The sequence below is a fragment of the Neobacillus sp. Soil_C_43 genome (assembly GCF_057656715.1).
In genome coordinates this window covers 29937-87607 of the sequence record NZ_JBDGJV010000017.1, presented here as the reverse complement: position 1 = coordinate 87607, position 57671 = coordinate 29937, and the positions used below count along the sequence as shown (strand labels likewise).

The 57671-nt window shown below is 39.2% G+C and carries 52 protein-coding genes and 3 pseudogenes (1 of these 55 only partly in view); 36 read left to right on the top strand and 19 right to left on the bottom strand.

Going from position 1 to position 57671, the window contains the following annotated elements; translation table 11 throughout:
- Window positions 1-495 carry the 5' end (the start) of an L-dopachrome tautomerase-related protein gene (locus AC3A54_RS20155; protein ID WP_487655928.1) on the bottom strand. Its footprint begins 603 nt before the window's first position, so 495 of the gene's 1098 nt are visible here — the first part of the coding sequence; its start codon is at window positions 493-495; its stop codon lies off the left edge, out of view.
- Between the two features lie 227 nt (window positions 496-722).
- On the opposite strand from AC3A54_RS20155, the gene AC3A54_RS20150 reads away from it, so the two are divergent.
- Window positions 723-881, top strand: a complete 159-nt coding sequence (locus tag AC3A54_RS20150; RefSeq protein ID WP_487655927.1) for a hypothetical protein — start codon at window positions 723-725, stop codon at window positions 879-881.
- Window positions 881-1583, top strand: a pseudogene (hprK, locus tag AC3A54_RS20145) (HPr(Ser) kinase/phosphatase); the annotation flags it as partial. The gene AC3A54_RS20150 and the pseudogene hprK, both read left to right, overlap by 1 nt.
- 70 nt (window positions 1584-1653) lie before the next feature.
- Here the strand turns inward: hprK and AC3A54_RS20140 are convergent.
- The 3 genes and pseudogenes from AC3A54_RS20140 to AC3A54_RS20130 form a co-directional block, all read right to left on the bottom strand.
- Window positions 1654-3174: a glycine betaine uptake BCCT transporter gene (locus tag AC3A54_RS20140; RefSeq protein WP_487655926.1), complete on the bottom strand. Its 1521-nt coding sequence runs from the start codon at window positions 3172-3174 to the stop codon at window positions 1654-1656.
- 49 nt (window positions 3175-3223) lie between these two features.
- The gene (locus tag AC3A54_RS20135; protein ID WP_487655925.1) at window positions 3224-3889 is read right to left on the bottom strand and encodes a hypothetical protein; all 666 of its coding nucleotides are present in this window, start codon (window positions 3887-3889) and stop codon (window positions 3224-3226) included.
- 203 nt (window positions 3890-4092) lie between these two features.
- Window positions 4093-4308, bottom strand: a pseudogene (locus tag AC3A54_RS20130) (phage tail protein); the annotation flags it as partial.
- A gap of 484 nt (window positions 4309-4792) precedes the next feature.
- On the opposite strand from AC3A54_RS20130, the gene AC3A54_RS20125 reads away from it, so the two are divergent.
- From AC3A54_RS20125 to AC3A54_RS20090, 8 genes are all read left to right on the top strand, one after another.
- On the top strand, window positions 4793-6898 hold the full coding sequence (locus tag AC3A54_RS20125; protein ID WP_487655924.1) for a BglG family transcription antiterminator: 2106 nt from the start codon (window positions 4793-4795) through the stop codon (window positions 6896-6898).
- 31 nt (window positions 6899-6929) lie between these two features.
- On the top strand, window positions 6930-7367 hold the full coding sequence (locus AC3A54_RS20120) for a PTS sugar transporter subunit IIA (protein ID WP_487655923.1): 438 nt from the start codon (window positions 6930-6932) through the stop codon (window positions 7365-7367).
- A gap of 2 nt (window positions 7368-7369) precedes the next feature.
- Window positions 7370-7636, top strand: coding sequence for a PTS sugar transporter subunit IIB (locus AC3A54_RS20115; RefSeq protein WP_487655922.1), 267 nt, complete (start codon window positions 7370-7372; stop codon window positions 7634-7636).
- A gap of 29 nt (window positions 7637-7665) precedes the next feature.
- Window positions 7666-8967 (top strand): PTS ascorbate transporter subunit IIC, encoded by a 1302-nt coding sequence (ulaA, locus tag AC3A54_RS20110; RefSeq protein WP_487655921.1) that lies wholly within the window; start codon window positions 7666-7668, stop codon window positions 8965-8967.
- Between the two features lie 92 nt (window positions 8968-9059).
- Window positions 9060-10052 (top strand): phosphotriesterase family protein, encoded by a 993-nt coding sequence (locus tag AC3A54_RS20105; RefSeq protein ID WP_487655920.1) that lies wholly within the window; start codon window positions 9060-9062, stop codon window positions 10050-10052.
- A gap of 13 nt (window positions 10053-10065) precedes the next feature.
- Entirely contained in the window at window positions 10066-10806 is a 741-nt protein-coding gene (locus AC3A54_RS20100) for a creatininase family protein (RefSeq protein WP_487655919.1), read from the top strand.
- Entirely contained in the window at window positions 10775-11500 is a 726-nt protein-coding gene (locus AC3A54_RS20095) for a KDGP aldolase (protein ID WP_487655960.1), read from the top strand. The genes AC3A54_RS20100 and AC3A54_RS20095 overlap by 32 nt, the downstream gene beginning before the upstream one ends.
- Before the next feature lie 5 nt (window positions 11501-11505).
- On the top strand, window positions 11506-12240 hold the full coding sequence (locus AC3A54_RS20090) for an SIS domain-containing protein (RefSeq protein ID WP_487655918.1): 735 nt from the start codon (window positions 11506-11508) through the stop codon (window positions 12238-12240).
- A 341-nt stretch (window positions 12241-12581) separates the two neighbouring features.
- Here the strand turns inward: AC3A54_RS20090 and AC3A54_RS20085 are convergent, their stop codons facing one another.
- The gene (locus tag AC3A54_RS20085) at window positions 12582-13049 is read right to left on the bottom strand and encodes a phage tail protein (RefSeq protein ID WP_487655917.1); all 468 of its coding nucleotides are present in this window, start codon (window positions 13047-13049) and stop codon (window positions 12582-12584) included.
- Window positions 13050-13063: 14 nt separating this feature from the next.
- Window positions 13064-13543, bottom strand: coding sequence for a GyrI-like domain-containing protein (locus AC3A54_RS20080; RefSeq protein ID WP_487655916.1), 480 nt, complete (start codon window positions 13541-13543; stop codon window positions 13064-13066).
- Between the two features lie 109 nt (window positions 13544-13652).
- On the opposite strand from AC3A54_RS20080, the gene AC3A54_RS20075 reads away from it, so the two are divergent.
- Together AC3A54_RS20075 and AC3A54_RS20070 are read left to right on the top strand one after the other, a co-directional pair.
- Window positions 13653-14615, top strand: a complete 963-nt coding sequence (locus AC3A54_RS20075; RefSeq protein ID WP_487655915.1) for a helix-turn-helix transcriptional regulator — start codon at window positions 13653-13655, stop codon at window positions 14613-14615.
- Between the two features lie 579 nt (window positions 14616-15194).
- Window positions 15195-16343: a PQQ-dependent sugar dehydrogenase gene (locus AC3A54_RS20070; protein ID WP_487655914.1), complete on the top strand. Its 1149-nt coding sequence runs from the start codon at window positions 15195-15197 to the stop codon at window positions 16341-16343.
- 54 nt (window positions 16344-16397) lie between these two features.
- Here AC3A54_RS20070 and AC3A54_RS20065 read toward each other — a convergent pair whose 3' ends face one another.
- Window positions 16398-18653, bottom strand: coding sequence for an outer membrane protein assembly factor BamB family protein (locus AC3A54_RS20065; protein ID WP_487655913.1), 2256 nt, complete (start codon window positions 18651-18653; stop codon window positions 16398-16400).
- Between the two features lie 358 nt (window positions 18654-19011).
- Here AC3A54_RS20065 and AC3A54_RS20060 point away from each other — a divergent pair, with 358 nt between their 5' ends.
- Window positions 19012-21825, top strand: coding sequence for a DEAD/DEAH box helicase (locus tag AC3A54_RS20060; protein ID WP_487655912.1), 2814 nt, complete (start codon window positions 19012-19014; stop codon window positions 21823-21825).
- A 19-nt stretch (window positions 21826-21844) separates the two neighbouring features.
- Here the strand turns inward: AC3A54_RS20060 and AC3A54_RS20055 are convergent, their stop codons facing one another.
- On the bottom strand, window positions 21845-22243 hold the full coding sequence (locus AC3A54_RS20055) for a (deoxy)nucleoside triphosphate pyrophosphohydrolase (protein ID WP_487655911.1): 399 nt from the start codon (window positions 22241-22243) through the stop codon (window positions 21845-21847).
- Window positions 22244-22575: 332 nt separating this feature from the next.
- Entirely contained in the window at window positions 22576-23661 is a 1086-nt protein-coding gene (locus AC3A54_RS20050; RefSeq protein ID WP_487655959.1) for a nitric oxide synthase oxygenase, read from the bottom strand.
- A 371-nt stretch (window positions 23662-24032) separates the two neighbouring features.
- On the opposite strand from AC3A54_RS20050, the gene AC3A54_RS20045 reads away from it, so the two are divergent.
- Complete coding sequence (locus AC3A54_RS20045; RefSeq protein WP_487655910.1) at window positions 24033-27080, top strand: efflux RND transporter permease subunit; 3048 nt, start codon at window positions 24033-24035, stop codon at window positions 27078-27080.
- 467 nt (window positions 27081-27547) lie between these two features.
- Here AC3A54_RS20045 and AC3A54_RS20040 read toward each other — a convergent pair whose 3' ends face one another.
- The gene (locus AC3A54_RS20040) at window positions 27548-28462 is read right to left on the bottom strand and encodes a phosphotransferase (protein WP_487655909.1); all 915 of its coding nucleotides are present in this window, start codon (window positions 28460-28462) and stop codon (window positions 27548-27550) included.
- A 169-nt stretch (window positions 28463-28631) separates the two neighbouring features.
- Here AC3A54_RS20040 and AC3A54_RS20035 point away from each other — a divergent pair, with 169 nt between their 5' ends.
- Entirely contained in the window at window positions 28632-28916 is a 285-nt protein-coding gene (locus AC3A54_RS20035) for a hypothetical protein (RefSeq protein ID WP_487655908.1), read from the top strand.
- A 68-nt stretch (window positions 28917-28984) separates the two neighbouring features.
- Here AC3A54_RS20035 and AC3A54_RS20030 read toward each other — a convergent pair whose 3' ends face one another.
- Window positions 28985-29737, bottom strand: coding sequence for a hypothetical protein (locus AC3A54_RS20030; RefSeq protein ID WP_487655907.1), 753 nt, complete (start codon window positions 29735-29737; stop codon window positions 28985-28987).
- Between the two features lie 152 nt (window positions 29738-29889).
- Complete coding sequence (locus tag AC3A54_RS20025; RefSeq protein ID WP_487655906.1) at window positions 29890-30465, bottom strand: YitT family protein; 576 nt, start codon at window positions 30463-30465, stop codon at window positions 29890-29892.
- A 137-nt stretch (window positions 30466-30602) separates the two neighbouring features.
- Here AC3A54_RS20025 and AC3A54_RS20020 point away from each other — a divergent pair, with 137 nt between their 5' ends.
- The gene (locus tag AC3A54_RS20020) at window positions 30603-31625 is read left to right on the top strand and encodes an acyltransferase (RefSeq protein WP_487655905.1); all 1023 of its coding nucleotides are present in this window, start codon (window positions 30603-30605) and stop codon (window positions 31623-31625) included.
- 246 nt (window positions 31626-31871) lie between these two features.
- Here the strand turns inward: AC3A54_RS20020 and AC3A54_RS20015 are convergent, their stop codons facing one another.
- Window positions 31872-32753 (bottom strand): DMT family transporter, encoded by an 882-nt coding sequence (locus tag AC3A54_RS20015; RefSeq protein WP_487655904.1) that lies wholly within the window; start codon window positions 32751-32753, stop codon window positions 31872-31874.
- Window positions 32754-32907: 154 nt separating this feature from the next.
- On the opposite strand from AC3A54_RS20015, the gene AC3A54_RS20010 reads away from it, so the two are divergent.
- The 4 genes from AC3A54_RS20010 to AC3A54_RS19995 all read left to right on the top strand — a co-directional run bounded on the left by AC3A54_RS20010 (window position 32908) and on the right by AC3A54_RS19995 (window position 36427).
- Window positions 32908-33516 carry a sterol desaturase family protein gene (locus tag AC3A54_RS20010; protein ID WP_487655903.1) on the top strand — a complete coding sequence of 203 codons (609 nt, stop codon included), beginning with the start codon at window positions 32908-32910 and terminating at the stop codon, window positions 33514-33516.
- Between the two features lie 149 nt (window positions 33517-33665).
- Window positions 33666-34034, top strand: a complete 369-nt coding sequence (locus AC3A54_RS20005; RefSeq protein ID WP_487655902.1) for a Gp49 family protein — start codon at window positions 33666-33668, stop codon at window positions 34032-34034.
- A 107-nt stretch (window positions 34035-34141) separates the two neighbouring features.
- Complete coding sequence (locus AC3A54_RS20000) at window positions 34142-35152, top strand: glycine-rich domain-containing protein (RefSeq protein ID WP_487655901.1); 1011 nt, start codon at window positions 34142-34144, stop codon at window positions 35150-35152.
- 720 nt (window positions 35153-35872) lie between these two features.
- Window positions 35873-36427, top strand: coding sequence for a GNAT family N-acetyltransferase (locus AC3A54_RS19995; RefSeq protein ID WP_487655900.1), 555 nt, complete (start codon window positions 35873-35875; stop codon window positions 36425-36427).
- Window positions 36428-36465: 38 nt separating this feature from the next.
- On the opposite strand, the gene hpaB is transcribed toward AC3A54_RS19995, so the two are convergent.
- Together hpaB and AC3A54_RS19985 are read right to left on the bottom strand one after the other, a co-directional pair.
- Entirely contained in the window at window positions 36466-37911 is a 1446-nt protein-coding gene (gene hpaB, locus AC3A54_RS19990; RefSeq protein ID WP_487655899.1) for a 4-hydroxyphenylacetate 3-monooxygenase, oxygenase component, read from the bottom strand.
- 368 nt (window positions 37912-38279) lie between these two features.
- Window positions 38280-38420, bottom strand: a complete 141-nt coding sequence (locus AC3A54_RS19985; RefSeq protein WP_487655898.1) for a hypothetical protein — start codon at window positions 38418-38420, stop codon at window positions 38280-38282.
- A gap of 101 nt (window positions 38421-38521) precedes the next feature.
- Between AC3A54_RS19985 and AC3A54_RS19980 the strand changes: the two genes are divergently transcribed.
- The 7 genes from AC3A54_RS19980 to AC3A54_RS19950 all read left to right on the top strand — a co-directional run bounded on the left by AC3A54_RS19980 (window position 38522) and on the right by AC3A54_RS19950 (window position 43385).
- Entirely contained in the window at window positions 38522-39046 is a 525-nt protein-coding gene (locus AC3A54_RS19980; protein ID WP_487655897.1) for a dihydrofolate reductase family protein, read from the top strand.
- 639 nt (window positions 39047-39685) lie between these two features.
- Window positions 39686-40111: a DMT family transporter gene (locus tag AC3A54_RS19975; RefSeq protein WP_487655896.1), complete on the top strand. Its 426-nt coding sequence runs from the start codon at window positions 39686-39688 to the stop codon at window positions 40109-40111.
- A 38-nt stretch (window positions 40112-40149) separates the two neighbouring features.
- Entirely contained in the window at window positions 40150-40845 is a 696-nt protein-coding gene (locus AC3A54_RS19970; protein WP_487655895.1) for a Crp/Fnr family transcriptional regulator, read from the top strand.
- A 16-nt stretch (window positions 40846-40861) separates the two neighbouring features.
- Window positions 40862-41350, top strand: a complete 489-nt coding sequence (locus tag AC3A54_RS19965; RefSeq protein WP_487655894.1) for a DMT family transporter — start codon at window positions 40862-40864, stop codon at window positions 41348-41350.
- A 65-nt stretch (window positions 41351-41415) separates the two neighbouring features.
- Window positions 41416-42240: a cupin domain-containing protein gene (locus AC3A54_RS19960; protein WP_487655893.1), complete on the top strand. Its 825-nt coding sequence runs from the start codon at window positions 41416-41418 to the stop codon at window positions 42238-42240.
- A gap of 183 nt (window positions 42241-42423) precedes the next feature.
- Window positions 42424-42882, top strand: coding sequence for a hypothetical protein (locus tag AC3A54_RS19955; protein WP_487655892.1), 459 nt, complete (start codon window positions 42424-42426; stop codon window positions 42880-42882).
- Between the two features lie 164 nt (window positions 42883-43046).
- Window positions 43047-43385 (top strand): hypothetical protein, encoded by a 339-nt coding sequence (locus AC3A54_RS19950; protein WP_487655891.1) that lies wholly within the window; start codon window positions 43047-43049, stop codon window positions 43383-43385.
- Between the two features lie 131 nt (window positions 43386-43516).
- Here the strand turns inward: AC3A54_RS19950 and AC3A54_RS19945 are convergent, their stop codons facing one another.
- Window positions 43517-44101, bottom strand: coding sequence for an HAD-IA family hydrolase (locus AC3A54_RS19945; protein ID WP_487655890.1), 585 nt, complete (start codon window positions 44099-44101; stop codon window positions 43517-43519).
- Window positions 44102-44204: 103 nt separating this feature from the next.
- Between AC3A54_RS19945 and AC3A54_RS19940 the strand changes: the two genes are divergently transcribed.
- From AC3A54_RS19940 to AC3A54_RS19920, 5 genes are all read left to right on the top strand, one after another.
- On the top strand, window positions 44205-45305 hold the full coding sequence (locus AC3A54_RS19940; protein ID WP_487655889.1) for a DUF1835 domain-containing protein: 1101 nt from the start codon (window positions 44205-44207) through the stop codon (window positions 45303-45305).
- A gap of 31 nt (window positions 45306-45336) precedes the next feature.
- Window positions 45337-46173 carry a lysophospholipase gene (locus AC3A54_RS19935; protein ID WP_487655888.1) on the top strand — a complete coding sequence of 279 codons (837 nt, stop codon included), beginning with the start codon at window positions 45337-45339 and terminating at the stop codon, window positions 46171-46173.
- 97 nt (window positions 46174-46270) lie between these two features.
- Window positions 46271-46516: a DUF2164 domain-containing protein gene (locus tag AC3A54_RS19930; RefSeq protein WP_487655958.1), complete on the top strand. Its 246-nt coding sequence runs from the start codon at window positions 46271-46273 to the stop codon at window positions 46514-46516.
- 475 nt (window positions 46517-46991) lie between these two features.
- On the top strand, window positions 46992-47546 hold the full coding sequence (locus AC3A54_RS19925) for an RNA polymerase sigma factor (RefSeq protein ID WP_487655887.1): 555 nt from the start codon (window positions 46992-46994) through the stop codon (window positions 47544-47546).
- Window positions 47543-48568 (top strand): DUF4179 domain-containing protein, encoded by a 1026-nt coding sequence (locus AC3A54_RS19920; protein ID WP_487655886.1) that lies wholly within the window; start codon window positions 47543-47545, stop codon window positions 48566-48568. Before AC3A54_RS19925 ends, AC3A54_RS19920 begins: the two co-directional genes overlap by 4 nt.
- Window positions 48569-48723: 155 nt before the next feature.
- On the opposite strand, the gene AC3A54_RS19915 is transcribed toward AC3A54_RS19920, so the two are convergent.
- Complete coding sequence (locus AC3A54_RS19915) at window positions 48724-49059, bottom strand: hypothetical protein (protein ID WP_487655885.1); 336 nt, start codon at window positions 49057-49059, stop codon at window positions 48724-48726.
- A gap of 220 nt (window positions 49060-49279) precedes the next feature.
- Here AC3A54_RS19915 and AC3A54_RS19910 point away from each other — a divergent pair, with 220 nt between their 5' ends.
- From AC3A54_RS19910 to AC3A54_RS19900, 3 genes are all read left to right on the top strand, one after another.
- Window positions 49280-49849 (top strand): sigma-70 family RNA polymerase sigma factor, encoded by a 570-nt coding sequence (locus AC3A54_RS19910; protein ID WP_487655884.1) that lies wholly within the window; start codon window positions 49280-49282, stop codon window positions 49847-49849.
- Window positions 49839-50525 carry a hypothetical protein gene (locus AC3A54_RS19905; protein WP_487655883.1) on the top strand — a complete coding sequence of 229 codons (687 nt, stop codon included), beginning with the start codon at window positions 49839-49841 and terminating at the stop codon, window positions 50523-50525. The genes AC3A54_RS19910 and AC3A54_RS19905 overlap by 11 nt, the downstream gene beginning before the upstream one ends.
- 115 nt (window positions 50526-50640) lie before the next feature.
- Entirely contained in the window at window positions 50641-53826 is a 3186-nt protein-coding gene (locus AC3A54_RS19900) for a DEAD/DEAH box helicase (protein WP_487655882.1), read from the top strand.
- Between the two features lie 241 nt (window positions 53827-54067).
- Here the strand turns inward: AC3A54_RS19900 and AC3A54_RS19895 are convergent, their stop codons facing one another.
- Both AC3A54_RS19895 and AC3A54_RS19890 read right to left on the bottom strand, forming a co-directional pair.
- Entirely contained in the window at window positions 54068-54724 is a 657-nt protein-coding gene (locus tag AC3A54_RS19895) for a FusB/FusC family EF-G-binding protein (protein WP_487655881.1), read from the bottom strand.
- Between the two features lie 109 nt (window positions 54725-54833).
- On the bottom strand, window positions 54834-55106 hold the full coding sequence (locus tag AC3A54_RS19890) for a CD3324 family protein (protein WP_487655880.1): 273 nt from the start codon (window positions 55104-55106) through the stop codon (window positions 54834-54836).
- 421 nt (window positions 55107-55527) lie between these two features.
- Between AC3A54_RS19890 and AC3A54_RS19885 the strand changes: the two are divergent.
- Window positions 55528-57438, top strand: a pseudogene (locus AC3A54_RS19885) (bifunctional 2',3'-cyclic-nucleotide 2'-phosphodiesterase/3'-nucleotidase); the annotation flags it as partial.
- Between the last annotated feature and the right edge of the window lie 233 nt (window positions 57439-57671).

Below are 57671 nucleotides of genomic sequence, written 5' to 3'. Positions count from 1 at the left end.
TGGTCCTTTGGAAGATGAATCCGTTATATATGCATAACCCGCTTTTCCAACACGAAAATCAAATCGGACATCATTCAGATAAGTTGTTGGCAGGACAACATCTTCTGTAAAGGTATATACTTTTCTTATTGTATTGGTTTTTAAATCAACAGCGACTAATTTTGCCCCTCCTTTAATTGGTACAGAAAAATTCGGTGCCGCTGTATCTAATACCCAAAGTGTTCCCCTGCCATCCGCAACTACACTTTGGACACTGATGAAAGACATTGTGATATTACCTTGATTACCCAAATTGGTTTCAAAACTAGGATAAGGCTGCAAAGTATCCCCAACAATTTCCGCTACTGTGAATTTAACGTCGTCTCCCCATTTCGGAAAGCAAATGAAAATACGACCGGTTTCTGATACACTAACACCTGTCGGCATAGCCCCATAAAATACATAAACTAGTTCTAACTTACCGAAATACTTTTCCATAGGTAACATAGGTTTCATGATATCCTCCTCAAAAATTCCGCACGGGATATCACCAATATATGATTACAATTTTTTCTAGTGCCTGGTTCTTAATTTGGTTTTCCATCTAAAAAATTGTAAATTAAACCCCAACTAATTCAAGTGAAATTGTTTTTGCCTAAAGGTACTAACTACTATCACAATAATAACCTGAATAAAATTAGATTAGGCTCCTAAACCTAATTAAGAAAGGAGGTAATGGAGAAATGAAAAAAGACGTTCAAAATAATTTTACAAACAACTCACAATCAGTGAAAAACCAGCTTAATCAACTTGAGTCACAAAATGCTACAAATGAGAAAAATAAAAATGGTAGTACGAATGAGATTAATCCAATCACAACTGACGAAGGACTAAATCAATAAATCGATTGTACATACATCCGCCGTGTTTTATCGTAACGGCGGGGGAAGAAGGACTTACCTATTTGATGCATCATTGTACAGAGCAGGGGATCCCCTTGTTGGTAACCAAACAGCCGGAGACAACTTCAGAGTTTATTCCCCAATTGGATGCGTATTTGATAAAGGAATTAGCACCAGAAATGACGGTACATGGAGTTTGTATGAATGTGTCTGGTATTGGGATCTTACTACGCGGAAGTTCAGGGGTAGGAAAAAGCGAGACGGCTCATACCTTAATTCGTCGTGGACATCGGCTAGTATCGGATGACATTGTTGTCCTAAAGAAACTAAGTTCCCAAACGATTCTGGGTACGCATGATGGGAAATCCAAGGAATTCTTGGCTCTCCGCAGTATTGGATTGTTGAACGTGGTTCGTATATATGGTCGTAAGGCATTTCAAGATGAAACCCGAATTGCTCTTGATATTAATTTAACAAAGTGGGGAAAGGATGCCTTGTATAATGAATTGGAACAGGAATATCAATATACCGAATATGGGTGTTAAAATTCCTTCTATTGAAATCCAATTACAGCCTGGACGTGATGTGTCAGGATTAATTGAGGCAGCAGCAAATAACTGGTATTTAAAACAGCTAGGATATAGCGCCGCAGAAGAATTTATGAGCAGGATTGAGGCCGATATTACGAAATCTGACAATTAAAAAGCTCATTTTTAACACAAAAACCTTCCAGGTCAATGACACAATCAGGAAGGTTTTTTAATAAACACTATTAATGTTGTGTGCTTCTTTTATTGCCTCTTTGTATGTTAACTTCATTTCTTAAGCCTGTTAGCAATGAGTAGCACATGGCGAGCATGATAATGGCAAATGGGAGTGCGGCGGCAATGGAAGCGGTCTGCAATACCTCCAAACCACCGGCGATCAGCAGAACAGCCGATAAAGCAGATTGGATGACACCCCATGTCATTTTTATTTTGTTAGAAGGATTAAGCGTTCCACCTTCACTTAGCATCCCCAATACAAAGGTTGCGGTATCAGCAACAGTTATATAATAAATAGCGACCACAGCAAAACCTAAAATGCTTAATAGGGTGCTTAATGGAAGGTGGTCAAAGAAAATAAATATAGACAAGTTTATATTTTCGGCGATATGTTTTGCCAAATCGCGGTTTCCGGGATCTTGAACAAGTTCAAGTGCTGAACCTCCAAACACGGACATCCAAAGACAGGTTCCAAGTGTGGGAACAATCAATACACCAATCACAAACTCCTTAATTGTCCTCCCTCTTGAAACCCGGGCAATGAACATGCCGACGAATGGCGCCCAGGCAATCCACCAAGCCCAGTAAAACAAGGTCCAGGAAGCAATCCATTTCTCACCCTTTCCAAAAGGGCTTAACCGTAAACTCATTTGTAAAAAGTCACTTAGATACAGTCCTGTTGTATTGAAAAACACTTTAATAACGGTTAACGCTGGACCGACAATCATAATCAGTACAAGGATTGCCACTGAAAAGATGATAGCTGCGTTGGATAAGTACTTTATTCCTCTTTCCAAGCCTGTATTAATGGAAATAATAAAAAGAACTGTTGCGACCACAATGACAATAAGTTGGATAAATAACGTATTAGGAATGCCGAATATGTCATGCATACCTGCAGTGACCTGCATGGCACCTAGCCCCAAAGAGGTGGCAATACCGAAAACTGTTGCAAAGATGGACAAGATATCAATCGTTTTGCCAATCGGCCCGTAAATCCTGTCGCCTAAAATGGGATGGAACGCTGAACTGATAGCTGCAGGAAGCCTTTTATTATATTGAAAAAAGGCAAGGGCTAACCCAATAACCGTGTAGATTGCCCATGGATGCAGGCCCCAATGGAAAAATGTGAATTTCATTGCGGTGTTGGCTGCGTCAACCGTATAACCTTTCCCGTAAGGAGGGGCGGTATAATGGGTTACAGGTTCGGCGACGCTCCAGTAGACAATCCCAACACCCATACCAGCGCCGAACAACATCGCCAGCCAGGAAGCGGTAGAGAAATCCGGCTTATCATTTCGCCTGCCGAGTCGGATATTTCCGTACTTTGAGAATAACAAGTAGATAGAAAAAATAACGAAGAATAGAGTAGTACCGAGATAAACCCAACCAAGGTAATCAATCGATCCATTATAAACGGCGTTGGTGACCTTGGTAAGATTATCTGTAAAAAAAACTCCCCAGAGTATAAAAATGAGGGTCAACAATAAAGAGATAATAAAAACACTATTTTCTTTAAACTTATCCATAGAAACCTCCTGGCACTTAAAGAATACTAAAAATTACGTTTTATTACTGTCAGTTATTAAAGGGATTGTATTGAAATTCCCACTTATCCGTATCCATCAACTCTTCATGGGACACCTCTAAACCGCCTCCAAGATAAATCGTTTGCCCTTTAATCGCAACCACCATGGCTTCGATTAACAAATCACTATCCTTCTTTTTATATATGTCTCCCAACTGTGTGGATAGATCGCCGTATGGATGAGTGATTTGTGGGCCAGCGTCATCGAAGTTTTCTTCAATATTTACCATATCTTTATAATCGATAGGATGACTGTCAGGAGCACGGCCAGGTACCATTAATAAATATTCGGTATGCTTGATCCCATCCAAATCGCTTGTAATGACCCCTTTGTTATCAACCGTTTCAACCACTTCAATTTCATTTAAGGAATAGTGATCCAGGGTATCGGGGGCCGGATTGTTAATTAAAATCAAATCTTCCGCTACAGGCTTTTGATTATTCCTAAGTGTATATACCTTATGATTATAAATAAAGCTGTCATTTTCCCTTGGAATGTATTTTTCCACACTTGCTGCATTGGTTATATGCTGTGTTAAATCCCTCAGCTTCATAAGATGAACGGATAGTTTATACATTGGTTTTACTCCATATACCTTGTGTAACTCATTGTTATAGTAAACAAATTGCCCTTTTCTTACTTGATACAGTTTCACGACTAAATCTCCCTTCAATCCATAGGTGGAGTAAATTTCAAAACAACATGGTATCTGGATGAATCGCATTCTTCTTTAGAATGCCTTTTTTCTAGAAAAACATGAAGTTTGGTTATTGATAGTATTAAAGCTTTTTTATTTGCGAAACAAAACAGCACCCCCAAATTTGATGGAGGTGCTGTTTTGTTATTTGATGGCTTACATTAATATTCTCTTTTAATGACAAAAAACGATCCCCGAATGGTTCCAGCTAGTTTAGACTTCTGCCTAGCAAACTTAAACTTCGCTTCTAACTCCTTTGGTACTTCCATCCCTTCAGAAAGCTTAAAACCAACGGCCCGCTTCGGCTTAGGACCATCAACCGTATACAAGACGTTGACTGAAAGACCATCCTCATAAAAGACGTAGGTCCAATTGATAGGGTGAGAAAGGTAACAGTTAAAGACTTGGTTCAGAACTAAAAACCTCATTTTGATAAGTTACCGTGGACCGTACCATAAGTATGTGAGGTTGTTACCAAAAAAATGAAAAAGGAGAAGTTAATAAAAAGTACTTCTCCTTTTGTTTTTAGAAAGAGTATTATTTGCAACTAATCTCTTAAGTTTTATCTGAAGACATCCACATCTTTGTTCCTTCTCCTAAAATTACATTTATTAAATATTGAGCTGCTTCCCTCTCCTCACTCCAAGAGCCCCAGATTATGTGTACTGGTGTTATAGTTTTTTTAAGTCCAATTTTGCACAAATAAATAAACAAGATTTAGTCCTGTGTTTGCACAAAAAGTGGGGCGTCTTTTGGTCTCCACATTTTTAAAATATGGGTTTATAGTATGAATATGCAATTGCCAATTGATTGAAAATACTTTTTTGCACAAACTAAATGTGCAGGGGAGGTATTAATCTAATGTCATTAGATAAACGAAGTACCGCATTACTTTCATATTTACTTAAAGCAAAAACATATGTGACGGTTCAGGAATTGAGTGAGAAATTTCATATTTCCAGGAGGACCACCTATTACGATATTGGCAAAATCAATGATTGGTTAGAAGAAAATGATTTGCCGCCGGTAAAACATGTTCGCTCAGCAGGTTTCCTTCTTGAAGAAGAATCGGCTGCTCAAGTTCCTAATAAGCTAGGTACATTAAGAACATGGCATTATGAGTATTCCGCTAAGGAGCGTAAAGCTTGGCTTGCCATTTATTTAATGGCACGGGAAATTCCATTGTACCTAGAAAATTTAATGGAGAAAATTCGGGTTAGCCGAAATACAACCATTGAAGATTTAAAAGGATTAAAAGTTGAATTGGAAAAATTTAATTTAACATTGGAATTTGAAAGGAAATCAGGCTACGTGATCCTTGGGGATGAAAATGATAAACGAAAAGCCATTGTGTATTATCTTCAGCATGTTCTGCCTAACGAAAACTGGCAATCGTTTTTATCAAAGATTCCAATGATCTTAAATACAGACTCAAATGCGTTTGCTTTTGAAAAATTGAAAGCGATTCAACAGATTGTTGGAGACAGCGAACAGGAATTAAATATAGAGTTTACCGATGAGTTTGTTTACAGCCTTTCGGTCCGCCTTCTCTTATTTTGCAGACGGGTTTCCCAAGGAAAGAAGATTTCAATCGACCCAATCGAGAAGGATGTTCTACGGGAAACAAAACAGTACAAAGCGGCAAAAAAGATTGGCGAAAGACTTTCTGCGCTCTTTGAAATTGACTTTCCCGAAGATGAAATTCTTTATATTACAAAACATTTATTAAGTTCGAGAGTTCAATTTTCAGAGGATTTACAACCAAATAGTAAGGGAAATGATACAGAAATTCTAGCCAAAGTTGTCACCAAAATGGTTACAGACTTTCAAAAATATGCTTGTGTCTTTTTTAAAGAGCGGCAGGAAATTGAGAAAAGCCTTCTTCTCCATGTCAAACCAGCTTATTACCGGATTCGCTACGGCCTTGAATTTGAAAGTGATATGACCGAGTCCATTAAGGAACAATATCATGACATTTTTCAAATAACCAAGAAGGTCATTTCGCATTTAGAAACAGTTGTTGGAAAAAAAGTGAACGAAAACGAAATCGCCCTCATTACCATGCATTTTGGAGGTTGGATGAGGAAGGTGGGAGCCAAGCCAGCTGTTCGCAAGAAAGCCCTTCTTGTTTGCACAAACGGTGTTGGAACTTCTAGATTACTTTTGCATCAGTTAGAAGGACTATTCTCTACAATCGATTTAATTGGAAGCAGTTCTTTAAGGGAATATGAAAAAAAACAATATGATGTTGATTTTGTTATTTCCACCATTCCACTTGAAGAAAAGAATAGACCTGTCTTTGTTGTTAATCCGATTTTGACAGAGGCGGAAAAAGAAAGTCTATTGAAGAAAGTGAATGTTCACTTTGATCAAGGGACGAAACAAAACTCATCCATTGAGGCATTGATGGAAATTATTCAAAGACATACAGATGTAGTGGATAAAGAAGGACTTCAGCAGGACCTTAAGCAGTATCTTTATAAGCCTGAAAAGGTTGTAAAAGAAATTGGGAAGCCTTCTCTAAGAGATCTTCTTCAATTGAGGCGTATTCAATTGAAAAATGAGGTATCAGATTGGAAGGAAGCCATTCAAGTTGCATCAGAGCCTCTCCTTCAGGAAGGGCTTATTACAGACAAGTACGTTGAAGTGATGATTAGTAATGTCAATAATATGGGTCCTTATATTGTTATTGCACCGAAAGTGGCGATACCGCATGCACGTCCAGAGGATGGGGTCAACAAGCTGAGCATGAGCCTATTAAAACTTTCAAAAACTGTTCCATTTTCAGAAAAAAGCAAGCATGCCATTCAAATTGTGATTGTGTTAGCAGCAGTTGACGGAGAAACCCATTTAAAGGCACTTTCACAATTGTCTAAAATGCTTTCAGATCAAAAAGGTACAAATCAAATATTATTGGCTAACTCTCCTGAAGGAATTTTTGAACTAGTCAATGCCTACTCAATGTAGGAAGAATTTGTTGCAACTGGGGGAATTCAGAATGAAGTTTTTAGAAGAGAATCTTGTGGAATTTGACGTCGAAGCATCCTCACCAGATGAAGCTATCCGAGCAGCAGGTGAACTACTTGTCGAAGGAGGCGTGGTTGAGGAAAGGTATGTAGAGGCAATGGTTCAATCTTACCGTGCGAATGGGCCTTATTTTGTCCTTGCTCCACAAATTGCACTTCCACATGCACGACCAGAGGATGGAGTAAAGGAAGCATCTGTTTCCTTTGTAAGGTTGACTAGACCAGTTATTTTTGGAAACGTTGCCAATGATCCTGTAAGTTTAGTATTTGCCCTGGGTGCCTCTTCAAGCAATGAGCACCTAGAAATTTTGCAAAAATTAATGACACTTTTAAGTAGTCAAGAAAATGTTAAGAAGTTAATGGAAATTACATCTTATTCAGAAATGAAACAACTATTAGGGGGGAATTAATCATGAAAATTTTATGTGTATGTGGATTAGGTCAAGGAACTAGCTTAATTTTACGAATGAATGTGGACACTGTTTTACGTCAAATGGGGATTCAAGCAGATGTGGATAACACAGATGTATCAAGTGCTTCCAGTGAAAGACCTGATTTAATTATTACAAGCAATGAATTATCAGAATCTTTATCTGGCCATTCTTCAAAAATAGTCATTGTAAATAACTACTTTGATTTAAATGAAATTAGACAAGCATTAGAAAGCCAATTTAGCTAAAGAAAATTAACTTTTCGGGGGTGTTAGAAATGAATGTATTAACGTGGCTTGCGACTAATATATTTGGAGTTCCTGCGTTTTTAATAGGAATAATCGTTTTACTAGGTTTACTTTTACAGAAAAAGACAACCAGCCAAACAGTAAGTGGCACATTTAAAGCGATGATTGGATTCTTAATCATTAATGCTGGTGCCGGTATCATTGTTGGTGCATTAAATATTTTCCAACCGATGTGGGCAGAGGTATTTGGACTAAAGGCCGGTAGTTTAGGTAAGTTTTTAGGACAAACGGACTTTAACATAAAATTCGGTTCTGCTGTAACTTTAGCTATGTTTCTTGGATTCTTAATCAACGTATTGCTAGCCCGCTTTACTAAGTTTAAATATATTTATTTAACAGGACATATGATGTTCTGGACTACTTCCATCTTTGCTGGAATTATTGTAAATACAGTTGGGAAAGATAATGTTTCCTTCGTAGGATTGGTTGCTTTCTTGTCTATATTTATGGGACTATATTGGACTTTCCAACCAGCACTTGTTCAGCCATTTATGAGAAAAGTAACTGGCGGAAACGCTATCGCATTAGGTCATACTTCTGCAAGTGTTGCCATCCTTTCAGCGTTACTTGGTAAAGTTTTTGGTAACAAAGAAAATGACTCTGAAAAAATTAAACTACCAAAAGGCCTTGAATTTTTAAGAGATTCCAACGTTATTACTGCCTTAACAATGGGGTTATTATTCATTGTAGGTGCGATCTTTATCACACTAAAGGGTACACCGGAATCTCATGCTTTAATTAAGCAAGCATCTGGACAAAATTTCATTATGTATTCTATTATCCAGTCATTTACATTTGCTGGTGGTATCGCAGTCGTATTACTAGGCGTAAAAATGTTCATCGGTGAAATTGTTCCAGCATTCAACGGTATTGCTACAAGATTAGTACCAGGTGCTATACCGGCACTCGATTGCCCGGTTGTGTTCACATTCGCTCCAAATGCCGTTATTCTTGGTTTCCTAGGTGCATTTTTCGGTGCATTAATTTGGTTAGTAGTTATCGGAAATACTGTATCTTATGTTTTTGTTCCAACAATGATTGTATTGTTCTTCCACGGTGCAACTGCAGGGGTGTTTGGTAACTCCACAGGTGGTGTACGCGGTGCATTAATTGGTGGATTTGTGACTTCTACAATTGTTGCCTGGGGTCAATATATCATGGTTCACTTCTTAATCTCATCTACCATTCCGGATACAGCAATGTGGGCTGCTGATAATGACATGTTTGTACTTGGACCAATCGTGAAATTCCTTGCTCATTTACTTTTTTAAATACAACTAGTTTGAGTAAAGGGCAGGTCATGGCCCTTTACTTATTCTTCGTTTTTTATATCTACTTATACTTAAATTGGAGGAAGATCAACATGAGTTTCATTCGTACATTAAAAGGTGATATTAAACCAGAAGAATTAGGCTTTACTTATTCCCATGAACATATCGTATGCCGTCCTGCCTATTGGGTAGAACGTGGAGTAGACGATCTTTTACTTGATGATAAAGAAAAGTCAAAATTAGATGTACAAGATTTTAAAAACCATGGTGGACGTACAATCGTAGATGCTACTGCGGTTGATTATGGCCGTGACGTACAAGCTGTTAAAGAAATTTCAGATGAACTTGGTATTCATATTGTTGGTACAGCTGGTTTTAATAAAAGCTTCCTTTGGGATGCCAAAGTCAAAGAAGAATTAAAGCCAATTATTGGAGAGTACAATACTTATGCAGATTGGATCGAAGCAGCAAGTATTAATGAATTAACTGACTTTGTTGTTCGTGAAGTGGAAGAAGGATTAGAAGGAACTCCTTTTAAAGCAGGACAGGTGAAGTTTGGAACTGGCTATAATCGCATTACTCCTTTAGAAGAAAAAACATTGCGTGCCGTATCTCGTGCTCATCATGAAACAAAGGCTCCAATGCATTCCCATACAGAAGCAGGAACAATGGGTCTTGAGCAAATTGAACTCTTAAAGAGTGAAGGCGTTGACCTGTCTTATATGAGCTTTGGTCATATGGACCGCAACCCTGATCCATATTATCATGAGCAAGTTGCAAAAACGGGTGCATATTTATGTTTTGATGGAATTGCCAAAATCAAATATGCTCCAGAAAGCACTCGTATTGCTTGTATTTTAGAGCTTGTTAAAAAAGGTTACGAAGATCAAATCCTTGTTAGTGGAGATACTGCAAGAAAAACGTATTACAAACACTATGATTTCGGTTTAGGTTTGGAATATATCATTGCAAAATGGGTTCCACGTTTTATAGACGATGCTAACCGTCAAGGTTTTGATGGAGAGAAATTAATCCGTAAGTTCTTTATTGAAAATCCAGCTAGATGCTTTACATTTAAAAAATAATGGGGGCCTTGGCATGATTTATCAAAGTGAAAATTCCTTTGAAGTAAAAGAGAAAATTGAAACCAGCTTAGTTGCTATTTTACCAATTGGAGCCGTGGAGGCACATGGCCCCCATCTCCCACTTGGAACTGATAACTTTTTAGCAGAAAGACTATCTGAACGTGTAGCTGAAAAAACAGGAGCTTTTGTTCTTCCAACCTTGCCATATGGACAAGTTTGGAGTTTGAAGAACTTCCCAGGAAGCATCAATATCAGCAATGAATCGTTAATTAGCTTTATTTATGACATTGGTGTTAGCCTGTATGAACAAGGATTCCGTGTATTTGCTATGATTAATGGCCATTTAGGAAATGCGGTTGCTATGAAAGAAGCAGCACGTAAGCTTTATGCTCTATATCCTGATTTTCGAATTCTATATCTTTTTTACCCAGGCGTGAAAAAGATAACAGATGAAGTAAGAGAGGAAAAATCAGCACATACAAGTTATTTCCATGCTTGTGAAATAGAAACGTCTTACATGCTTTATTTAGCAGAAGAGTATGTGGATATGTCAAAAGCTCTTGCTGAAGATCCACAAATTCCAATGAGTGCAGATGTAACCCCAACCCCATGGGAAGAGTTTACTTCAACGGCTGTGTTAGGCAATGCAACACTTGCTACAAAGGAAAAAGGGGAAAAAATTATAGAAGTAGCCATTAAAAATATGATTAAACTGATTGAAGGTGCTAAAGATGGACTTAAGAAAGTTGAATAAATTAGATAACTTTTTACTTTTTAATTTTTTAGCAAAAGATAAACAAAATGCCGAAGAAATTATCGAAGCCGGAAAAGGTTATGTAGTGCCTGGTATCGTATCTTCTGATTTTACTAGAATTGAAGATGGCATTAAAAAGGTAGAAGAATTAAAGGAAGTAGCTCCTGTTGTCAGTATTGGATTAGGAGATAACGGAAATCCAGCCAATTGGGATAAGGTTTTAGGTATTGCAGCGGGATCAAACCCTGGACATATCAACCAGCCATTTGAAAAAACAAGTTACTCCAGAGGTTATTTGAAAGCAAAAGGCCTTGAGCAGGCAGTAAACGGCCTTGTTTCTCCTGCTGGTAAAGTAGGATATGTGAAACTATCAGGCGTTGAAATAAAAGTTGAAGATTTAGTTGATCTGGCTCTTTCAATGGGAGTGGAATCGATTAAATTTATGCCGTTAAAAGGGTTAACCCATTTAGAAGAGCTAGTCTACTTATGCAAAGTTGCTGCTGAAAAAGGAATTGTTTCAGTCGAGCCTGCAGGCGGAATTTCTGCCGATAATATTGTTGAAATTGTGAATGCAGTAAGAGGGACAGGAATTCCTGTATTTATGCCGCATATTTTTGGTTCTACCATTGACAAAGAAACCGGAAGAACCATCCCTGAAGAAGTAGCGAAAATAATCCGTTTGGTAAGGGGATGAGAAACATGTTAACGCAATACTTTGAAAAGGCAAAAGAGAAGCTTGAACTTGTTGAAAAAAATGAGATAAGTAACCTGAGAGAAGCGGCTGGAAAAGTGGCAGAATCCATCCAAAATGGCGGTATTATTCAGCTTTTCGGCTGTGGTCACTCTCATATTTTGACTGAAGAAGTATGCTACCGCGCTGGCGGACTTGTCCCGATTAACCCTATTTTATATGAGCCATTAATGCTACATGAAGGAGCCCTTCGCTCCTCACAGTTAGAACGCCAAAATGGCTTAGCAGCGGAGTTTATGAAGGATCAAGACATTCGAAATGAGGATGTTATGTTTGTCATCTCCACTTCCGGTCGAAACCCAGTTCCAGTCGATGTAGCGCAAGGAGCAAAGGCAAAAGGTGCTTTTGTAATCGGTATTACCTCATTGGAATATTCACAGAGCCAGCCATCTAGGCATGTAAGCGGCAAACATCTATATGATTCTGTTGATTTAGTGATTGATAACTACTCAGCAAAAGGGGATGCAGCCCTTTCCTATGAAAAGGTAAGTGTCCCATTTGGTCCAACTTCGACCGTAGTTGGGGCAGTCATCATCAATGCCATCCTTGCTGAAGCTGTAAAAATTATGGCTGACAATGGCTTTGAGCCTCCAGTCTTCCTAAGTGGAAATATCGATGGAGCAGACGAGCATAACCAGCAACTGGTAGAAAAATACCGTGGAAGAATTGCATTGTTGAAATAATGGGTTCGATTTTTAAATCACTATTCGTTAATTGTTTAAGGCAAAATCCTTGATTTTAAATAAAAAAAGTAATGCCTGAATCTATATAAGGGGACTTGTCTCTAAGGGATTCAGGCATTTTTTAAATCGCTTTACTGGAAATGCTGTTTAATAATTATCAATCTGCTATCATGAATAATTATCTGTCATTTCAAGTGTCCCAAATTAAAACTACAAGTAATTAACCTCATTTAATAATGTCACGGTGAACCGTATCATGAGTAAATAATGTTTTTACGAAAAAACAACAGCACCCCCTAATTTAATGGAGAGGTGCTGCTTTGCTATTTGAATGGTTTACTTTAATATTCTCCTTTAATAACAAAATACGATCCCCGAATAGTTCCCGCTAGTTTAGACTTCTGCCTAGCAAACTTAAACTTCCCTTCTAGCTCCTTAGGTACTTCCATCCCCTCAGAAAGCTTAAAGCCAACAGCCCGCTTCGGCTTAGGGCCGTCAATTGTATACAAGACGTTGACTGAAAGACCATCCTCATAAAAGACGTAGGTCCAATTAATATTTTCCACTTGAAAACGCGCCGTTTCTAAAGGTTTGGCCGCAAACTCAATATCCCGTTCCTCTTTCAAAATTCGATTCACATAATCAAGGGTATCCTGACTTTCGCTAGCTGGAACAACCGTAAATTCATGCTTGTATTTGTTCATAAAGTATCGGGCTTCATTAGCACGTAAACCAGCAAGCGCTTCTGCTACAGGTGAAGACTCTAAACCAACCGTAGACACATTTTTAAAATCAACGATATAGGACAATTCCATCGCTCCTTTTATTTCCTAACAACAGGAATCCACATTTCACCAAATACTAAACCGTTTCGTTGCCCCATTATAACCGCTGTATTTGGCCCGCCAACATAGGCAAAATTCTTTGCTTCTGGCAGGACTTGGCCAAAGGCAATGCCAGTAACCATATTACTCAAATCTTCAGCTGTTTCTGCTTCCCCTTTTACAACTAGGTATTCTCCTTTAGGAAATTGGATCATTCTGGTTGCTTCGGGTAATGTTGCCTCTGTCATGACGCCAGCATAATGCATCATTTTGTTATTCACCGCTTCATTCACGACAAAAATGTAGTCATTTGTGGCTACGGCTTTTAACTTATCAAGCGTACCATCTTCTTTGACGGCCGACCAAAAGTCTGCCTTTTCCTTGTTAATACCAGCATAGTCAGTGTAGTGGCTCTTAAGCTCTGTTCCAATACCTAAAACGGTGAAGCTGTCTTTTTCTTCTAGGGTATAATCTGCCATATTCAAAACCTTCCTCTTTTTAAAATGAATCAAATGATTGTTTTTTCATCTGATGAGATTATAATAGTCTTTAATCATGTCAAAAAATGATACTGTTTAGGAGATCCCGATGAAAAAAGTTGAACGGATTAATACCATTATGCGGTATATCAACAACCGCGCCAACTTTACCATTTCTGAAATCATGCAACAATTTAATATCTCTCGTTCGACAGCTATACGAGATATCAGAGAAATTGAAGCCATGGGGATGCCACTTGTCGCGGAGGTTGGAAGAGATGGGGGTTATTTTGTCATGAACAACTCTGTCCTTCCAACAGTCCGCTTTACCGATAATGAGATTAAAGCTCTTTTTATTGCCTTTATGGCCACAAGAAATCAACAACTCCCTTATCTAAAGAGTCGTCAGTCTTTAACTGAAAAATTACTAGGCCTCATCTCTGAAAATCAGCAAGAGGACCTTGTTCACTTAAATCAAGTCTTGCTTTTTGAAGGGACCAACCCCAATAATCCCGACCTACTTGAACTGTCAGACCTACCCCATCCTATGTTAGAAAAACTCATCCAAATCCTTCTTTTGGATAGCTATATATTGATTACTATCAAAGAAGAGAAGGTAATAAAGTCTTATCCCATTTATCTCTTGCACCTTTATCATGAAAAAGGCATTTGGCTGATTGAAGGCTTTGTCTTAAAGGATGAAAAGAGGAGGATTTTCCCTGTCGACAATCTCACTGATGTCAAACCATACTCTACGAAAAATAGATTAAGTAAGAAAAAGATTTTAGAAAATCTAAGTAAGCAAGAAGAAGAGATTAATCTTGTCCTTGAACTTGGCCCAAAGGCGATTGCCCAGTTCAAAAAATACCATCCTTTAAAAATTTCAATTTCCTATACGAATCCTTACCAAACCACAGCCATTCTAAAGACTTTTATCAATGTTACTAATCCTGAAGAATTAAGCGAAATAACCAATTGGCTGCTTTTCCTAGGTGGGGATATCAAAGTCAAGGAAGTGCCCGTAGAACTTTTAGATTGTTTACAAGAGAGATTATCCTTATTCTTCCCATAGGAAGTGCTAGTTAAAACACCTTGAGTATCTTGTAACAATCATGGCTTGGTAAAGCGATGATTGTTACAGCTTGGGTCAAATAACATTCGGCAATAAAAGTCAAAAGGCCGACTTTTCTTGCCAAAGAACAATTGCCTGTCGGGGCTGATCAAGGCATTTGCGCTTTTCTTAAAATTAGGAAAGTATATAATCTTAACCTACCAGAGTCTTTGATATTGAGGCATTTTATGTCCCAATCCTATTGAAAAGATGCGTGACCGGTAAATAGAGGGAGGTTCTAATGCCCGAGGTAAGAGAAAAAGTGCGTGACCGGTAAATAGAAGAAGGTTTTAATGCCCGTGGCAAGTTCGACTGGCTACTATAGGATACGCTATGTGCGACTAGGTCTCTGTCGGCAATCCGCTAGCAACTTTCGGATGTACTCTAAACAAAAAAGGATCGGGCGGGTTTTGCTCGGTTCTTTTTATTTGGCTTGAGCTACAATGTCCTCCTACTAAAAATTAAAAATTATAAAAGTTTAAATAGTCTGAAGTGTGATTAAACTGTTAGAGAATATGAATTTATTTTTGAGGTGGTATTTTGAAAAGAATAATAGGTTTTAGTGTCCTGGGGGTTGTTTTGGTAGCCGGACTTGGTTTGGCTGTGTTTTGGGAGAAGCAAGATAAGGGGAATGATGGTGGGAACAAACAGGGTTCCTTTCAGCAGGATGCAAATGAGGTAATGAAAAAGGCAGTAGAGGTAACACTTTCGGATGATGGCAGTGTGAATGCAAGTCATTTGTCTATTCCGTGGACGATTAACAAGAGCAACAGTCTGTTTTTCCTGAGTCAACGGGAAGGCTCCGTTATTCAAATTGACGGGAATCTTGGTATGGTAGAAGTGCAGAAGGTAAAGGTTTCAGAGGATATTGTCAATGAAGGGGAAGGCGGTTTTCTTGGATTTACTTTAGCACCTGATTTTGCTAAGACAAAGAAAGCATTTGCTTATCACACCTATCAGAAAGACGGCAAGACCCTAAATCGAATTATTTCACTCAAACTTGAAGATAACACCTGGAAGGAAGATAAAGTCCTTTTAGATGAGATACCTGGAGGTACGGTTAGTAACGGCGGCCGGCTAAAAATTGGTCCGGATGGGATGTTATATGCCACTACAGGTGATGTCGGCATAAAGGAAAACGCCCAGAATCTTGATAGTTTAGCGGGTAAAATTTTAAGAATGAAGCTAAACGGCGATATTCCGACGGATAATCCATTTGAAAATTCGTATATTTACTCCTATGGACATCGAAATCCTCAGGGATTAGCCTGGGATGGGGACGGCAACCTTTATAGTTCAGAGCATGGGGAGTCAGGCCATGATGAAATTAATCTAATTCAAGCTGGGAAAAACTATGGCTGGCCTGTGGTTCAAGGAGATGAAGGTGCAAAAGGCATGATGAAGCCGATTCTTCAATCCGGAGATAAAACCTGGGCGCCGTCAGGTATGGCTTTTAAGGATGGAAAACTTTTTGTTGCTTCTTTAGCTGGGAAGCAAATCTTTACTTATGATCTAGCCAGTAAGAACTTTCAGGAGTTCTTCGGAAATGCAGGAAGATTAAGGGATGTATTGGTCGATAATAATGAGTTGTACACAATTACCAGTAACCGGGATAACCGTGGAAATCCAACAGACAAGGATGATCAGTTAATCCATCTTTCTTTAACAGAAAAGGCTTCAACTAACTAAAAAGGTAATCGTCCGATTAATAGGACGATTACCTTTTCTTTTTCAAGCTCGTTATCAACCGCCGCCAAGGCTCTTTACATAATCTGCAACGGCCTGTATTTCTTCCTTAGACAACGTATCTTTAAATGGAGGCATTTGACCTTTTCCATTTTCTACCTGCTTGATGATGGCAGCCTGATCCATTTTCGTGTTTGTTAAGTTTGGACCATTATGTCCACCTGCACCACCTGCACCGTGGCATGCCATGCAATTGTTTTTATATACCGTTTCGCCTGCTGCCGTGCTGGTTTTTTCTTTTTTGGTTTTATTATTGGTTGCCTGTTTCTTTTCTTCTGCTGCACCTTGTTTTACAGGGGATATATTGATTTTATTCTTAGGAATATCCTTTACAGATCCATATTTGCCCTCTAATGAGAAGGTGTAGATTTTATCCCCATGTTTGGATCCAGCCAGTGTATTTCCGGCGGCGAAGATGGAGATATACTGCTTTCCATCGATTTCATAGGTGATTGGAGGGGCATTCGCACCTGCATCCATTTTAAAATCCCATAATTGATTTCCGTTGACTGCATCGTAGGCAATAATTCTTCCATCATTGTGACCGGTAAATACCAGGTTACCTTTTGTGGTTAAGAGACCGCTGTAAGCGATGGCATCCCAATTCTTTTGCCAAACAATTTTATTCGTTTTAATATCAAGTGCGGTCACAGTGCCGCGGCTAGGGGAGTTTTCCACCGGCTGCCATACACTGCCGATATACTCTTTCCCTTGTTCAAACCTCGCCTTTTCTTCTTCCCCGTAATGCGCATAGGCAAAATAATTGTCATTTCCTAATACGTAAAAATACTCTGTGTTTGGGTTGTAAGCCGAGGGCGGCCAGTTTGCCCCACCTTGAGGTGATGGTTTAAGGGTAACCGGCTTATCCCAAAAAGGTGTAAATATACTTCCAATTGTCCCCTTAAAATCTTTTGGTAGATCGCGTTTAACATCTTCTTCTGTAACCTTTTGTGGTACAAATGCATCTCCAATAGGAACGGGCTGTGTTGGAGAAGTTTTTTGGTCTGTATTTTGTGGAACGGGCTTTTCCTCAATGCCGATGAGCGGCTTGCCGTTAGTCCGATCCAAAAGATAAAGCCATCCTGTTTTCCCGGCTTGGGCAATTCCTTTTCTCATTTGGCCATTCATTTTCACATCATATAGAACGACAGGATTGGCCGGATCCAAATCCCAAATATCATGATGTACTTCTTGGAAGTGCCATTTGTATTCTCCTGTATTGGCATCAAGTGCAAGAATTGAGTTGGCGAATAAATTATCTCCTTCCCTCTTGCTGCCATCCAGGTCTGGCGAGGTATTCCCGGTTGAAAAATAAATGAATCCAAGTTCCGGGTCAATGGCCGGAGTCTGCCAAACTGGTGCTCCACCTGTAAGCCAATTTCTGCTGCCCTTTGGCCAGGTTTCACTTCCTTTTGCACCTGGAGCTGGCAGTGTATAGGTTCTCCAAATTTGTCTGCCGAGTTCTGAATCATAAGCGGCGACATACCCTCTAATGCCATACTCGCCGCCGGCGATTCCTGTGTAGACTTTTCCATCATAATAGAGTGGGGCACTGGTAATGGTATAACCTTTTTCCCAATTATCCACTCTAGTTTCCCATACTACCTTACCGGTTTTTTGATCTAAAGCAACCAGCCTGGCATCTAATAATCCGACAAAGACTTTACCGTCTCCTAACGCTACACCACGACTTGTCCACCCGCAGCAGACGGTATTCAGCCCATTCGTGAGTTCGGGTCTATATTCCCAAATCATTTTACCGGTTTTTGCATCGAGGGCCTGGACTTGATTCGCCCCCGTGATGGTGAACATGACCCCATCATAGACAAGTGGGGTCGCCTCACCAGAATATTTAAACTCAAAACCTGAACCTAGGCTGGTAACCCATTCTACTTTTAAGTTCTTAACATTTGAGGCAGTGATTTGGTTAAGGGGTGAGTACATGCTATTATGGATATCTCCACCATGCGTTGCCCAATTTCCTGCTGGTGGCTTGGCTAGCTCATTTGGTGCAAACTTCGGTGCAATCTTCCTTTTATAATCCATATGCTGATAGGAATGATAGTTAGTGTTAGCCAATTGCTCCTTCGTTTTATTTTCAGTGGCCCCCTGCTTACTGTCCTCGCCCTTGTCTGCTTTTTTTACTTCAGACTTCGCCTCATCGTTTCTATTCTTCTCAGCCTTGTGTGTAGTGGTACAACCTGCAATTAGCAAAAGGAATAATAAAATAATAATCCAACCAGACTTCTTCATCTATTCACACTCCTTTCAATCTTTTTACAGTAATTTGCCCGTATATAAGAAGTTTTTATTCATTTAGATTGGCTGCAGGGAAATTTTTAGATAGGGGCATAACAACTATTAAAGATTTTTCTATTGAAGGAATGTTTATTCTTTTTACAGAAGTAATTAAGTTAGCATAAGAGTGAAAATGAAATTATATTCCGTTCCTAACAAATGATCGAAATTTTTATATAAATAAGGCAGATAATCTACTAAATAAAGAAAATAGAGGATCTTTTTATTTACCCTGAGATAATGTACAATTTTTTTATATCCAATAAATAACAATATCAAGATCGATATTAGTTTTATAGTCAGGAGCAATCCAATGGAAGCGGTAGAAAAGAAACTAATCGTTAATTCCGACAAAGGGAATCTATTAAGAGAACTAGTAAAATCAATGAGTGAGTGTGAACGGTTTTACTTTAGTGTTGCCTTTATTAATTTTAGTGGGCTGCAGCTTCTACTTGATCCTTTGAAGGAAGCTGAAAAGAAGGGGACTAAAGGGAAAATTATCACTTCCACTTATCTCAATTTTACAGATGCAAAAGCATTAGAAAAAATAAGAGAATTTAATAATGTTGATTTAAAGGTTTTTGTTACTGATAAAGAAATTGGTTTTCATACAAAAGCATACATATTTGAGTACAAAGATTGCTACAAGGTGATTATTGGTTCATCGAATATCACTCAAAGCGCATTGAAAAGCAATATTGAGTGGAATGTTGAAATTATCACGAAAGAGAACGGCAAGTTTATCCAGGATGTATTAAAGGAATATGATTATCTGTGGCATATGAGTGAGGATGCAGATCCTGATTTTATTAGTAGATACGAAGAATTCCTAAAAAGTTTTAAAAGTACGCAAATTACCCACCAAATGATTTATGAGAATAAACAATACATCGTTCCAAATAGAATGCAAAAGCGTGCTACAGAGAATTTAGATCGTCTCAGAAGCTTTGGGGAGAAAAAAGCACTAGTGATTGCTGCAACCGGAACAGGTAAGACGTATATGTCTGCGTTTGATGTGAAGAACGTGAAACCGAAGAAGCTTCTATTCATTGTGCACAGGGAAGAGATTTTGAAAAAAGCTAAGGATACGTTTGAAATTCTCTTACCAAATGATGGTCTTTCTTTTGGACTACTCACAGGTAACCATAAGCAAAAACATGTAGATTACGTGTTTGCTACCATCCAAACGATTTCTAAATGCTTTCATGAATTTGAAAAAGATGAGTTTGAATATCTGATTATCGATGAAGCCCATCATGCGACAAGCCCAACCTATCAAACTGTATTAAATTACTTTGAACCAAAGTTTACTTTAGGTATGACGGCTACTCCAGAACGTAGTGACGGGTATAATGTTTTTGACCTTTTCGATAATAATGTGGCTTTAGAAGTACGGTTACATGAGGCGTTAGAAGATGAGTTGGTTATTCCATTCCATTACTTCGGGATTACAGATATAGAAGGTATTGATTTAAGTGATGTGGATATAGATGATATTGGTGAGATCACAAAACGATTAAAGGTTAATGAGCGGGTCGATTTTATTATTGAAAAAATGGACTTCTATGGATATGACGGTGAGAAAAGAAAAGGCCTTGGTTTCTGTGTGAGTATTGAGCATGCACAGTATATGGCAAGTGAATTCAATAAAAGAGGATATAAGAGTGTTTGCTTATATGGAGCTGATTCACCAGAAAAACGGGAATTATATATTAATCGATTAGAGAGTGACCATGACGAGTTAGAGTTTATTTTCACAGTAGATATTTTTAATGAAGGTGTCGATATTCCTTCTATTAATACTGTACTAATGTTAAGACCAACCAACTCTCCAATTGTGTTTATTCAACAGCTCGGTCGGGGATTACGTAAGCATGCGAATAAAAGTTTTTTAACGGTCCTTGATTTTATCGGTAACCATAATAAAACCTTTCTTATTGCATTGGCGCTTAACGGAAGTCGTTATTATGATAAAGAAAGTTTAAAGGTTGCGATTGCAACCGGCTTTGCGAATATTCCTGGATGTACCCATATCCAAATGGATAAGATCTCACAGGAAAGAATCTTGGCCCAGATCGATAATGAAAACTTCAACTCAATGAAGTATCTGAAAGAAGAATACTTTGAGTTTAAAAAGCTCAATCAGGGGCGAATTCCATATTTATTATTAGATTATCTGAAGTATGATGGAGCGCCTGATCCAGTTAAATTCATAGATCGTGAAAAAACCTATCTATCTTTTATGGCTAAAGTGGAGAAGGATGACTATTTGAAGGGACTTTTACAGAACGAAGCATTCGAGTCGACCTTAAAAGAGTTATCCAGTAAACTTCCAATCAAAAGGATTTATGAGTTTGTTATCATTCGATATTTATTAGATCATGAAGAAATTAATCTTGAAATTGCAAAGCGCCAAATTTTAAAGATGATCAATGAAGTAGATGATGATAGTGTGTTTCATGCCTTTGAATGTTTAAATCAAAACTATTATGATAGTGGCCAGCTAAAGAATAAACCAAAATTATTTAATTATACAGATGGAAAACTGACTAAGACCCCAATTTTTATAGAACAATTGAAAAATCAGGACTATCGGAAATATATTGAGGATATCATCACCTATGGTATTTTCCGTTACGAAAAAGAATTTAAGTCAGAATACTACGGTGTCCCACATTTTAAACTTTATGAACAATATCCAATGATGGACGCAGCCTTACTTTCCAACTATCGAAAGATCCATAGTTCCTTTAGAGGTTCAGGGCTGCTTGCAAATGGAAAGGAATACTTTCTATTTATAGATTTGCATAAGGAAGAGGATGTAAAGGAAAGTATTAACTACAAAGATAAATTTATTAATGAACGGTACTTCCAGTGGCAATCACAAAATAGTACTACCCAAAGCTCTGAAAGAGGACAAAACATCATTCATAATAAGAAGCGTGGAGTTAATCTTCATTTATTTGTGAGGAAGTACAGGGATATAGATGGGAAGAACGAGCCTTTTATTTATATTGGCAAAGGAGATACAGTCCAATACGAGGGCGAGAAACCTATTACTGTCAAAATCATGTTAGAGCATGAAATACCAGCCACATTATATACTGAGTTTACTAAAAAAGTGTAGTCTTCTCATTGCGAGAAGACTATTTTTCGTTTATTAATTTTTCGACTGCAGGTATGTCCGCCGGGGCCCACTTCAGTGAGTTTAGATTTTCTCTTTTTAGCCAAATAAGTTTGGAGTGTTCACTTGGAGTTGGCGTTCCTTCAATAACTTTACATTTAATCGAAATCAAATTGATTATAAATGTTTCATATTCGTGGGTGTTATCGTTGAATACTTCGTTGTTAGTAGCAATCTTACAATCCAATTCTTCAGAAATCTCTCTTATAAGAGCTGAATAGATATCCTCATTAGCTTCTACTTTTCCACCTGGAAACTCCCACATGTTTGGAATAGCCATCTCTGGGGATCTAAGTGCACAAAGGATTTCGTTTTGTTCATTTTCAATGATTGCTGCGACTACTTTTACGAGCTTTTTCAAGGTCAGCCTCCTAAGAAGTAATTTACTAGTCATTATAATAACACTTTTATTAAATAGATAGTATGCATGGGGTAGGAAAACTAATCAACGTTTAATTGAAAAATTGGAACCTCTGGTGGAGAGGGTAAAAAACTAATCAAACGTTTGATTAAAAAGTTGGAACCTCTGGTACGTAGGGTGAAAAACTAATCAAACGTTTGATAAAAAAACGCTGGAGCCCTTGGTACGTAAGGGTTAAAAAAACTAATCAAACGTTTGATTAATTTGCGTCCGAAAAATAAGCAACCTTAAATTAGCCAATCATTAAGGCTGTTTAAGGTTGCTTTTATTAATCATTCATAAGGTTTGGGCTGATAGAAATAGTTAGGTTTTACAATCTCATTATTATAATGACCATGGAAAATATGGGTGGCAGCAGGTGCTAAAGGTGGAATGAGCCAAGCCCAGTCCCCGGTGACATTTCGACCGTTTTCCATTTCTTTTTCCTCGAATAGCTTAAACTGTTGCGCAGCGGTGTGATGGTCTACTATGCTAACTCCAACCTCCTTATAAGAATGTAAGACAGCGGTGTTTAACTCTAATAGTGCCCGGTCCTTCCACAATGTGATGTTACTCTTAATATCTAGTCCCATTAACGAACCAATTTGAGGCAGCAGGTTATACCGGAACTCATCAGCTAAGTTTCGTGCACCTATCTCCGTGCCCATGTACCATCCGTTAAAGGGAGCAGAGGTATAAGTGATCCCTCCGATTTCAAGGCTCATATCAGAAATCATTGGGACTGCATACCATTTTATTTGTAAGTCCTCGAACCACTCGTATTGCGGATGACGAATCGGAACTTCTAGTAGTAGGTGTTCAGGTATTTCAAATAGTTGTGGAGTGTGATCGTTCACTTGAATGACTAAGGGTAGGACATCAAATTTTCCATATTTCGGTTCCCACCCTAGGTTCAGACAAGTCTCTGTAAAGTCTATGGAACCCGGGTCACCAATAACTCCTTGTTCGGTCTTATAACCTGCGTATCGAATTAATTGGTGATTCCAAATGCGAATCTTTTTATTTGGGAGTGCTTGTGGAAAGATCGTAATGGTTGGTCGAATACGACCTTCATTCGTTGCGTATTCCATATGCTCAAATAGGGCATCCCGTATTTCTACTTCTGTATGTAAATTTCTCTTATCGATGACGGTTAAATGATTCCAAAATAATCTACCTATACAACGGTTACTATTGCGCCAAGCCACTTTTGCTCCGTATTCTAGTTCTTCTGTGGTGTGTTCATAAAATCCATTGCTTTGTATCTGTTGAGTGACTTCATTTATCCGATTATCTAAGTCTTGGGCTGATTTATTTGTTTCTTTATAAAAAGAACAAATAAATTCCTTTGCTTCCGTAAGTAAATCCTTGTTCAAGATGAATCCTCCTATGATGATAATTTCCTAATCATATCATAATGTCTTTCCTTAGGTGCGAACAGTTACTATTAAAAAAAACTAAACAAACGTTTGATTGAAACGCTGAAACCCTTGGTGCGTAAGGGCTGGAAAACTAATTAAACGTTTGATTAAAAGTTGTCTATACAAGATGGCTGTCTTTGAAAAACTAATCAAACGTTTGATTAAAAAGCTCAAAACCTTGGTACGCAAGAGCTGAAGAAACTAAACAAACGTTTAATTGGTTAAATCTATGAAAATTTTATGAATCTTCCAAATTGTGATGTAATAGTTCGTTGGTAATGGTATAATTTTCCTAGTTTTACAAAATAGTATATTGGAGGTGGCTAATTATGACATGGTTCACTAAATGGGCATTGAGGAATAGAGCGGCTCTCGTTTTTTCCGTCATTGCCTCCATTATCTTCGGAATTTTTAATTATACTAGTATTCCTATGGAACTCATGCCGGCTGCAGACCAGCCATATGTTACGATTTCGGTAGTAGGTAACGGTTTGGACGCCGTCAGTATGGACGAACAGGTCACACAGCCCATCGAAAAGGCCTTAACCGGCATCAAAGGGAAACGAAATGTAGTGGCTGAAACAGGCAATAACTTTTCTCAGATGACGGTGACGTTTGAATCTGACACGAATCTGAAGGAAGCAAAGCAGCAGATTCAAGAAAACATCTCGATGGTCAATCTTCCCAATGGAGTCATGAAACCGTATGTTGTACTTCTCAATACATCGCAGATTCCAGTTGTCTACTTAGGACTAACATTCGATAAAGAAATCGGGAATAAAGAACTGAACCTCGTCGACAATGACATCCTTCCTCTTTTTAAAGATGTTAAAGGGGTCGGAAACGTCATGACCTACGGCGGAAAAAATCAGCAGGTTTCGATCAAGGTGGATCCGGCCAAACTTGCGGCTGCCCAGTTTCCTCTTGAAAAGCTGTATACGGTCTTAAGAGGAAAGAATGCATCCGTTGCGGTAGGTGAACAAACCCTTGATAATCAAGAAACTAGCATCATCGTGACAGGAAAATTAGAAAGTCTTGAAGACATTCAGAACCTTCAATTAAACAGCAGCACCAAATTGAAAGATGTTGCTGACGTGGCGATGGAGAAGAATACCACCAGTATTACGCATATGAATGGAAAGAATTTTATTGAAATCGTGGTACAGAAAGATTCAACGAGCAATGCTGTCACCCTCGGTAAGCAAGTGGCAGAGTTAGCAAAGAAGATTAATGATGATTATAAAGGAACCTTAACCGCAACCGTATTTATTAACTTAGCCGATACGGTTCTCGATTCCATTAATTCAATGACAAGAGAAGTGTTGACAGGAGCCTTATTTGCGACATTGATTATCTGGCTGTTCCTGAAAAGCTTCCGCATGACTTTAATTACGATTGTCAGCATTCCGCTTTCTCTTTGTATTACCATGATTCTACTATCCTTCTTTGGAGTTACGCTAAACATTCTGACACTAGGCGGGATTGCCGTATCCGTCGGACGACTCGTGGATGATAGTATCGTCGTGGTGGAAAACATCTTCCGAAGAAAACAAGGAAATGAACTGACACCGACCTTTATCGTGGAAGCGGTAAGAGAAGTAGCGGCTGCCATTACGTCATCTACTCTTACGACGGTAGCGGTGTTTCTTCCGATGCTACTTGCTTCTGGTAGTTTAAAAGATTTAATCGCGCCGTTTGCGATTACCATTACCTGCTCGCTGATGTCTTCACTTCTTGTGGCATTAACTGTCGTACCTTCACTCAGTGGACGATTGATGAAAAATGTAAAAACTAAAGACCACAAACCAGGAACCTTTTATCCTTCCATTCTTCGTTGGTCTTTGAACCATAAATGGCTTCCGATTGTCCTATCGGTTGTTGTGGTGATCGGAGCGGTCGGATTATTCGCCATGATTCCGAAGGGCTCGGTAGACCAAAAAGATAGTGCCTATCTTTCCGTTCTATTAAAGTACGAAAACGGGGCGAAATTTGATGACATTCAAAGTGGTCTTTCAAAAATGGAAACCCTTCTTTCCAATCAAAAAGGTGTGAAAAATAACATTGTTCAGGTCGGCAACAACGCCGATGCAGCACAGTTTGGGGAACTTCAGGACGCCAATCAAGTCCAGTTCATGGTGTTTTTGAAGGAAGGGGCCGATTCCGCTAAAATCGTACAAGAATTGCGGAAAGCCAAAGTTCAGTTCCCTAAAGCAGAATTAACAGCGAATACGGCGGGGCTAATGGGTGAAAACAAAACCACTGTCTCTGTGGATGTGTTAGGTAAAGACGATTCGGAAATTAAAAAAGCAGCTGATATCATCACCAAAAAATTAGACACCATTAAAGGTGTTCAAAAAGTGGCAACTAATGATGCTAATAAAAAACCAACGGTGAAAATTACGGTGGATGCGAAAATCGCTAATGCTGAGGAAATTTCCGGATCACTTCAAGCGATGCTGCAACCAGCGGTTATCGGAAGCATGAAAATCGACGGACGTACCACTACGGTAAAACTCGGTGCCTTGAAGGAAATAAGCACAGCGAAGGACTTAGAAAAACTAGAAATTATGTCACAAGACGGTCCGGTATTGTTATCAAAAGTGGCCAAGGTAGAACAAATCCAGCAACCGGGCACACTTTATTCCAAGGATGGACATCACTATCTTCAGGTGAGTGCAACGATCGATCCGAAGAAAATGGTCGACGTTACTGGAGAAATCAGTAAACAATTAGTAGCTTGGGAAAAAGACAATGCTTTTGGGGATGGAACAAGCGCAGAAATCACAGGGTCTTCCATGCAGTCATCCGATGATTTGATGGAACTCGCCAAACTAGCCGTGTTCTCAATCGGAATTGTATTCATGATTCTTTTGGTCACGCTGAAATCATTCCGTGCAAGCTTTGCCATCTTGCTTTCCCTTCCACTTGCCGCGATCGGTTCATTATTAGGACTTGTCGTATCAAAATCAAGCATCGACATTTCTTCTGGAATTGGTATGCTGATGCTAGTGGGGATCGTTGTGACGAATGCGATCGTCTTAGTGGACCGAATCCGCCATAACGAAGAAAGCATGACCATTCGGGAAGCCATTATGGAAGCAGGTACTGTCCGTCTTCGTCCTATCTTAATGACGGCACTTGCTACGGTATTTGCCATGGTTCCGCTGTTATTTGGACACGAATCAGCCATGAGCATGAATCTAGTTTCCAAAGGGCTTGCAGTCGTGGTTATTTTCGGACTGATTGTGTCTACATTATTGACTCTGATTGTCATCCCAACGTTCTACGAACTGTTCCATTTCCGAAAGGCAAAGAAACAGAGGCGAGATGGTTTAAAGAATAGGACAGCAGAAAATCTTGATGGGTTCACTGTTTAAGGAAAAATCAACATTTAAAATAATAGGCTATGTTATCATTCATTGTTGATTTTCGTGTAGGTATGAGAATCATAAGAGGAGAAATTCCCTCTATTGTATAAAAAGTAAGCTTAATAAGGAGAAATAAGAGGAGAAATTCCCCTTAACTGCTGTAAAATTAGACAAAATCCAACGTTTTGGATCAAATAAAGGGAAAAAATACCCTTATTTTAAAGGAAATAAGGGTATTTCCCAATTTAAGCGGAATTTTTCCCTTTATTAGTCAAACACTGTGAAATCAACAATCATTTATAACACAGAACACAGCCAAATGATAAGAAAAACAGCAAATCCTGGTTTGCTGTTTTTCTTGTTTTATGATCGCCAACATTTGGTTAGATTGCCGAAACCCTTGGTACACAAGTGGTTGAGGGAAACTAATCAAACGTTTGATTAAATTATCTAGTATGGGAATTATCCTAGCTTTTTTATTCCTCCAATGCCAAAAGCAATGTCGAGCGGCATTCTTCTACCAAGTCTTGATCCAGCAAATCTTCCCCATATAAAAGAAGAACAAGAATCGAATAAAGGGCTTTAAATCTTGCCACCTTTTTTACTTCGGGTGGAACGTCCCCATATAAGTTGAAAAATTGTACCCTGCCTTCTACAGGTAGAAAACTATAAGCAATCGATAAATCTACTGCTGGATGTCCAATATGGGTATCGCCCCAATCAATCACGGCTGAAATCCGGCCGTTCTCATCCACAAGCATATTGCGGATATGTAGATCACCATGCACGAGTGTCTGCGTGTCATCCTCTAATGGTTTTTCAATGGTTGAAAGAAAGGACTGCAACAAATCCACAGCATTTTGGTCTAGTAGTCTCTTTTGCTTTGCTTTTTCTATATTGGAGGCAAGCATGGGCATTCTTTTTAAAATATTCATTCGTTCAAGCTGGTCATAGGGAACCTGCAGTTTTTGCGCCTCGGTAACAGGAAAGTCATGGAGTGTTCGCAAAAAGCAGGCTAATGGTTCAACTGACTGCATCCGCTGTTCCCTTGTCAGCCTCGCAGGTGTTTTTCCTGGTAAGATTTCGTAGCCGCCAAATGGCCAAGGATAATCTTCCTCTGATATTCCTTGAAACGTAGGGTTCGGGATAGGGATGGGCAGCAATGGCTCGATCACAGGAAGAAGCCGGTTCTCGGTTTGAATCAAGTTGACAGCGATTTCTCTTCTAGGAAAGCGAAACACGTATTGATTGTTCACGAGAAACACGGAATTATCGAAGCCCTCCCCTAATACCTCCATATGAGCAGGTTGAAGCTGCGGGAACTGTTTTTCAATCATCAGAGCCGCTTCTTTTTCAGAAATGACTCGCTCAGGTGCCCACGGCTGACTCATTTTGATCAACTCCAGTATGTACATATTTCATTCATTATACAGTAGTGGTACACGGCCATAGAGAAAAGAAGCAATCCTCCCGTGTAATAGAAATATTCAAATTATAGTTTGATAATGAATGGATAGAATATTGTTAAGATACATAATAATGTTTGAAGGTGTGGAATCAATGGATTTTCCAACTATACATACAAATTTTTGGGATGCTGTTATTGCAGTTCCTTTAGTTATGTTGCTCACTCAACTAATTAAACTTTTTCTGAAGGTGCCGAGAAAATTCATTCCAACGGTAGCGCAACTATTAGGATTAGGTATCTCCATATTTATTAGTCACAGACATCACTTATTTGCAGGCATTTTTATGGGGTGGTTTTATGGCTCTGCTGCCGTTGGTGCCTATGCTTCGTTAAAAACAACCATTATGGCCTTCAGAGGAAAAACTAACCAAGAGTAATTTTTATAGATAATAATAAAGGGATTGCTTATGCAATCCCAAACCAATCGTTTACCCAATTGAGGATGTCAAGCTTCTTGATAGGCAGTCGATTCTTTTAAAAGCTGTTCCCAATGTTCATATAGGCTAATGGCAGTCTGATAGTCATCGAGGTCCGCGTTATTATCTGATTGTAGTTTTACTGTTAATTGACGGCAGGAATCTTCCCATTCCTCTAGGCTTTCGAGATCAAATAGTTTTGAAAACCGTGGTTTCATATTTTCCCAATTTGCATAAAGGTTCATGCACCAGTTTAACAGTTCATCACGGTAGCGATGTGGTTCCTCAAAATCCATATCCTGATAGGATTCGAATTCCATCTCCTCTGGGAAAGCACTTGTTTCTATAGAGTTTTCATGGGAGTGTGGTTCCTCAGGTTCAACCTCCATCATCTCATGGGATGCCGGTTCCTCAAGGTCCATATGGGTTTCAGGCTCAACTTCAATCATCTCTTGAATAGGACCTGATTCGTAAATTTCTTCATGTCGGCCCATCTCCATAGGATGATCAAAATCGACTTCTATCTCTTGGCGTGTATCCGTTTCGGTTAGCAGCACTTCCCACTGTTCATATAAACGTAACGCATTTTGATATTCACTGTAGTCCGAAATTGAATCTGCCTGTAACTTCTCTGCTAATTGAAGGCAGGAACCTTCCCACTCCTCTAAGCTTTCCGTGTCAAAGATTTGAGAGAACCTCGGTTTCATAAGATTCCAATTTGCAAACATGTTATGACACCAATCCAACAAATCTTCGCGGTACTGTTTTTGCTCTTCTGTCATTTCGAAACATTCTCCTTACCCATCTTAGTTGAATTTTTTAAAAAGCATCCTCATATTCACATTTATAACGAACACAATTTCATACTATGTACCACGATTGTCCTAGGATTAGACATTTACCTATTTACTTTTAAAAGGAGGGAGCCTAGAAGTTACGGTTGATGACCGGCAAAGAAAGAAGTGGTTAGACCTACTGTAGTAATGGCCAGGCACGAGTAGAAGAAGCTGTCCAATGAAAGTACGGTAAAACCTGCTAAAACAATAAGTCCATCAATAACGAAAATGACAAGTGCTATGTTCATGGAAAAGGTACCTGATATGATTTTAGCAAGTAAGTCTGTTCCCCCAGTGCTCGTCTTATATCGGAGCATTAAACCCACTCCTGTCCCAATAATCACGCCTCCTATTAATGCACCTGCTAGATGGGAAACAGAGAATTGGTGTCGAAGGGGGGCGAGTAAATCAATGAACAAAGAAGAGAGTAACAGTCCTTGTAAACTGCTAAAGAAATATCCTCTTTCATTCAGTGATGCAAAAATGCAGATCGGTAGGCTTAGAGCTACCATGGTAATGCCTGTCTGGAAATGAAAGAAGTAATGAAGAATTAGTGCAATTCCAAGGATGCCTCCATCAATTAAATAATTAGGAACGAGAAATCCATTTACCCCAATTCCTATTAACAAACTGCCAATAATAGTAGCCATTAATGTCTGAAGAATAACAATCACCTTGTCCCGTCTTTTTACTCTATAAATATGTGGCATCCATGAAAATAAGAAGTATGTACAAATGCCTAAATAATGCTTTTCATATTGGAAATAATAAGAGAGGGCTGAAAGAATGTAACAGGAATAGAGGCAGATAAATGGAAAGAAACTATGCGATTGACTTCATTAAATTTTTTGCGATAGTGGCAGTTGTCATCATCCATACATTCCCTAGCGATGACAAGATAGGATTCTTTTTATTGGATAACTTTTCAAGGTTTGCTGTACCCTTTTTCTTTGTTGCTTCTGGATATTTGTTTGGTCTCAAAGTGATAAATACTTCTCAAATTGCAGGCTATTTTAAAAGATATGTAATAAAAATACTAAAAATATATGTTTGCTGGCTCTTATTTTATATCGGTTATGATGTGTTACGGATTTCTTTAAATGGGGGGAATGTTAAGCACGAGTTATCTAAGTATTTGGAGGTATTAACACCTTTAAATCTCTTTTATTATGGGCATGGGACAAGTGGTTATCAATTATGGTTTGTGATTTCTCTGGCATGGAGCATTTCTGTTGTCTATCTATTCTTTAGGTTGAAAAAAATAACGCTCCTAGTAATCCTTAGCCTTTGTTTAAATATAGCCGGTCTTTTTGGGCAGTCGTATTCTATCTTCTATGAAGTATCTTTAGTCACACGCGATGCCTTATTCATTGGGTTATTTTATAGTACCTTAGGATTCTGGTTTGCCAGCAGGTTGCCTTTCGTACAGTCTTTTAAATTTGAAAAAGGGACGTATTTATCTTTGATCGGTTTCTTCTTAATCCTACAGGCTGCAGAAGGGTATTTGCTGACAAAGGTGTTATCTGCTAAGCATGGAGAATACTTTTTATCGACTATATTGCTTACTGTCAGTTTGTTTTTCTTTACTTGTAATAATCCGCAACTTGGAAAGGGAGTATGGATCACAAAAATAGGAGGCAATGCTTTGGGGATCTATGCTGTCCATGTTTTATTGATTGATATGGTAGATATTTTGTTCAAATCTTTCGGTTTGGGGCATTTTTCTCATCATTTAATATGGAACCTGCTAGATGCAACTCTTGTTTTTACTTTATCGTATATAATTTATTACTTTCTGCAAAAAATAAAACCCCGCCAGCCCTTTTGGAGGTGAATGGGGGGCTGTCTTGTTTAATTTTTAAAAGAATTCTACACAAAATCGAAGGAATTCTACACAAATTTAGAAGAATTCTACACAAAATCAAAGGAATTCTACAAAATTTCAAGTTATTCTACAAAATCAAAGAACAATTCTACAAATTTTGTAATTTGTTTCCAAATCCAACGTCAAAAAGGCTGCAGGACACCTCCCGCAGCCTTTTTGCAATAGTTCAATTATGGAGAAGTAGTAGGAGTCTGACTATTCTTCGCCAATTTCACCTCTAGCCTTTTCACTTACAAAAGTAGAACCAAGGATTAGAACACCGCCAAGCATTTGCACCCATGTCATGCTCTCGCTTAAGAAAATCGCTGCAATGATGAAGGCGGAAATCGGATCGATATAGCTGAGAACCGCAATCGTCTGGCCCTTTAATTCTTGAAGAGACGTAAAGTATAAGAAATAAGCTAAGCCAGTATGCACAATTCCGAGGATCAGGATAAAAATGAGCGACGTTGAATCTAAACTAGAAAAATTAAGGTCTCCCTGCCACAGGATATAGGGAAACAGGACCACTGCTCCAGCCAATAATTGAACTAATGTCAGTTCAAAACCAGACAGATTTTTAATAAATTTGTTCATTAAAATAACGCTGGCATATAACGCCGCCGCCAGTAGGCCATACAAAATACCAACCGCATGGTTCTGCGAGCCGCTTACTCCACCAGCCCCCGTGTAAACAACTAAAAATAGCCCAATCATCGCTGTTACGATGCAAGCAACCTTGATGCTTGTCAGTTTTTCTTTCAAAATCCATGGAGCTAAAATCATGACAAAAATTGGCGCGAAGTAGTAGCTGATGGTTGCATTTGATACGGTCGTATACCGATAGGATTCAAATAGAAAGATCCAATTCAGGCCAATTGCCGTCCCTGATAGCAGAAGTAAAAGGGCATTTTGTTTTAACGCTTTAAGCGATGGTTTATGCTTGAATAGGAAACTAACAATAAGTAGGAATAGACTCCCGATGACTCCTCTTAAAAAGGCAATTTCGCTTGAAGTTAGATGATCAATCTTTTTGACAAATACCCCGATGCTTCCAAAAATGAGCATGGTGATGATAAGTCTCATTTTTCCGTTCATGTAGAACCCCTCCTAATTATTCTTAATCGAATCATAAATTGAGGCATTTTTCAAACTATTTTTATAAAGAGATAGGATCGACTAAATAGTAGTGAAAATTTTTTCGGAATATTATAAAATTATTAGTAATGTGTAGGTATAAGGGGAGTGTGTGATGAGGAAGGTATATCGAGATTTCTTTTTGCATTTTGACATTTTGACTATGTTCTTATTGGTCCTATCGGGATTGATTTATGTGGTAAGTGTGGGCGTAGAATCAGCATTTGTTTTTTATTTCTTACTCGGCCTAGTGACCTTCGCCTTCAGTGAATATTTGACACACCGCTTCTTGTTCCATTTAAAAACCCCTAAGAATCCGCACTTTTTAAAATTTCTTAAGAGAATTCATTACGACCACCATATCTATCCCGATGATTTAAAGCTTTTGTTTCTGCCGCTATGGTACAGCCTGCCCAACTTCCTGGTTATTTGTTCAATTTTTTATTTCATCACGGGTGATTTTACAGGAACGGTCACGTTTGGATTAGGGTTGATGACGATGTTGTTAACCTATGAATGGAAGCATTACGTAGCCCACCGGCCATTGAAGCCGAAAACGAAGTTTGGTAGATGGGTGAAGAAGGTTCATATCCTTCATCACTATAAAAATGAAAATTACTGGTACGGCGTGAGTACTCCTTTTGCTGATTACTTATTTGGTACGTTTAGAGAGGAAAAAGAGGTTGAAACGAGCAAGACGGCTAAGAATTTGGAGATGAGGTAGTTTTTACAAGGAAAGATTAGAATTCGATTAAATTTGAGATACCTTCGATTCGTTGAAGGTATTTTTTTATGGATATGAAATATATAAAGTAACACAGCCTTAGAAAATTTTATCCTACAAACCATTCAAGTAAAGGGAGAGCGATTTGTATGTTCATCGATAGTATTTGTCCAAAATGTGGGGAAATCAATCAAGTAGAACATAAAGGGGAAAAGATTCTTCTAGTCACATGCAAGAATAAGCATATGTATGACCATGTAGTGATCCCGTATTCTCGAAACCAAACGATTAAGGATGAAAAACGGGTGAAATTAGAGGAAATGATCGTAGAGAAGAAATTTCACCGAATGAGTGATAAATCCACTATTTGTCTATTAATATTTAATAATGGATACGAAATAGAAGGACGCTCGACGGTTCGAGATGTCGCAGATTTTCGTAACATCATTGGTAAGGATAAGGCTTATGAACAGGCATTGAAGAAGGCCATGGTGGCGTTAGGGGCATTTTTAGTATAAATCGATGAGACGATCCTTCATTAAGGGGATCGTCATTTTTATTTTGTATGAAACTTTTACCAATTTTAATACGTAGTACACTATCATGGGGAAGGATGGTGATTCATTTGGTAATTGGAGTTGTAACAGGGGCACTTGTGCTAGCTGGAGTGGTGACAGGGGTAGTGGTTTTAGCAACAAAGGATCGACCTAAATTAGCGAAAGAAAATATTCCTGTGCATTTGGGTGTGCTGACCGATGTTCCAGTGACACCATTGCTTGAAAAATTTGATTCATCCTTGAATGCTGATTATATTGAGCAAGTAAAGTATCGTTTTCTTCAGGAGCATTCGAAACGGACCGAAGATGAATTCGAATGGCGTCTTTTTGAATTAAAACGGTATTTCTTGCTTTCCAATATGTTAAAAGAAACGCCTATGTTTAGTGCAGAGGTGGATGAAGTCTGGCATACGATGCTGCTTTTTACGCAAAAATATCACGCTTTTTCAGAAAGATTTGTTGGAAAAATGTTACATCACACGCCTAATACGAGTCCAACGCCTGCACCACAGGAACGAGCGTTTTTTGATTGGGTATTTTCTCATTTATTTACGATTACAGAGTATAGCTGGAAGTCCTGGGGAAGCTTTTTTAGATACCCTTTAGATAAAAAGGTTTTACAAGAGTTCAAGGAAGAAAGCAATGAATGGTTGATTAATAGATATTTTAAAGTGAATGAGGATAACCGGGGGACGGTTGAGTATCTTGTTAGGCAAATGAAGCAGCAAGTCATTCATGCGGAAGAAACGTATCATGTGGATTCAAAAGGTCAATTTACGAAGCAGCGACATTATGGTGAAATGACTAATTTGGGGCTTGCAATGGTATTTTTCTCTAGTTTTTACTTTGATGATTATTGGAAGTATGCGAGTGAGTATACGTATGCGAAAGCAGTGAATTATACAAGCGGCTGCTCCACGGCAATTTTCTGCGGGACGGCTTCGCATGGGCCAGGTCATAAGGACGGTGGACATGGCGACGGTCACGGAGGTGGGGGTCATGACGGAGGTGGCGCCAGCTGCTCAAGTTGTTCCGGCGGGTCTAGCTGTTCTAGTTGCGGAAGTGGATGTTCCTCTTAGTGGAGGAACTGTTTTTTTGGGTAAAAAACTAATCAAACGTTTGATTAGTTTTGAGGAATTAGGAAGTGGAGCCAATAGAACCTCATCTTATAGCATTACAGTAATCTCTTACTAAAGTGGAACAAGGGCTTTGTACACCATTCAGAATTCCTATACAAGCTCATTTACGGGGCAGACGGGTACTGTGGGCAGGTGACAGTGCCCAAGCAAGCTCTTTTTTAAGGTGCAAGGTCCTTGTGAACACTTCACAATTCCCATACAAGTTTATTTACGGGGCAGACGGGCACTGTGGGCAGGTGACAGTGCCCAAGCAAGCTCTTTTTTAAGGTGTTAGGTCCTTGTGAACCATTCACAATTCCCATACAAGATCATTTACGAGTCTGATGGGAACTGTGGGTAGATGACAGTGCCCGGGCAGGCTCTATTTTAAGGTGCAAGGTCCTTGTGAACCATTCACAATTCCCATACAAGTTCATTTTCGAGGCAGACGGGCACTATGGGAAAAGATAACAGTGCCAGGTAATGAATTTTTTTAAGGACAACGGGCATCGTGGATCTCACAAAGTTTACCACTAAATGTGGGAAATTTTGGTTGATGCATCAATGAAAAAGACTTATGATTAAACTAACTAATTATCGGGAGGATGAGGTTATTGCGTACGATTAACAGGTTTTATAAGTGTAAAGAGGTGAAAAATACAATATATTAAGGAGATTAAAATGACCATTATTCATTCTAAACTTTTTTACGGTGATCGGGTAAAGCTATCTGCAGCAAGAGAAGAAGATGTGGACATCATGATGAAGTGGAGCGAGGACGCTGAATATCTACGGAATGTGGATACAGACATAGCCCTTCCTAAAACAAAAGAACAATGGAGCGAAGAGGGGAGCTCAGGACATAATAGTTCTTACTTCCGACTTAGAACCATGGAACATGATGAACTGATTGGCTTTGCTGTTATTCATAGCATCGAGTGGAATAATCGCGCGGGGATGTTGGCCATCGGAATTGGCCAGGCCGCACATCGTAACAAAGGATATGGGTCAGATGCGTTAAAGCTGATTCTTCGCTATGCCTTCCATGAACTAAATCTAGACCGGGTTGGTTTAGAAGTAATTGAATATAACAAAGGTGGAATCAGGGCATACGAAAAGGTTGGTTTTCAATTAGAAGGCCGCAAGCGCTCCATGGTCTATCGGGACGGTAAACGATTTGACGTTCTTGTGATGGGCGTTTTACGGCATGAATGGGAAAACCTTCAAACAGTATAGGAAGGAAAAAGGAAAGAGCTGCGCCGTTGCAGCTCTTTTTAATGTAAATCTAAGAAATCACATACGTTCCTGACATGCTCACTTTTCGGATAGGTTTGGTACAAAGTACTGGACAGCCGTATCGGATCTCCAAAAAAGTATCTTTCATAGTGTGTTTGTCTCGTTCCAAATGAGCTCATCGTCAAATCCCAAGCTAAACGAAATATTTTCACGCGCTCCTCAGCAGTTTTACTCGCCCCTTGAAGATACTGGTCAAGGTCTGTACGAATACCAGATTCAAAGGCTTTTTCAGTCGGTAATGATACCATTCCACTTGCGCCAATTAATTGAATAATCTCGCTGAAACGGGGATATATTCGTGGGAAGACGTTTGTGGCAACTTGGAGGGGAAGAAGGCTAGGGCGCATGTATCCCCATTCATCTAGTTGTGCATCCAGTTCAGACTTCTCCAATAAAGACTTCATGGTTTCGAGTCCGATGATGATTTCAGATAGTTTCTCTTGAATATGCTGGTATTCCTTAACATTAATCGTCTCTACCAAAAGTTCCGCAATGCCTAAGACAAACTCTGTTTTTACAATTTGCCTAGTAAGTACTTGGTGCGTGGCGAAATGATGGAAGGAGCTGTGGAGCATGAAGTCATTAGCAGCTTCCACATTGTCGTAAAAGAATACTCGGTCCCACGGAACTAACACGTTATCAAAAACGACGATGGAATCCATCTCTTCATAACGAGAGCTTAAGGGGTGATTAATGGGGGATTCACCACCTACGAATGATTCGCGACAGATAAATTTTAATCCTTTCGTATTAGAAGGAATGGAAAAAGCAAATGCTTCGGCTGGATCCATGAATTTTCTTGGAGCCGTATAGACCAATACCTCATCCGTTAATCCACCCTGTGTAGCAAGAAGCCGAGCACCTTTAATGATAATTCCTTTTTCATTTCGATCAATTACTTTTGCGGAAATGGGGTCCTTAGGACAGTCAAAATTATATTGGGAACGATTAATTTGCGGAGTAATGAATGTATGTGTAAAGCAAAGGTCGTTTTCTTTTGCTTTTTCATAGACTGCTAGAATGTTTTCGGGGAAGCAGTTTTCTTTCCCCTTCAAGAGGGCAGCCGAAGAGGAGGCAAAGCTCATAACGATTGTGTTCATATAATCTGGACTTCTGCCCATCAATCCATGCGTGTGCCTTGCCCAAATTTCGAACATTTCTCGTCTTTTCTTTAAATCCTCTTTAGTCTTTGGCTGCAAGAAGGAAAGGCCTATTAAGCTATTAGATTCTGGAGATAGGTAAGTCATTTTTCCTATAAACTCCCTATCATTCTGCAAATCATAAAGCGCTGCTTTTGTTTGCAGAATGCCTTTAAAGGCAGGATGTTCAGAAAGCATTCCCTTTATTTTTCCACCGTCATACCAAATTTCAGTTTTCATTTTATTTAATCGGTCTAAAAAATGATTCCCCGTAATGATTCCCATATGCACACTCCCAATTTTTGTACATGTTAGCTAGTTCTATTTTATTGGATAACCTGTTGGCATGTTCCAATAGGATAAGCCTTGTTTTAAATTGGGAAGTGTAAGGGTACGTTTTATGAAATAAAGGGAATGTTTTCTTTTCTAAATCAGTACTGGCTCCGCCTTCGCCATATACCATGATAGCCACACGCGCTATCCCCACTATTTCATACTATACCCACAATTTATTAATAAACTATGTCATTTTTGTTAGGAACATATTAATCATTTGTTACAACAACAACTCAACATCGAAAAGTAGGAATTCTTAGGGTGTTTCTAGAAAAAGTAAAGTAATGCTAAAGAAGCAACCGTTAATAGCTGCTTCTTTAGTCGTTTTGTGGCTGTGTTTTTGTGGGCTGTTCGATGAACTCAGCTAATTCTTCTTTCATCTGGTCGAGATTTTCCTCTGTTTTGGTATCCCAAATGCTGTATTTTATTTCGTTGGGTTGGTTTTCCTTTTTCAACATGTTGTAGATTCACCTCATTACTAGCGTTTCTATTAATAGTAGAACTATACGTTTTTGTTTATACTAAATGCTTAAGAATTGTGGACGAAAGGGTGGCAATGATGGCAAGAGAGATCGTTTTATTTATAGCAGCAAGTTTAGATGGATTCATCGCGAAAGAAGGGGACGATTTAGATTGGTTACACGAAACCGAGGGTGAGGGGGATAATGGTTTTTCTGAAATGTATGAATCAATTGATACCATCATTATGGGGAAGAGAACATACGATTACGTAGTAAGAGTAACTGATACGTTTCCGCACTCCGATCGGAAGTGTTATGTGTTCTCGAGGTCTGAGCAGGGTTCGAATGGGGATGTAGAATTTGTAAATGAGGATGTTATTGAGTTTACCAAAAGATTAAAGCAACAAGACGGCGCTAAAATATGGATGGTTGGTGGGGCTCATCTGCTCGATGCGTTTATGAAAGAGAAACTGATTGATGAAATCATTATTACGATCACACCACACATACTTGGTGCGGGCATTCCTTTATTTAAAGCTCCTAATCCGGAGTTATCGTTAACTTTGCTTAAAGTAAAGCGCTATAACCAATTTGCGCAGATGCATTATAAAGTGAAACATTAGGCCTTTTCAACTTTTTGAGAAGGTCTTTTTATTGGGGTGATTTTGAGGGATTTTTCGGATTCGCTGATAAATCTCGGAAATTCGCTGATAAATTTTGATATTCGCTGATAAAACTCCAGATTCGCTGATAAAGGCTTAATATTCGCTGATAAAGTTTGTGATTACTTTGTTGAGTGTAATTTTACACCGGTTAGAACCTTCTACGAGCCCGAATGCTTCATTCAGAGGTTGATTCGGTCGCGTAGACTGCTTCTACGAGCCCGAACGCGTCTTTCAAAGGTTGATTTGGTCGCGTAGACTGCTTCTACGAGCCCGAACGCATCTTTCAAAGGTTGATTCGGTCGCGTAGACTGCTTCTACGAGCCCGAACGCGTCTTTCAAAGGTTGATTTGGTCGCGTAGACTGCATTTACGAGCCCGAATCCTCCATCCAGAAAACAATTGGGTAACGTAAACCGCCTCTATGTGACCAAACCTACCAACCGGAACCCAAATGTGTCACATAGATTCCCTTCTTTTTAAAAATCCAATTCCTTTCACAAAAATAAATTACCTTTTTTTACAATTAGGACATATGTCCTTTCCTGAAATGCTCAAAATCAGTTTAATAAAGATAAATCAACTATGGAGAGTGAACACGATGAAAGGAATCTTTTTTGCTTTTTTAGCCGGGGCGTTTATTACCCTGCAAGGAGTAGCAAACACTAAAATTAGTAATGATATAGGCACGTGGCAAGCTGCAACCATTACTCAGTTAACAGGATTTATAGTGGCTTTGCTTATACTCATGTTCACCCGTGAAAAAAAATACCAAGGCTTCAAGCAAGTCAAACCGTTATATTTAGTGGGTGGTACCTTTGGAGCGGTTGTTGTGTTTAGCAACGTCACTGCGATTCAGCATATTGGCGTTACCTTTACAGTTGCCGTTATTCTGATTGCTCAGCTTTGTCTAACCTTTATAATAGACAGTAACGGATGGTTCGGATTAACGAAACAGAAAATGAAGCTGCCGCAGTTTATTGGTATCGGAATGATGATTGCTGGGGTATTGATCCTAAGGTTCTAACATTTGAATGGTTTACAAGCGGAAAGTAGGTGTCAGTGATGAGGGAAATAAACGATCGAGAGCAATTACAAACATATATAGAGACATATAAAATAGAATCCATATTCAATGACCAATTAATCCCGTATTTGTCTCTATACAGCTTTGAAGAAGGGGAACTTATCTGTTCCCAGGGAGAGCCTTCCGAGTATTTGTACATTCTTGTGAAGGGAAAGGTTAAAATCTATACCAACTCGGCGGAAGGGAAAACCCTCATCTTGTCGTTCAAGACACCGCTTGAAGTAATAGGGGATCTTGAATACGTGCAGGGGATTGATTTTATTAATACAGTGGAGGCTGTTTCGTCGGTTAGTATGATCGGTATTCATCATCGCTGGCTGAAAAAATATGCTAAAGATCATGCACCGTTCCTGCAATTTTTATTAGGAATCATCACGAAAAAATTCCATGTCAAATCCAAATCCATGAGTCTTACCATCATGTATCCCGTCGAGGTGCGGTTGGCCAGTTATCTCATGTCGGTCTCTTTGGATGAATCAGTCTCACTGAATAAAAGCCAAATAAGCATTAGTATCAAGGATACGGCCAATTTGATTGGAACAAGTTATCGGCATTTAAATCGCGTAATCGGCCAATTGTGTGAAGATGGTTTAATCGAGCGGAACAAGGGAGTCATCCTCATAAAAGATAGGGAAGGATTGAGGAGGCTGGCTGGAGATAATATTTACGAGTAGATTAGGGGAGTAGAGTATGATATTTGGACTATTATTCTCGCTGCTGGCGGGATCGTTGCTTAGCGTACAAAATATTTTTAACAGTAAGGTAAATGAACGCGCTGGATCATGGGCCACAACCACATTAGTATTAGGGCTAGGATTCCTCGCTTCCATGATTTTTGGGTTGATGTTTGAAGGAAAAGAATTATTTCATCTACAAAATATGAAGCTTTGGTATTGGTTCAGTGGCTTACTTGGGATAGGAGTGGTTACATTTATCGTTCAGGGCATGAAACACCTTGGACCAAGCTATGCTATCTCGATCGTCTTTGCCTCACAGCTTGCATTTGCTTTATTGTGGGACTCTCTCGGGTTATTAGGTTTAGAAAAAGTTCCATTTACTTTTAAGCAGTTAATTGGTGTGCTGGTTATTGTCGGTGGGGTTGTTGTTTTTAAATTTGGGGGTAGACGAGAAAGCCAAGTGCATGCTAAAAAAACGTTAGAGTTAACGAATAAAGTTTGAATCCAAGTACCTTCCCTTCACAAGTGCATAGGATAATTTTATAAACTGTGAAGGGATTGAGAAAAATGTACAATGTTCCCTATATGTATCCTTATCAATATCCTTATTATGCTAATGTACCAATGTATAACTATGGAAGGCAGTCTGTTTATACAACTTATCCTAATGGGGTAGTGCACGCTAACCGATTTGATTCATTTCGCTCTTCTAACGGTAATGGAAGTGTTCTATTAACAGATTATGGACCAAACCCATTTGTCGTTAACATCAATGAAGCATCGAAGCAAAACAATACGTATCGGACAGCCTTATGGACAGGGGCACATTATCAAGTTACTTTGATGAGCCTCAATGTTGGTGAAGATATCGGTTTGGAAATCCATCCAAATGTTGATCAATTCTTACGGATTGAACAAGGCCAGGGGATTGTTCAAATGGGCAAGAGTAAAGAGAATTTAAACTTTGAAAGAAATGTCTCTGATGATTCTGCGATAATGATACCTGCTGGAACATGGCATAATCTAACCAATACAGGTAATATTCCGCTAAAACTTTATTCAATATATGCTCCTCCTAACCATCCTTTTGGTACTGTTCATGGTACCAAAGCAGATGCCATGGCTGCGGAAGAAGGCAACAGTCACGGCAATGGAAATACTGAGGTTTTTGGAAGGACTCCAGATGAATGGATACAGTACACGGAATTTTTGGTGAAAGAAGGATTAGAGGATGTTAAAAGAGGAATAAATGCTACGCATATTCTTCAAGAATTTATTCTAATGGGAGTTCTGGTAGGGAAAGGGTATTCTCCTGAAAAAGCATACGAAACAGTAGAAGAATGGGAACGTTCAGGAAAATCCAAACTTCTTGTGCAAAGCAAAAATATGTAGTAGTAAAGTAAAATCATAAATGAACTCTTTCCCATTTCACTATGTCGGATAGAGAGGAAGGACTGCCGTAGGTGGCAGTTTTTCTTTTTTAAAAGATGTAAGGGCTATTTTTATTACAGTGAAAATAGAGAATGATTTCCAGACCGATAGGGAAAAGTAAGCTGAAAAGGGGGAAATGTGTTTATGCCTATGATCATTAGGATTCTTCAGCTTACTTTACCGTGGATTTCCATTATCTTTCTCCCGAAAAGGTCCTTTAAGAAGTATCTGCCAGTTTCTATTTTCGCTGCGATTCTAGTATCCGGCATGTGTTTGTTGGCAGGCCCATTAAAATGGTGGAATAGTGCGGGCGGGTGGAAAGCAAGATTCCTAAACGATTTCAGTTTTATTTTTGGACCTTTTTTTGTAGGAACGTTATGGATTTTTCATTTTACCTTTGGGAATATAAAACGATATTTTATAGCTAATTTGCTAATGGATTCACTTTTTTCTTTTCCATTAACGTATCTTTATCAAAAGGGAAAGCTGTTTAAATTAATTAAATTTAAGCCACTACATATATTCCTAACCTTTATTAGCTATTCTTTCATTATTTATGGATTTCAAATGTTGATACAGAAGAAAGTGGAAAAATGGAGATGACGTTACCTGTTCAGGTGGCGTTTTTTTATGACGATTGTTACCACGTCCCAAGTATTTGAAAAAGCCTAGTGTTAGTTGAAATTATAGGAGGATCCACAGATATAATAGGTTGGGAAATGTTATAATTTGGGCGAATAGGAATACGGGAAAGTGGGTTGGAGTTAATGAAGATCATAACGTTATGCGGTTCTACTAAATTTAAAGAGCAATTTGAAAAAGCAAATGCCTATCTGACACTGCAAGGGAACGTGGTGATTAGTCTAGGATTCTTTGAGCAAAGTGAAGGTATAGAAATAACACAGGAACAAGAAGAGCTATTTGCTACAATTCATTTTCGAAAAATTGATCTGGCGGATGAAATTTTTATTGTTGATGTTAATGGTTATATTGGTAGTAGTACTAGAAAAGAAATTGACTATGCGACAATCGCTGGGAAGACTGTTCGCTATTATTCTCAAAGTGAACTTGTAGCTCAAGAGCAAAGAGCAAGCACGGTAAGCTGAATAAATTTGTATTCTTAAAGATGGTGAAAAACTAATCAAACGTTTGATTAAAATCCTGGAGCCCTTGATACGAAAGGGTTCACGAAACTAATCAAACGTTTGATTAAAAAAAACCCCCTTGATCTATCTGATCAAAGGTTTTTTTTTAGCTGATTAAGAACGACTGGAATAAAATCAGCATAGCTGTCTATATGAAAATCAGCTTCAATGTCTTGGTTTTGAAAGGCTACGGTTTTAATGTTTAACTTCCTAGCCGGAATCAAATCTAAGTCACGGTCGCCCACAACTAAATCGATATGGTGACTTTTTAGTACATACTCATAAGAAGCACTATGAGGTTTCCTCGTAAATCCTTGCTCTTCAACCGAAACCACTTCTGTAAAATACTTTTTTAAATTGTACTTTTCAAGAAGAAAGATCGTCGACTCCTTATCCCGATGAGTAACAATAATATTATTTTCAATAGTAGAAAGGACCTCTGCTAACTGTTCAAAGGGAGTACTCTCATTTTTTGAATAATAGTTATGTAATCGAGTGTATTCCTCTCGTTGGCTCTCATCGATTCCATAATGTTTAAAGGCCGTTTTGGAATCTTTCTTTAACCATTTCAACACTTCCGTGCGGTCTAAATCTTGTTTGCTTAATTTGATGAACCCTTCTACCAGTGCTGGATAGGTATCAAAAAGTGTCCCGTCGAAATCCCAAAGTATGTTCATAAATACCCCTCTTTGTAAAAATGTTTTGTTTTTTAAAGACAGTAACATAGAATGAAAGAAAAAGGAATAATTTAGTCAGCTGAAAAACAAGAGGTGGATTGAGATGAAATCGAGAAATACCTATCCATACATCTATTTTTTTGAAGAGCCGAATGTGGTTTTTGTTTATGAAATTCAAGGAGATGACTATATAACTACTGCGGAATTGTCTCACCAAGGAGAATGGGAAACATACGAAATCACAGATAGTTTTGAGGAATTTAATCATGAAGAACATAGTCATCTTGAAGGTCGGGGGTATTTAATAAGCCAGAGTCATGTAAACTTCATGGCAGGAAAAATAAATGAACTCATTCGAAAACAAAGAAAAGGTGTCTATTCCCTTGAGAAAAATGGCCCAGTACATCTGGTTTCTTCTGCATCCACTGCTGGGGCTTTAAAGGTGGGGCTAGAGCGGCCAAAAACGGTGATACCCTTTCAGGATTATTTTTCTATCGGGCCAGTATGGAAGCTGGATAAAAAGAGTGGACAAGCTTATCGACATGAATGGATGAATGACAATATTAACTTAGAGCAGGATGAGTATGAACTAGAAAATAATTTTACTAAGGCGATGCTAGAAATAGAGGATATACCGGAGGGTGTCCCTATTTACATTTGGACTGCCAACAATGGAAACGAACAAACAGGCCTCCGTTTTATTCTTCATTTATTGAGGAACAAAACAAATGAAGTTTTTGTTCTAAATTCCACAGCCCTTTTTGAACAATGGATGGGCGACAAAGATGAGCGGTTATATTCGAGTATACTACACCCAAATGAGTTAAGACTCATATTTGAAAAAACTAAATCCGCCAACCCATTAACTCGAGAGGAACGGATGATTTTAAAGAAAGAATGGGAAATACTTGTGCAATCAAAAGAAGTATTGCGTTTATGGAAAAATGGGAAAGTAACCAGCGTGCCAGATGACTATTTTGATGATCTTATCATTGAAGTAATTGGTGAATTACATAAGAAGCAAAAAAAGAAAGATTTTATTCGTACGGGGAGAGTAATAGGTGAAGCACTTTACCGGATGGAAGAAATCGTGGGTGACTTTTATTTAGAATATAGAATTAGACATCTAATCTATAATGGAGTTCTTGAAATAAAAGGGGTACCAAGATCCATGAGGCATTATAGCGTTAAATTACCAGATTGAGTGAAAATAGAGGTCAAAGGCGGGAGCGCGGATGAAAAAAGAGGGGAAATTTAAAGGTGTCAACGGAGCGGAATTATTTTATCAAGTTCTGTATCCAAAGGTTGCAGCTCCAAAAGCGGCTGTTATTTTAGTACATGGTCATGGGGATCATAGTGGCGGTTTGCAAAACCTTAGTAACAGCCTAGTGAGTCAGGATTATTTAGTGTATGGATTTGATTTGCGTGGACATGGGAAAAGTACGGGTAAAAGGGGATATATCAAAGAGTGGGATGAATATAGGAATGATTTACATGAATTTCGAAAGCTGGTAGCCTCTGAGGTGCCTGCCCTGCCACTCTTCATTGTGGGGCATAGCATTGGTGGAGTGATTGTCCTTGATTATACATTGGATTATGGTGAAGGACTGGCAGGAATGGTAGCCATTTCTCCAGCTATTTCATATGAGGTTACGCCTTCAGAGAGAATTCTTATAACGTTAATGGGGAAACTTAAACCGGATTATAGTATCGTCAAGACGGGTAACCCGCAAATATTAACGAAGGATCCTGAGGAACTTGATAGACTAGCCGCGGATGAGTTACGCCATGATGTGGTCACACCTGGGTTGGGACGTGGTCTAATGCGAACAGTGGCTCGGCTAGCGAATGAGGCAAAATCTATTAGACTGCCTATTTTATTACAGTTTGGACTGGAAGATGAGCTAACGCCTCCTGCGAAGCTTCACCATTTCTTTGATACCGTTTCTTCTCCAAACAAACAGAAATATGAATACCCTCAAATGAGACACAGGCCGTTTGATGATTTAGAGCGGGAACAATTTTTTGAGGATATGATTCATTGGTTAGATGAGCAGGTTGAAAATCTATAACGAGTGGTTGACACAAACTTTTGTAAAAATATAGCCTATAAATTTCATATTTTCACAGGTATAGTGACAGTATTGAAACTGTAAGGAGTGGGCTATGATGTTTTTTAAATTAACAAAAGAGCAACAACAGGAAATGATCTCTGACATTCAATCTTTCTTTTCTAATGAGAGAGACGAAGAACTTTCTGAATTTGCGGCAGAAAGAGTGTTAGATTTTGTGAAGGAGACACTTGCGCCACATTTCTATAATGCAGCCGTTTTAGATGTAAAACGAGTGGTGGAGGAGCGGTATGCGTCTCTTGAAGATGAGATTTTAACGTTGGAACGACCAATAAAGAGATAGTATTGTTTACTTAAGCAGGGCGTGTAGCTCTGCTTTTTATTTTTATAGGTAATTTTTAATGAAGTGGAAGATAATTTCTATCTTTTGTAGAATTCCTCCTTGAATTTGTAGAATAAGTTGAAATTTTGTAGAATTCTCTCTCGATTTTGTAGAATAACTCTGGGAATCAGTCCTATCGAAGTGAAATTGGAAGTTTGTTTCCAAGTTTTGTAGAATCCTACCCCGATTTTGTAGAATAAATTAAAATTTTGTAGAATTCCTCCCCTATTTTGTAGAATTATATTGCTCAATATATGGAATATCCTTCTAAATCTCCTCTATTACTCTCTATTTGTGAGAGGACTACTTTTTCCAAAACGAATAGATGAAGGACATGGGTACTTTTTTTATTTTTTTTCAAAAAGATGCAACCTAAATGGCGTCACGGTCGCCTAAAAGGTATTAACAATGCAATAAGGAAGGAGGTGCTTCTATCATGGAACAGAAAAAACTGATTGAGCGGATCCAGGTTGGAGAGGACTCAGCGTTTGCTGAACTCATTCATCCGTTGATTGAAAAAGGATATCGTACCAGTTATTCGATTCTGCGCTCGAAGGAACAGGCAGAAGAGGTCGTGCAAAACGCAATGATTGAAGCGTACAGAAACATTATGAGCGGGAAGGAAATCCATTTTTTCCATACATGGTTTTATAAACTTGTCTCTCACCGGTCTATTGATGTATTGAGAAAGAATGGAAGATTGAGGGAAGCTGCGATTGAAATAGAATACCTGCGTGATGAGCAGGGTGTGGTGGATAGCGTGATAAAAGAGGAAACAGAAAATGAGATTAAAAAGGGCATATCGTCTCTGGAGAACAGGGATTACCGAAATGTTCTTCTTCTTTATTATTATCAAGAACTTACCATTCAGGAAGTGTCTGATCTACTTGGAATCAATAGTTCCACAGTAAAATCCCAACTGCGAAGGGCACGGAATGCCTTGAAAAAAAGATTACTAGAAAATCAAATGATAGGGGTGAATTCACAATGATGGATGAGTTATTGAAGACAGAAATTGAGGAAGATATGGAAAAAATTCAGGTTCCTGCTTCCCTTTATGATTTTGCTAAGAATATCAAGGAGGAATCGAAGGTGACAAACGTTCAAGAAATCCCAGTTGTGAAAAAGAAACGCAATAGGAAATTCCAGTTTGCTGCAGCAGTCGTGGGTCTAGGTATCTTGACTGGTTCTGCCTTCCTAAATCCATCGATAGCGGAAATGGCTTCGAAGATTCCGTATTTGGGGCAGGTGTTCCAAACAAAACCGGCTTACGAGCTCATCCATGATGCTTTGGAGAAGGAGGGATATAAGAATCTATCTCTTGGCATGACCCCAGGTGAAAAGGTATTGTTTGAGATTCGATTGGAAGGGTCTGAAAAGGATGCGGACAGGGAAAGGGGAAAAATTACAGGGATTGTTGAGGATATTCTGAAGAGTAAAGGATACGATTCGTACGAAATCAAAGTGTCTTCGTTTATTCCAGAAGTTGTAGAAGAGACGGAAGAAGAGAAGCAGATGACACAGCTTGGATTGAAACTGGAAGAAGGTCTAAAAAGCTCGGGTTATGACATTATTACTGTGAACCCGTATAACTCGAAAATAGAGATAAGTATCCCGTTGACAGAGAAGCGTGTTGATGAAATCCAGAAGGCCACGCTTGAGCTTGCGAAAGCCAATGGATCAGATAAAGAGGTTCAAATGGACGTGGTAGATGTAGAGAACAACAAGCGTGAGGGTATGTGGATGGATTATCTGAGAAGTATTCACGAAGGCCTTGCCTTGAAGAAGGAGTACAAAGTCTCCGGGTATGCTTATTCGTATAGGCCTGAAAAGATGAAGATTGTAATTAAAACTAGTATGACTGCTTCGGATGAAGGGGCGAAAGAGACGGTTGGAAAAATACGTGACGAGATAAAGGCGTTCCTTGATAGTGAAGACGTGAAGGTGAAGGTAGGAAACCAGCCGTATGAGGTCATTGTCCGCGATAAGAGTGGGAAGGATTTTCCTTACTAGATAACATAATTGTCTGTGGTACAGTAAAACCTCCTTCTAACTGAAGGGGGTTTTATAATCTAAGTTAAAATTGAACTATGCTATAAGAGTGATCAATAAACCTGTCTGAAAAAACTAATCAAACGTTTGATTAGTTTTTCCAGGCTCGGGATAGGTCACATTCTATTTCTCAATTTTTTTAGAATAAAGCAGCTCCCATCCTCAGCAAAATAAAGAGATTCTCCATGATCCACATTAAAATCTACATTCTTTTTGTCATAAATCAATTGGGCGACTTTTTCATATTGTTCCATAAGTTCGTGGGGAGGATTAAAAATAATAGCCTGACTACTATTTGTAGTAACAAAGCCTTTGGGGTTGTATTTTCTTTCGGGCTTCAATTCAGCTTTCCACTGGCCATCCAAAAGTAATGAAGTCGCAATGGTCTTTGTTTTTCTGTTTTGAATCGACCAAACCTTTCTGCAATTACATCGATGTATTTTGTACTTCATTGACAGATACCTACTTTCATAGTTCATTAGAAAAATTAACGGTCATAGGCATTTTATTCATGGATGGAAAGAATTATTTATGGACAACCAACAGAATCGCCACAATCACTCGTAAACCCGAAAACCTATAAATTTTAATTTTTTGAAAAAAATTGAATAAAAAAACGGCAAATGATCGTCTATATAATCAGGACAGAAAGTATAGAAACGGGGAGACCCAATGAAGATAAATAAACCGAAGCAGCCTGCTCCTATTGATGTATCGAGCATTAATAAGGAAGCTATGCTGGAGGAACTAGTGGAAACATTGGGAAGCAAGATCCTAAAGCTTGCGTTTACATATGTTAAGGATCAGAAGATAGCAGAGGATCTCACGCAAGAAGCATTCTTGAAGTGTTTTAAGAACTGGGATCACTTTCGTGGAGAATCCTCTTTGAAAACATGGGTTTATTCCATAACCATCAACCTTTGTAAGGATTATTTGAAGAGTTGGTCTTTTAGGAATTTGCTTTATTTAGATTTTGCTCCTAAGCAAACAACAGTGAAGGACAGTGTGTTAGATCAAGTTTTAGAAAGATCGCAAAAAAAGGAATTAGCTGCAGTTGTACTCAATTTGCCAGTCAAGTACAGAGAAGTTATCATTCTTTTTTATTATGAAAATTATCGGGTAGATGAAATCTCCTCTCTATTACAATTAAGTGAAAACACAATCCGGACACGCTTAAGAAGGGCAAAAGAGCTTTTACAAAAGAAGGTTCGAACAGAAGCGAGGGATGAAGATGGAAGATGAACTTCGTTCATTAAAGGAATGTCTCGATGATACCTATTTTAAGGATCTAGAGCTTTCCAAGAGCATAAAGAAGAAAATAATTAAGGAATCTAAAAAATCTTCCTGTGCATCTCAACACATCCAAAAATTTAAATATGCAGCTAGTTTGGTCATTGCGGTGGGCTGCCTTTTACTTCTTGTACAAAGTTTTATCCCAGAACCAAAAAACAATCAAGCCAGCCTTTCGACCGTTCGACAACAGCAGGTGGCGTTAATCCATTTTCAAAATGATATTATCAAGCTCGTTAGTAAACAAAAGCAATCTGAAACGGCCTTTTTAACAGCAATAGCAGAAGGAAAACCCAAAGAAGAAATTGAGCCGAATCGAGTGGAAAGTATGAAGCAAGGGGAGGAGATTATCGCAGATCTCAAACGTATGTCAATTCCTTCAGAGCTTTCCCCCTATCAAGAAATCATTAAAAAAAGCCTTGAGGAGTTAGAAACGGGATTTGAACTGAAGAACAATTATTTCAAAGACTTGACCCCGGATACTTACCAAGGATTTTCAATAGATTATGAGTATGTGAATAAGCTGATCCTGTTCGAACGAACGATGGGAAGAGTATATGAAGAAGTGGAATTAAAACCAGTAAGCTATATCATGTACTTTAATTTAAGAGATTACAGAGAAGAGTAGTGAGAAGGGGACAGTCCCCCGGCGCTTTAGCGCAGTGGGGGACTGTCCCCTTCTTTTGTTTGTTTGTGTTACAATCGTACTATTGAATCTGAACCTCATGAGGAGGGGAAAGCACGTGAATATACCTTTAAATCATAAACTCATCAAAGAAATGTGTGGCACTGTCTCCTTCAAACGAGGGGATTATTTTTATCGGACGGACAGAGTGATCTTTGAGGTCTATGAACCTGAACGTTGCCATGCGACGGTAACCGCTGATGAAGCTTTTCATGTGGTGATTGAAACAGGTACGGATGGAAAACTACAGACGGAATGCAGCTGCCCGAAGCTTGCGTCTTTTAATAAGGATTGCCAGCATATTGCCGCTGTTTTATTGGCGATTTACGAGCATCAGCGTCAGGGCAAGATTCCGAATATAAATAGCACAAACGGTCTAACAGAAGGCTTATTCACCCTTTTCTCAGCTCGGCCTGTGCGCTCAAGTGGTCATCAGACCCATTTTGAAACGAGGAAGGTTCTTGAGGTGGAGTTTATCTGCCGCCCAGTCGATCTTGGTGGTGGGCATCACCTCTTTGGAATCGAAATGGCGGTCGAGTCGACTAGCGTTACAGATATTCGTGCCTTTCTAGAACAAGTAGGAATAGGCAGATCAGCCTCCCTTTCTCATCACTTTACGTATGACCCTAGTCAGCATTGTTTTTCAAAAGAAACCGATGCCGCCATTCAGCAACTCATTCAAGTACTTCGTGATGAACAGATTTATATGAACAGGGTGCCTGACACCACTGAGAATCAAATATTACCAATTCCCTCCTCGGCCTGGGAACAGATGCAGCCATTACTAATAAAGGCGCCTCAGGTCAAGCTTGTGTATGGAGGGCAAACCTTTGAAGGATTTCATGTAACGCATGAATTGGCGCCCTTGCAGTTTCAGTTTACAGAAACAAATGCAAATGGATTTCAATTATATATTAAAGGCTTCGAACAGGTGCTAGTCTTAGATGCCTATCATTCCGTTTTATATGAAGGGAAAATCAAACAGTTAGAGGCGCAAGACTGCAAGCGTCTTACCGAGCTAAAACAAATGCTTGCTACCACAGGAATGGAGCAAATTTCTATTCCGCAGGGCAAGATTTCGTTTTTCCTTGAAAAGGTGGCCCCAGGGCTAAAAAAGCTAGGACAAGTGACAATCGCTGAATCGATTAGGAAGCAGGTCATGAGTACCCCATTGGTGGCTAAACTCTACTTGGACCGCGTAAGTAATCGCCTTCTTGCGGGCTTGGAGTTTCACTATGAACATATGATGATTAACCCACTGGAAAAGAGAGAGCTGCCAGCTGACAACCTGATAGTAAGAGAGGTAGAGAAGGAAGAAGAGATTCTACAGCTCATGAGAGATAGTGAATTCGCTACGACGGATGGGGGTTACTTTTTGCATAATGAGGAGCTGGAGTATGAGTTTCTTGTTCATATGCTTCCAAAACTCCAAAAACTGGTGCGAATTTATGCAACGACAGCTGTTAGAAATCGGATTTTCAGAGGGACAACCCATCCGCAAATAAGGGTGAAGGTCAAAAAAGAACGGACGAATTGGCTGGAATTCAAATTTGAAATGGACGGTGTATCCGAACATCAAATTCGCGAGGTATTAGCCGCGTTGGAGGAAAAACGGAAATATTACCGTTTGCCGAATGGCGCTCTTTTTTCATTAGAATCAAGAGAAATGAATGAGATCCAACGATTTATTCAGTCCCCTCAAATGAAGGATAAAGATTTGGCTTCGGGATTGGAGTTACCGGTCGAGCAGAGTCTGCAGCTTCTTGATGTGGTGGAGGTTAGTGATGCGTTTAAGCTGGAGGAATCCTTCCGCCAGTTCCTTGACCACCTCATGAACCCGGGACAGCTTGAGTTTGAAGTGCCAACTAGTTTAGCGCACATTCTGAAGGATTATCAAAAGCTCGGATATAAATGGATGAAAACACTGGCACACTATGGATTCGGTGGGATTTTAGCAGATGATATGGGACTTGGAAAAACTATTCAAAGTTTGGCGTATATCCTGTCCGAGCAGCCTGCGATTCGTAAGAGTAAGGAGCCGGTTCTGATTGTCTGTCCTGCTTCCTTAACCTATAACTGGCTGAGCGAGGTTAGGAAATTTGCTCCCGAGTTAGACGCCATTGTGATTGATGGTGATAAAACGGAGAGGACCAAGCGGCTAAAAAAAGTGACGGAAGTGGATGTGATGATCATCTCCTACCCGTTATTGCGTCGTGAAATTGGCTGGTTAGAGAAACAGACTTTTCACGCCTTGTTTTTTGATGAGGCTCAAGCCTTTAAAAATCCATTAACACAAACAGCCCGAGCGGCTAAGAAGCTGAAATCACGTCATCGCTTTGCACTAACAGGTACTCCGGTTGAAAACTCACTCGAAGAGCTGTGGTCCATTTTTCATGTGGCTTTTCCGGAGCTGTTCCTAGGATTAAAGGAATATAGTAAGCTTTCTAGAAAAGCGATTGCCCGAAGAATCCGGCCATTTCTCTTGAGGCGCTTAAAGGAAGATGTTCTTGCAGAGCTTCCTGAAAAAATGGAGTCTCGGGAATCAGTGGAGTTGTATCCTGAACAAAAGAGGCTATATGCTGCTTATCTAGCGAAACTAAGGCACGATACGTTGAAGCATCTTGATAGGGACACGATTCGGAAAAATCGTATTAAAATATTGGCTGGATTAACGCGGTTGCGGCAGCTTTGTTGTCACCCTGGATTGTTTGTAGATGGCTATAAAGGTGGGTCGGCCAAGCTGGATCAGCTGTTGAGAATTGTTGATGAGTCCAAGTTGTCCGGTAGAAGAGTGCTCATCTTTTCGCAGTTTACCAAAATGCTTGATCTGATAGGCAGAAGGTTGCAAGCGAAGGGAATGCCATTCTTTTACCTGGACGGACAAACGCCGCCAGAAGAACGAGTAGAGATCTGCGACCGATTTAATCAGGGGGAGAGGGATTTATTTTTGATTTCCTTGAAGGCTGGAGGGACAGGCCTTAACCTTATGAGTGCCGATACGGTGATTCTATATGACACATGGTGGAATCCTGCTGTTGAGGAGCAAGCGGCGGACCGTGCGCATCGGATGGGCCAGAAAAATGTCGTCCAGGTCATTAAGCTCGTGGCACGCGGCACCATCGAGGAAAAAATGAACGAGTTGCAGGATAAGAAAAGAGACTTGATCGATGAAGTGATTGATTCGGATGAAAAAGTGATGGCCACTCTTACAGAAGAGGACATTAGGGAGATCCTGATGATATAAAAGTGGGGTAACTGTCGTATAAGTACGGGTAACTGTCGGATAGGTGAAGATAACTGTCGTATAAGGATGATTTACTGTTGGATAGGGTGGTTACTGTCGGATAAGAGAAGTTAACTGTCGGATAAGCATTGGTAACTGTCGCATAAGTAAAGTTAACTGTCGTATGAGCAAACTGCACCGCCAGCAGACACCCCATTATAAGCAGCACAAAAAAAGAACCTTGCCCCCAAGGTTCTTTTTTCTAGGCATGTTTCCTAAGCGACTCCTCTAAAAACGAAGCTAAATAGTCAACGTTTGTGATCTTTTTATTACACTCAGCGCTGTCGAGGCAGATATAGTTCCCAATGGCTTTGTAGTAGTCTGGATTATTCGACATTTTAGCTTTAGTGATTGTGGAAATAAAGGCCACTTTCCCAAAGCGATTACAGAATGAGCAGATATTGTCCTTATTTATAATAGAGTATTTACATTCTATCCCCAGCATTTTCTCATCGTGCTCATAGATAATAAACTTTTTGTTGGTGCTGATATCCGTCCAGCTTAGGTAGGTCATTTTCTCGAAATCGATTGCCGATAAATTGGGTACCTTTAATTTCTTCGCTTTTGGAAACATCTTTTTCACTTGCTGCTCGTTCACCTTGGGGAAGGGGATTAAGAAGCTAGCTAACTCTTGAACATATTGTTCAAGCTCCGAATCCGTTTTCCATTTCAAAAGATCCAGTCTTTCTAGTTGTTCCTTTGTAACTAGTGGAAAAAGGTCAAGAATTTGAGCGTTGGCTAATTCCCTGACTGCCTTAATAACACTTGGGTCAGAGTTCTTTCGGTAACTATCCTTGGTCAAAGCTACTTGCCGTTTTATAAAATTATATTGTTCATTCTTTATGAATTTTTCTTTCATTGTTCGTCACCTCGTTCTACTTTATTTTATAAAAAGTAACCCATAAATAAAATGTAGAAGATGAATTAGAAACAAACTATACATACGAAAACACTGATGGACCAAGCCATCAGTGTTTTTTATTGGAATAAACTATTTTTTTAATCGTTTCGATGGATAAGAAATACTCATCCGCTAACTGGTCAATGCTTTTTCCATTAGTAAAAGCATATTTAATTGAGACATTTCGTTCATCAATGGACTTTCTTGCCCCAGAAGAACTTCCCCATTTCCGGTAGGTTTTCTCAGGTTTTGGAATATAAAGGGTTTCCCCTTGAACGTATTTCTGAATTTCTGCAATCAGCTTTTCAGGTAAAATGTTGCTTGCGTTTACATACTTCATACTTTGCCAGCCCCTTATTTGTTTTAGAAAAATAAGGTGCAAAGCCGCATATCAGAAAATGAAATAATAGCTTACCTGGGCGATTTGTTAAATAAATGTCCGCCCCATGCAAAGTATCGCCTTTCCAATACTTGGCTTTGCATGAGTTGTTGGAGTCCCTGGTAATCTATAGTGATTTCCCAAGACTCATCACCTCCTAAAACACATAAGGTTTTGTTCCTACCTTATTTTGGTAAGGGAATACATACTATTATAAATGAATTTTAACCTAAGTGACTAGGTTGAATTTTTACCAGAACAAATTTTTGTGAAAGTCACCATCATAATCTCGTCGCTTGCTGCAAATACTATCCTCGTTTGTATGATTTTAGCAAGGGAGGCTTCTTGATTGATTAAATCCATTAACATCTTTCTAGTTTCAATGCTTGTCATTATTGGACAGTTGCTGCCAAATCGTGCTTATGCACAAAAGCCAGAAAGCACTGTTCAGTTGCGCTTACTAGGAACGACCGATCTCCATGTTTTTTTAGCTAATTATGATTATTATCAGACAAAGCAAGACGACAAAGTGGGTTTGGTGAAAACCGCTACCCTCATCAAACAAGCACGAAATGAAGTGAAGAATTCGATGCTGTTTGATAATGGGGACGAGATTCAAGGAAATCCATTAGGTGATTATGTGGCCAAAGTAAAGGGGTTAAAGAAGGGCGAGGTGCATCCAGTTTACCGCCTATTTAACCTTTTAGGCTACGACGCTACTACAGTAGGCAACCACGAATTTAATTACGGTTTGGACTACCTCAATGAAACACTAAATGATGCCAAAATGCCTCTTGTAAACGCCAATGTGGTGAAGGCAGGCACGAATGAACCCTATTTTGAACCATACGTTATTATTAATAAAACGCTTGTAGATGCACAAGGGAAAAAGCAAACAATAAAGGTAGGGGTAATTGGCTTTGTTCCACCACAGATTATGGAATGGGATAAAGCGAATTTAGAAGGAAAAGTAGAGGTAAAATCTATTGTAGAAACCGCGAAAAAGTATATTCCGATGATGAAAAAGAAGGGGGCAGACGTTATTGTCGCTCTTGCTCATATGGGAATAAGCGGTGAGCCATATCAGGCAGGCATGGAGAACGCAGCCTACTATTTAACCGACATCAAGGATATTGATGCGATTTTTACCGGGCATCAGCATAATGTTTTCCCTGGACCTCTTTATAAGGATCTTCAGAATGTGAATTTGGAAAAAGGAACGATCAATGGGAAGCCGGTGGTGATGCCAGGAGCTTTCGGCAGTCATCTGGGGGTGATTGACCTCCAACTTGAGAAACAGCGTGGAAAGTGGAATGTGGTTGATGGGAAAGCGAGTGTACGGCCTATTGTTGACGCATCGGGTAAATCCATTGTCGAAACAGACGAGCAACTCATGCAAGCAATCTTGCCAGAGCACGAGGGCACGATTAAGTATGTGAATCAGCCTGTTGGAGAAACAACCGCTCCAATTTATAGTTATTTTGCGCTGGTTCAGGATGATCCTTCTGTACAAATCGTGAATAATGCACAAACAGAATATCTGGCAGAGAAACTAAAAGATCCAGCGTACAGTAAGTATGCAGGTATCCCTATTCTCTCTGCAGCGGCACCGTTTAAAGCAGGCGGCCGTAACGGCCCTCAATATTACACAGACATTCCTGCGGGTACATTGGCCATAAAAAATGTCGCTGATTTGTATTTGTATCCGAATACGCTTCAAGCGAAATTAGTAACTGGCGCTCAGCTCAAAGAATGGTTGGAAATGAGTGCAGGCCAATTTAATCAGATTGACCCATCTAATACTGGTGAGCGGCCATTGATTAATCCGAATTTCCAATCCTTTAATTTTGATGTAATTGATGGAGTGCAATATCAAATCGATGTGACGAAGCCGGCTAAATATGACTCTAATGGTAATGTCATTAATCCGGGCACGGGTCGAGTTGTTAATCTAACCTTTCAAGGGAAGCCTGTTGCAGCAGACCAGCAGTTTATTGTTGCAACGAATAACTACAGGGCATCTAGCGCGACCTTCCCTGGAGCCAGTCAGGGTGAAATTGTGTTAAAGTCGCCTGATGAAAATCGTCAAATTATCACGAACTATATCCAAGAAAAGAAAACCATTAATCCAACCGCAGACCAAAACTGGTCCTTTGCTAAGTTCAAAGGTTCAGTGGTTCCGGTGTTTGATTCTTCACCAAATGCGCAAAAATACCTTGGCCAGTTCCCGACGATTAAGTATATCGGACCGTCGGCTGGTGGATTTGCGAAGTATTCTATTGATTTAACTGAATAACTGGGGGCCCCGTAGGCCTTGTAAGGAAAGCTGTCCCGAGATGATTGGGCAGCTTTTTTGTTTGGGGTTAGATGAAGGACAAAAAGCAAGAAGGAGAGCCAGGATTTGTCCTTCATAGCTTGGATGAAGGACAAAAAGCAAGGAGGAGGGCCAGGATTTGTCCTTCATAGCTTGGATGAAGGACAAAAAGCAAGGAGGAGGGCCAGGATTTGTCCTTCATAGCTTGGATG

Coding starts and splice junctions, on each gene's coding strand:
- AC3A54_RS19985 (WP_487655898.1), bottom strand. CDS start 38,420: ATGTTGAAAAAGGAAAACCAACCCAACGAAATAAAATACAGCATTTGG.
- AC3A54_RS19940 (WP_487655889.1), top strand. CDS start 44,205: ATGAAATCGAGAAATACCTATCCATACATCTATTTTTTTGAAGAGCCG.
- AC3A54_RS19915 (WP_487655885.1), bottom strand. CDS start 49,059: ATGAAGTACAAAATACATCGATGTAATTGCAGAAAGGTTTGGTCGATT.
- AC3A54_RS20065 (WP_487655913.1), bottom strand. CDS start 18,653: ATGAAGAAGTCTGGTTGGATTATTATTTTATTATTCCTTTTGCTAATT.
- AC3A54_RS20015 (WP_487655904.1), bottom strand. CDS start 32,753: ATGAACGGAAAAATGAGACTTATCATCACCATGCTCATTTTTGGAAGC.
- AC3A54_RS20080 (WP_487655916.1), bottom strand. CDS start 13,543: ATGGCAGATTATACCCTAGAAGAAAAAGACAGCTTCACCGTTTTAGGT.
- AC3A54_RS20150 (WP_487655927.1), top strand. CDS start 723: ATGAAAAAAGACGTTCAAAATAATTTTACAAACAACTCACAATCAGTG.
- AC3A54_RS20125 (WP_487655924.1), top strand. CDS start 4,793: ATGTCATTAGATAAACGAAGTACCGCATTACTTTCATATTTACTTAAA.
- AC3A54_RS20035 (WP_487655908.1), top strand. CDS start 28,632: ATGGATTTTCCAACTATACATACAAATTTTTGGGATGCTGTTATTGCA.
- AC3A54_RS19925 (WP_487655887.1), top strand. CDS start 46,992: ATGGAACAGAAAAAACTGATTGAGCGGATCCAGGTTGGAGAGGACTCA.
- AC3A54_RS20100 (WP_487655919.1), top strand. CDS start 10,066: ATGATTTATCAAAGTGAAAATTCCTTTGAAGTAAAAGAGAAAATTGAA.
- AC3A54_RS20105 (WP_487655920.1), top strand. CDS start 9,060: ATGAGTTTCATTCGTACATTAAAAGGTGATATTAAACCAGAAGAATTA.
- AC3A54_RS20140 (WP_487655926.1), bottom strand. CDS start 3,174: ATGGATAAGTTTAAAGAAAATAGTGTTTTTATTATCTCTTTATTGTTG.
- AC3A54_RS19975 (WP_487655896.1), top strand. CDS start 39,686: ATGAAAGGAATCTTTTTTGCTTTTTTAGCCGGGGCGTTTATTACCCTG.
- AC3A54_RS19955 (WP_487655892.1), top strand. CDS start 42,424: ATGCCTATGATCATTAGGATTCTTCAGCTTACTTTACCGTGGATTTCC.
- ulaA (WP_487655921.1), top strand. CDS start 7,666: ATGAATGTATTAACGTGGCTTGCGACTAATATATTTGGAGTTCCTGCG.
- AC3A54_RS19995 (WP_487655900.1), top strand. CDS start 35,873: ATGACCATTATTCATTCTAAACTTTTTTACGGTGATCGGGTAAAGCTA.
- AC3A54_RS19980 (WP_487655897.1), top strand. CDS start 38,522: ATGGCAAGAGAGATCGTTTTATTTATAGCAGCAAGTTTAGATGGATTC.
- AC3A54_RS19950 (WP_487655891.1), top strand. CDS start 43,047: ATGAAGATCATAACGTTATGCGGTTCTACTAAATTTAAAGAGCAATTT.
- AC3A54_RS19965 (WP_487655894.1), top strand. CDS start 40,862: ATGATATTTGGACTATTATTCTCGCTGCTGGCGGGATCGTTGCTTAGC.
- AC3A54_RS19960 (WP_487655893.1), top strand. CDS start 41,416: ATGTACAATGTTCCCTATATGTATCCTTATCAATATCCTTATTATGCT.
- AC3A54_RS19945 (WP_487655890.1), bottom strand. CDS start 44,101: ATGAACATACTTTGGGATTTCGACGGGACACTTTTTGATACCTATCCA.
- AC3A54_RS19970 (WP_487655895.1), top strand. CDS start 40,150: ATGAGGGAAATAAACGATCGAGAGCAATTACAAACATATATAGAGACA.
- AC3A54_RS20010 (WP_487655903.1), top strand. CDS start 32,908: ATGAGGAAGGTATATCGAGATTTCTTTTTGCATTTTGACATTTTGACT.
- AC3A54_RS20060 (WP_487655912.1), top strand. CDS start 19,012: ATGGAAGCGGTAGAAAAGAAACTAATCGTTAATTCCGACAAAGGGAAT.
- AC3A54_RS20040 (WP_487655909.1), bottom strand. CDS start 28,462: ATGAGTCAGCCGTGGGCACCTGAGCGAGTCATTTCTGAAAAAGAAGCG.
- AC3A54_RS19905 (WP_487655883.1), top strand. CDS start 49,839: ATGGAAGATGAACTTCGTTCATTAAAGGAATGTCTCGATGATACCTAT.
- AC3A54_RS19930 (WP_487655958.1), top strand. CDS start 46,271: ATGTTTTTTAAATTAACAAAAGAGCAACAACAGGAAATGATCTCTGAC.
- AC3A54_RS19935 (WP_487655888.1), top strand. CDS start 45,337: ATGAAAAAAGAGGGGAAATTTAAAGGTGTCAACGGAGCGGAATTATTT.
- AC3A54_RS19895 (WP_487655881.1), bottom strand. CDS start 54,724: ATGAAAGAAAAATTCATAAAGAATGAACAATATAATTTTATAAAACGG.
- AC3A54_RS19890 (WP_487655880.1), bottom strand. CDS start 55,106: ATGAAGTATGTAAACGCAAGCAACATTTTACCTGAAAAGCTGATTGCA.
- AC3A54_RS20020 (WP_487655905.1), top strand. CDS start 30,603: ATGGAAAGAAACTATGCGATTGACTTCATTAAATTTTTTGCGATAGTG.
- AC3A54_RS20005 (WP_487655902.1), top strand. CDS start 33,666: ATGTTCATCGATAGTATTTGTCCAAAATGTGGGGAAATCAATCAAGTA.
- AC3A54_RS19920 (WP_487655886.1), top strand. CDS start 47,543: ATGATGGATGAGTTATTGAAGACAGAAATTGAGGAAGATATGGAAAAA.
- AC3A54_RS20030 (WP_487655907.1), bottom strand. CDS start 29,737: ATGACAGAAGAGCAAAAACAGTACCGCGAAGATTTGTTGGATTGGTGT.
- AC3A54_RS20120 (WP_487655923.1), top strand. CDS start 6,930: ATGAAGTTTTTAGAAGAGAATCTTGTGGAATTTGACGTCGAAGCATCC.
- AC3A54_RS19910 (WP_487655884.1), top strand. CDS start 49,280: ATGAAGATAAATAAACCGAAGCAGCCTGCTCCTATTGATGTATCGAGC.
- AC3A54_RS20075 (WP_487655915.1), top strand. CDS start 13,653: ATGAAAAAAGTTGAACGGATTAATACCATTATGCGGTATATCAACAAC.
- AC3A54_RS20090 (WP_487655918.1), top strand. CDS start 11,506: ATGTTAACGCAATACTTTGAAAAGGCAAAAGAGAAGCTTGAACTTGTT.
- AC3A54_RS20115 (WP_487655922.1), top strand. CDS start 7,370: ATGAAAATTTTATGTGTATGTGGATTAGGTCAAGGAACTAGCTTAATT.
- AC3A54_RS20045 (WP_487655910.1), top strand. CDS start 24,033: ATGACATGGTTCACTAAATGGGCATTGAGGAATAGAGCGGCTCTCGTT.
- hpaB (WP_487655899.1), bottom strand. CDS start 37,911: ATGGGAATCATTACGGGGAATCATTTTTTAGACCGATTAAATAAAATG.